Origin of the sequence: Pseudoalteromonas sp. BSi20495 (genome assembly GCF_000241185.1) — a bacterium.
GTDB lineage: Bacteria > Pseudomonadota > Gammaproteobacteria > Enterobacterales > Alteromonadaceae > Pseudoalteromonas > Pseudoalteromonas fuliginea.
In genome coordinates this window covers 1-42,931 of record NZ_BADY01000071.1, presented here as the reverse complement: position 1 = coordinate 42,931, position 42,931 = coordinate 1, and the positions used below count along the sequence as shown (strand labels likewise).

Sequence of the window (42,931 nt, the reverse complement as noted above, 5' to 3'; positions counted from 1 at the left end):
TTGCAATAAAGTTAAGGGTAGGTGAATAGTGTACTACGCACTTATTTATATTTAATCTTTTTTACTTTCTACAAAAGCCAATTACTTTCATTTCCTTAGATAACAAATTTAATTTTGCTTTGTTACTGTCTTTGATTTAGGATCAAATCAGTTTAAAACCAAGAACTAATAGCCTGTGTATAGATTATTAATTAGTGCCATATCCATTTTATTTTGTTTTTCTGTAACGGCAGTTGAAGTAACTGATCTATATCAAGATATTTTAAAAGTGGATGACAAAACACGAGATACTCGATTAGCGGCGAGTCGCAAAGCTTTACTCAATGTTTTAGTGAAAGTAAGCGGTGATGAAACTGCGGATCAAAATAAATTAGCACAGCAACGCACTAAAGAGATTTCTGATTATATGCTTAAGTTTGAATATGACGAGAGAGCAAATGGACAATTGAAACTCGTTGTTAAATTTGAAGCTCGAAAGATCAACGCGCTAATCAAAGAATTAAACTTACCTTTATGGGGAGTGCAGCGCCCATTAGTTGCAATATGGTTAGGTATTGAAGACAACTGGCGCAGAGAATTAGTAACACAAGAAAGTTACCCGCAGCTAGAGCAGTTAATTTATGACAAGGCAGGACGCCGGGGGCTACCCGTTGTAGTGCCATTACTTGATTTACAAGATAGACGTTTAGTAGGTATCCCTGAAGTATGGGGTAACTTTTCAGAACCAGTAGAAGAGGCTTCTAAACGCTACAGTGCTGAGCGAAGTATTACGGCAAGAATGTATAAAGAAGCGGATAGCGAAAATTGGATTTTAGATTGGCGTTTTACAAATGATGATTTATTTGATTCAAATAGATTAACGGGTGATAAGCAGCAAATAGTAAGCCAAATGATCGATACCCTAGCACGAGGTCTTGCAAGCGAGTACGCTATTGATCCAAATGCTTATTATGAACAAGCTACTGCTATGCTTACGCTAAAGGGCACGCAAAGTTTTATTGATGTTGAATTAGCAAAACGAAGGTTATTGAGTTTAAGCGTTGTTACTCAAGTTAAAATTGTGCGTAAAACACCGGAGTTTGTAGAGTTTAAGCTAAACCATACTGGTAACCTAAGCGATCTTAAAAAAGGATTAGGGTTAGACTCCTCATTTAAAGATTATGAGGATCCACGCGCTTTTTATCATGTTGTTGATAAAAATAGCTTAGAGTATCAATGGATAACGCCATAATGCTAACTTCTGAGCCGATGCAAATGGCATTACCGGTTACTTTACCGGATGACGAAACATTTGCATCGTACTTTGGTGGAGAAAATTCGTTAGAAGTTAACCATTTGAAAGATAGTTTTTCGAAGTTAGCAAAAACGTTTCAGTATACCTATTTATGTGGATTAGGTGACTCGGGTAAGTCTCACCTTTTGTATGCGACCTGCATTAAAGCACAAGAGCGTGGCTTGTCTAATATGCTACTGTCTATGCGCGAAGTGATTGATTTTGGACCTATGGTACTAGACGGTTTAGAAGCGCTTGATGTTTTATGTATTGATGACGTGCATTTAGTCGCAGGGAATGATGCATGGGAAAAAGCACTATTTAACTTTTTTAACCGGTTTAACGAACCCGGTAAAATGTTAGTAGTAACTGCCGATTTACTTCCTAGCATGCTTAATATTACGTTGCCAGATTTAGAGTCTCGCTTAACGTGGGGAACAACCTTTCAAATTCGCTCTATGAGTGATGACGATAAAGCACAAGCACTTGTTAAGCGCGCCCATATGCGCGGCCTTGAATTAAGTGATGAATGTGCACGTTTTTTATTAACGCGTTTAAGCCGTGATATGCGTGCTTTGCTCGATGTACTCGACAAATTAGATCATGCGTCAATGGCTGCACAGAGAAAATTAACAATTCCTTTTATAAAATCAACGTTAAAGCTGTAGTAGGTCTAGAATCTAGACCCTGCTTTCAGTTATCATAAGCTATTACTTAACAGCAATCACCTTCTGTGAAAGATCAGGTATCGAATGAACTTAGAAAACATATTAGCGCAAGCACTTGAGGCGGTAGCCAGTGCCAGTGAAATCGCGCAGTTAGAAGAAATCAGGGTTAATTACCTTGGCAAAAAAGGCGAAATCACAAGCTTGCTTAAAACGCTAGGCAAAATAGCACCTGAAGAACGTAAAGAAGCAGGCCAAGTTATAAACCAAGCTAAACAAGATGTACAAGCTGCTATCAACGAAAAGCGTGAATTGCTAGCAAGTAAAGCACTTGAAGAAAAGCTAGCTGCTGAAACTATAGATGTAACTCTACCTGGGCGTGCTATGCCTACTGGCGGTTTACACCCAGTTACGCGCACTATTGAGCGCATAGAAAGCTTTTTCGGTGAGTTAGGTTTTGAAGTTAAATCTGGTCCAGAAATCGAAGACGATTTTCATAACTTTGATGCGCTAAATATTCCAGAGCACCATCCAGCACGTGCTGATCATGATACCTTTTATTTCAATCCTAAATTAGTACTACGTACACAGACAAGTGGCGTGCAAATTCGTACTATGGAAACTGAGCAGCCACCACTGCGCATCATTTCACCTGGACGTGTATACCGTAACGATTACGATCAAACACATACACCTATGTTTCATCAGGTTGAAGGTTTAATGGTTGATACCGATGTTAGCTTTACTGAGCTAAAAGGTATTTTGCATGATTTTTTACGTAACTTTTTTGAAGAAGATATGGAAATTCGTTTCCGTCCTTCATTCTTCCCATTTACAGAACCTTCAGCTGAAGTAGATGTTATGGGTAAAGACGGTAAGTGGTTAGAAGTACTAGGCTGCGGCATGGTACATCCAAATGTACTTAAGTCTGTGGGCATTGACCCAGAAAAATACACCGGCTTTGCTTTTGGTATGGGTGTAGAGCGTTTAACTATGTTGCGCTATGGCGTAAACGATTTACGTGCATTTTTCGAAAATGACTTAAAATTCCTGAACCAGTTCCGTTAAGAGTGAAATAATAAAATGAAATTTAGTGAAAAGTGGTTAAGAGAGTGGGTAAATCCTGCTATTGATACGCAAGCTCTTTCGGAACAGCTTTCAATGGCTGGTCTAGAAGTTGATGGCGTTGAGCCTGCTGCGGCCAAATTTAATGGCGTAGTTGTGGGTGAAGTTGTTGAATGTGGGCAACACCCTGATGCAGATAAACTACGTGTTACCAAAATTAACGTAGGTGGCGATGAGCTACTTGATATCGTATGTGGTGCAGCAAATTGTCGTTTAGGTATTAAAGTTGCTGTTGCAACTGTGGGCGCTGTACTTCCTGGTGACTTTAAAATTAAAAAAGCCAAACTACGCGGTCAACCTTCAAACGGAATGCTATGTGCTTTTGTTGAGCTAGGTATTAGCGAAGAAGGCGACGGCATTATGGAATTGCCAAGCGATGCACCAGTAGGGACTGATTTACGTGACTACCTAGGTCTTGATGACAACATTATAGATGTTGATTTAACGCCAAACCGTGGTGACTGCTTAGGTATAAAAGGTCTAGCACGTGAAGTAGGTGTTTTAAACAGCATTGACGTAAGTGTATTAGATATTCCTGCGGTTACGCCAACAATTGATGACAAAGTATCAATTGACCTAGTTAACGAAGATGCATGTCCTCGTTACCTTGGCCGTGTGATCAAAGGCATTAACCTTGATGCAGAAACACCACTTTGGATGGTTGAAAAGCTACGTCGTAGTGGTGTACGTTCAATTGATCCAGTAGTTGATGTGACTAACTATGTATTACTTGAGCTTGGTCATCCAATGCACGCGTTTGATTTAAATGCGATTGAAGGTGGTATTAAAGTTCGTAGTGCAAACGCAGGTGAAGAACTTGTTTTATTAGACGGTAATATCGCTAAATTAAACGACACAACACTTGTGATAGCCGATCATAACAAAGCACTTGCAATTGCGGGTGTTTTTGGTGGTGAGCAATCAGGCGTTACAGATAAAACATCTGATATTTTACTCGAAAGTGCATTTTTTAATCCTGTTGCAATTGCAGGCCAAGCACGTAGCTACGGTTTGCACACTGATGCTTCACACCGTTATGAACGCGGTGTTGATTTTGCTCTGCAACACGATGCAATGGAACGTGCAACAGCACTTCTTCTTGAAATAGTAGGCGGTCAAGCAGGTCCTGTTGTCGAAGCTGTCGCAGCTGACAAACTACCAAAGGTGACTGAAGTACGCCTTCGTCGTGCACGTTTAGATCGTGTTATTGGCCATCATATTGAAGATGCTAAAGTAACCGATATTCTTACGCGTTTAGGCCTTGATGTAAAAGTAGAAAATGATAGCTGGAGTGCTGATGTACCAAGCTACCGTTTTGATATTCGCATTGAAGAAGACTTAATTGAAGAAGTAGCACGTGTTTACGGTTACAACAGCATTCCTAATGTTGCGCCAACAGCAAAACTTAAAATGACGACACATAACGAGGCAACGATTGCGCTTAGCAAGTTCCGCAATACGTTAGTGACTCGTGGTTACCAAGAAGCAATTACATACAGTTTTGTAGACCCTAAGGCACAAGCTATTTTGCATCCAGAAAGTAAAGCAATGGTATTACCGCACCCTATTTCAATTGAAATGTCGGCAATGCGCGTAAGTTTAATGCCGGGTTTATTAGCGTCTGTAGCGTATAACCAAAATCGTCAACAACCTCGTATTCGTTTATTCGAACATGGTCTTAAATTTATAGGCGACGAAAGTGCAGAAAACGGTGTTTACCAAGTACCGGTTATTGGTGGTGTTATTACTGGTCTTGTAAATGGTGAACATTGGGTTGAAGAGAAACGTAATGTTGATTTTTATGACCTAAAAGGTGATGTTGAAGCCTTACTTGCAATTACCAATGACGTTACTCGTTTTGAAGTTAAAGCAGAGCAGTCAGATGGACTTCACCCTGGTCAATCAGCAGTAATATATGTTGATGGTAAAAAGGTTGGTTTTTTGGTGCTTTACATCCACAAGCTCAAAAGTTGTTAGATATCAACAACGCAACTTTTGTTTTTGAAATTGAAATGTCAGCAATAGAAAAAAGAAATTTACCGCAAGCAGAAGGGGTGTCTAAATTCCCTTCAAATCGCCGCGACATCGCGATATTAGTGGCAGACAGCGTTAAATCGGGTGACATTTTAAGCGTGATCGAAAAAGTTGGCGGAAATCAATTGGTTGACCTAAACTTATTCGATGTGTATAAGGGCAAAGGTATTGAGCCAAATTATAAGAGTTTGGCGATTGCTCTAACACTGCAAGCGGTTGATAGAACACTCGAAGAGAAAGATATCAATCTAGTAGTTGATAACGTGGTGGCCGAATTGGCCGAACAGTTTAATGCATCGTTGAGGGACTAGATATGGCGCTTACTAAAGCCGACATAGCTGAACACCTATTTGAAAAGCTCGGGATCAATAAAAAAGATGCCAAAGATTTAGTTGAAGCGTTTTTTGAAGAAATCCGCTCAGCGCTAGAAAAAGGCGAGCAGGTTAAGCTCTCTGGATTTGGTAACTTTGATCTTCGAGACAAAAAAGAAAGACCAGGCCGCAACCCGAAAACAGGCGAAGATATTCCTATTTCGGCGCGTCGTGTGGTGACCTTTCGACCAGGTCAAAAGCTTAAAACCCGCGTAGAAGTGGGCACAAGTAAAGCAAAATAAAAAAAGGCAGCGCAAGCTGCCTTTTTATTTTACATGAATAAGCTAACTAAAAAGTTAGCTTATTTTTATACTAATAAATTAAAACTCTCTAGGTGATACAAACTCACCGTTTTGTATTTGCAAATATGTTTGCTCTGCAAGTATATCTAAGCTGTCTAAGCTTTTACCGCTACTAATTAGTTGATGTTCTATTGGCAGCAGTTCAATATTTTCAATACCGAACATTTGGCCCACTTTAGAAAATATATATGCATGCTTAAATTTATCATGTTTATAAAACAGGCTAATTAATGAGGTAAGGACTTCGGGGTTAGGTACGGTGTCTTTTTTATTTAACTCTAATGTTTTGTAGAGTAAATCAATGGTTTTTTCATCATCGAATTTAATGTAATACGACGCTAAGAAAAATTGCATTTCAGCACTTTGTGTCACACTCGTTTCGTTTTCTAGCGAAAGAAGTTTAGTTAGTGCACTTTGATTATTATTGCGCGACCAATGGTAATAAAGTAAACCTGGGTGGTTAGTATTTTTAGTATCTTGATATAAGCGTGTTATTTCTTTAATACTAGTTAGTTGCCCATCAATACGCGAGGTTGTTTTTTCTTTGAGTTTTACGTGCTCGATTTTTGCAGCCAATGTTATGCATTGATTGTAGTCTTCAAATCCTTTAAGTAATTGGTATTTATTTTCATCTGTCGGGTCTTTATATTCTGTGTAGCGTTTTATAATAACCTCTGCGCGAGGCTCCTTACAGTGGCTATCTTTATTTAGATCGGCACAAAACCCTGGTGTTTCTTTGCATACCTTTGAGAGTGTCAACTGATCTCCACACCCAGTTAGGGCTACCAACCCTAGTAAAACACTTGCTTTTAGAAACATCCCTTAACCCCAAATGAATATATACCCTCCTATTCTAGCTCAATCATTTAACTCCTAACAGTAGAGAATAACGTCAGATTAAATTAGAATGGCAGTGCCCATTTGGGCTATCCGTTCAAAATGTTTAACTTAGGTAAATAAAATGACCTCATCTCACGAGTTAGAATACACAAATAGTTGGCAAGAGCGCCAAGATTACGCAGAAAGTATGCAACCAATCATTGGTAAGCTTTATCGTAATCGTGGTATTGAAATTGCTGTATATGGCCGTCCTCTCGTAAATGCCAGTACTATCGATATTATCAAATCTCACAAAACCGTTGCTCAGTTTGAAGGCACTAAATTACGTTTGCGCGAAAGCTTCCCATTTTTAGAAGCTATCAGCAAAATGGAATTAAACTCTGCACGTATTGATATTGGTAAGCTTGCATATAGTTATTTATTCACTGAAGCCGCAAATGGTCGTTCAGTCGAAGAGTTTGTTAAAGACGAACTTGCAGAAATAGCTGATTTACCAGCGAAAGAACCACGCGATGTTGTGTTGTATGGTTTTGGTCGTATTGGTCGTTTACTCGCGCGTTTATTAATTGAAAAATCAGGTCCATATTCAGATTTACGTTTGCGCGCTATTGTTGTGCGTGGTGGTAAAGATGGTGATCTCGAAAAACGTGCAAGCTTATTGCGTCGCGATTCAATTCACGGTCCATTCAATGGTTCAATCACTATTGATAAAGAACGTAATGCAATTAAAGCTAACGGTAGCTACATTCAAGTTATTTACGCTAACTCTCCTAGCGAAATTGATTACACCCAATACGGTATCGACAATGCATTAATCGTTGATAACACCGGTATTTGGAAAGACGAAGCGGGCCTTGGCCAGCATCTAGAGTGTAAGGGCGCTGCAAAAGTATTATTAACAGCTCCTGCAAAAGGCAATATCAAAAACATCGTATATGGTGTTAATAACAAAGATATATTACCTGAAGATAAAATTGTTTGTGCAGCAAGCTGTACAACCAATGCAATTACACCAACGCTTAAAGCATTAAACGATAAGTTTGGTATCAATAATGGCCATGTTGAAACTGTTCACTCATACACGAACGATCAAAACCTTATTGATAACTACCACAAAGCAGAGCGCCGTGGCCGCGCCGCAGCACTTAATATGGTAATTACTGAAACAGGTGCTGCAAAAGCGGTTTCAAAAGCATTACCAGAGCTTGAAGGTAAGTTAACAGGTAATGCTATCCGCGTACCTACGCCTAACGTATCGTTAGCTATTTTAAACCTTAATTTAGCAACAAGTACTTCTGTTGAAGAGCTAAACGCATTTTTACGTGATACAGCACTTCATTCAGACTTACGTGATCAAATTGATTACACTGCATCAACGGAAATTGTATCTACCGATTTAGTCGGTAGCCGTTACGCAGGTGTTGTTGATTCACAAGCAACAATTGTTGAAGATAACCGTATTGTTTTATATGTATGGTACGACAATGAGTTTGGTTACAGCTGCCAAGTAGTTCGTTGTATGCGCGATATGGCCGAAGTGTCATTCCCAAGCTTACCTCGCTAATTTGTTTGCAGTGACGTAAAAGCCAGCATGTTGCTGGCTTTTTTGGTCGTGTATTATTTTTAAAGCGTATGCCTTGTGATAGGCTTTAATTATTCAAATGTTAGCAATGCTCAGTTTTTATTAGTATTGCAATATTTTACTACGTGTATTTAATACCAGTAGTGTTAGTTCTGCAGAGTAAAAAGCAGATAAACTTATTCAACCTAAAGGGTTTTCCATGAAAATCAGCAGCAATTTCGACAGTGGTAATATTAAAGTTATTGAAGCCACCGATCCTTTAAATATTCAATTAGAAATTAATAAAGATCATCAGTCTGAATTTTATCAGTGGTTTCACTTTCGTCTTGAAACAACGCCTTACCAATTGCATAAGTTAAATATTAATGAGCTTGATAAATCAGCTTACCCCGATGGTTGGGAAGGGTATCAAGCCGTTGCATCATATGACCGCCAAACATGGTTTCGTGTACCATCAAGCTATGAAAATGGCACATTAAGCTTTGAAATTGAACCAGAGTGCGGCAGTGTGTATTTTGCTTACTTTGCACCATATAGTTACGACCGCCATTTAGATTTATTATCTTGGGCACAAAGCCAAGGCGCTTGCCAATTAATAACGCTTGGTGAAACACTCGATGGCCGTGATATGAGTGTGCTTAAAATTGGTGAGCCAAGTGAAGACAAGAAAAACATCTGGATCACAGCACGCCAACATCCAGGTGAAACAATGGCGCAGTGGTATGTAGAAGGTCTATTGCACAAACTTCTTGATGACGAAGACCCACATGCAGCTGCGCTTCTATCAAAAGCAGTATTTTACGTTGTGCCAAATATGAATCCAGACGGTAGCGCACGCGGACATCTTCGTACCAATGCTAAAGGCGTTAACTTAAACCGTGAATGGCAAACACCAAGCATGGAAAATAGCCCTGAGGTTTACCTAGTGCTAAATAAAATGCGCGAAGCTGGCTTAGATATGCACCTAGACATACACGGCGATGAAGCGATTCCGTATAACTTTGTGGCAGGCAGCGAAGGTATTCCAAGTTACGATGCACGCCTAAAAGGCCTTGAAGATAGCTTTAAAGCCGCGCTTTTAACGATTACTCCAGAGTTTCAAGATGAGCATGGCTATCCAAAAGATGAGCCAGGCCAAGCTAACCTAACGGTAGGTTCAGCAGCAACCGCTGAAGAATTTAAAGCATTAACGTACACAATTGAAATGCCATTTAAAGATAATAACGATTTACCTGATCCAGACTATGGCTGGTCAGACCGTCGTTCGTATCAATTTGGTCAAGATACGTTAGCGGCAATTGTTAATGTTGTTGATAATTTAAGATAAAACATTTATTTGAAGGGTATCAATAGTTTTGATGCCCTTTTTGTTTTTAGTAAAACCCCTTTTACAAAAAATAATAATCATATAGCAACTTCATTCCAAAACGTTTTTAACGTTTCTTCGCTGCGTATCATCACCGTATCGGTACAAATCAATCTACTTTCCTTTAAATACTGCTGATGTAGTGCCTTGCAATAGCTACGTAATTAGATATTTTGAAAATTAAGTGTTAACAAAGTTAGGTTACTTAAGTTAAGATTAATTAAATCATGAGTCGGGACGGGAGAGGCAAAACCTTATTTCGTAAAGCTTATGTTGCGTAGTAGCTAAAGCAGAGTCTCGTAACTAAAAATAATAAATATAACTATAGAGGATATCCATGGAAGCTATTGTAAGCGCTGTTAATGATGTTGTTTGGAGTAATGCACTCATTTATTTATGCCTAGGCGCAGGCTTGTTTTATTCAGTATTAACTCGATTTGCTCAAGTTAGACATTTTAAAGAAATGTGTAAGTTATTATTTAGTCCTAACACGTCAGATAAAGGTATCTCATCTTTTCAAGCCCTTGCAGTCTCGTTGTCTGGACGAGTAGGCGTCGGTAATATCGCTGGCGTTGCAGCGGCTATTGGTTTTGGCGGACCAGGCGCTATTTTCTGGATGTGGGTTGTTGCTTTTCTAGGCGCAAGTACCGCATATGCAGAATCTACTTTAGGTCAAATTTATAAAACAGAAGAAGACGGGCAATACCGTGGTGGCCCAGCGTATTATTTTGACCGTTGTTTAGGACAAAAATGGTTGGCTATTTTATTCGCTGTTTCGGCAATTATAGCATGTGGTGTCTTTCTGCCTGGCGTACAAGCAAATGCGGTAGGTAATGCGTTTACCCAAGTGTTTGGCAATGGCAACATGGTTTCTACTAGCTTTGGTGATGTAGGCAGCTTTAAATTAGTCGCTTTAGCAATTATCCTTATTGTTTTGGCATTTATTATTTTCGGCGGTATAAAACGTATTGCGAACTTTACGCAAATTGTAGTGCCATTTATGGCGCTTGGTTACATAGTACTGGCACTAATCGTGGTATTTTTAAATTTAGATAAAGTGGGCGATATATTTTATTTAATTATTAGTGATGCATTTACTGCGCAGGCAGGTTTTGGTGCTGCTATTGGTTGGGGCGTTAAACGTGGTATATATTCTAATGAAGCAGGCCAAGGTACTGGGCCTCATGCAGCAGCTGCAGCAGAAGTTGATCACCCTGCTCAACAGGGCTTAGTACAAGCTTTTTCTGTTTATGTTGATACCCTCTTTGTGTGTACTGCAACTGCATTAATGATTTTAATTACGCAGCAATACAACATTGTGGGTGAGCTACCAGCAGGGCAATTTATTGTACAAAATGTTGATGCAGCCACTGAAGTGGGATCAGCAGCCTTTACTCAAATGGCTCTATTTAGTGTATTTGGTAGCTTTGGACAAGCATTTGTCGGTATTGCATTATTCTTCTTTGCCTTTACCACAATACTTGCTTATTACTTTATTGCAGAGACTAATATTGCTTACTTAAATCGTTATTTTAAGGGCAGTATTCCGCTTGTTCTTGTGAAGTTTGTAATTATGTTTATGGTTGCATACGGCATGGTAAATAATTCAGGTTATATTTGGACTATTGGTGATATTGGCGTTGGCTTAATGGCTTGGATTAACATACTCGGTATTTTAGCCATTTTCTTTGTCGCTAAGCCTGCTTTGCTATGTTTGAGCGATTATGAAGAACAAAAGAAAAAAGGCGGAAAAGTCATATTTGATCCAGTTAAATTGGGTATAAAAAACGCCACATTCTGGGAAAAACGCTTAGAAAAGCAGTCAAAAGACGCAGAGTAATTAAACTTAGTGGGCAACTTGGAAAATTATCGCCCCTAAATTAGTTATTGGTTTGAATTCAAAAAAGACAACGAGAAATAAAACACGTACAATAAAGGCGCCGAAAGGCGCTTTTTTTATGCGTAGTATGGAGAGAAGTATGGCGATTATTCGTTGCCCAAAATGTGCAAAATCAATTTCAGATAAACATAAGCAATGTCCGCATTGCGAAAGCAACATTGCAGAGCTAAACGACGAGCAAGTTTTACAACTTCAGCGCGAACAGCGAATTAAAAAAAAGCAGATGTTTATAAATCACTCCTTTTTGGCGCTTATCTTATTTTTAGGTGGTTTTTTCTGTTTGTACTTTCTACAACCGCAAGAAGAAACACTGCAGTGGTACGCTTACACCGCCGCAATTGGCGTAGGGTGTATTTGGTATCTTATAAACCGTATTGTTTTAGTGACTCTAAAAAAGAAAAAATGACATGAACATCGACAATCTTGTACAAAATATTACTCCCGAATTATTCGAACGCTTACAATACGGTGCCTCTACTGGTAAATGGCCAGACGGTACCGTTTTATCAGATGAGCAAAAGCAACAAACAGTGCAGTTGGTTATGTTGTATCAAGCAAAAGTGGCTCAATCAAACGAGCAATTTACGATTGGTGCTAATGGTGAGATGATCCAAAAGACAAAAGCTCAACTACAAAAAGAATTTAAATCAGACAACGAAATAGCTAGGTTTAGTGAACATGATCTTTAAGCACCTTTTTACACCAAAATGGAAACACCCTAAGCAACAAGTACGTCTTGATGCTATCGAAAAATTAGACATTGAACGTGATGCAACCATATTAAACACGTTAGCACTTGAAGATAGCTCCGCTGAAATACGCCGTAAAGCGCTCCAAAAAGTGAACGACTTACCACTTTGGTGGAAAGCGTATAAACAAGATCAAGCATTAAAAGATATAGCCGAGCTACAAATATCTAATGCTGTTTTAAATAGCGAAAGTACGCTAACAGCAAAAATTAAAAACGAATACATAGAGCGTTTTGCACCCGTTAAAACACTTGAAAAGTTAGCGTTTGCAGAAAAAGAGCTGCAAGTACGCGTTAAATTACTGAAACGTTTAGCAAATCCAAAACTAGTAGAAAAAGCATTTAAAGAAGGTAGCGAAGAGCTACAAACTCAATTAGTTGAACTTGTTATTACTCATCAATTAATTAAATCATTAGTAAAGCATGCAAAGGGTGGTGCAAAAGCAGCACTTGAAACGCATATTGAAAATGAACGTTTAGCAATTGAAATGCCACTTGAAGTTGAAAATGCAACACGTGTTATTTTAGCTAAGTTAAATGCTTTACGTGAAAAAACAGATTTTGGTATTGTAAATCCACAAGCCGGCGAATTAATGGCCCAGTGGCAAGCACTTGAGCTTAAATGGTTAAGTGATGAGCGCGTTAAGCTGCTTGACGAAAAATATACTTCTATCACCACTAAGTTAGATGCACACATTGAACAGCTAAAAGCGGTACATGACAAAGAGCAGCAGCAATTAGCGCAACAACAGCGTCAATTATTAGCACTTGCAACACTTGAAGCTTTGGGTGAAGAAATTGAAAATGCCTTACAGCTTGGTCTTGAAACGCCAGAGCAAATTCAACAAGATTGGCTTGATGCAAAAGTAGCGCAAGCTAAGCAAGCTATTAGCGAAACAGAACTTGCTAATAACGCACAATCAAAACTCGCTGTAAGCAAGTTAGAAAAACTATTTACTCAAGTTGCTAAGTTACCTGAGTTAACAACGGCTATTAAAGAGTACAAACTCGCTTTTGCAGCGCTATGCGAAATTACGCCAGCAGAAGATTTAGCACAATACGATGCAACTTTAACTGAATTTAATAATGGCTTTAAAGCAGCGCGTAATCATTTAAATATTTTAGATGGCGCACTACAAAGTACCTTTAAAACACAGTTAAATGCGCATAAAAAGCAATTTTTAGCACCAATGAATGAGCTAGTTAAGCCACTTGAAAAAAACCAAAGCCAAGCAAAGCGCAAAGCGCGTGATGTTAAACGCCTAATTGAAGAAGGTCGTTTTAATGTTGCTTTTGGTGTGTTTAAAGGCTTTGAAGAGTTATTTAATACACTTACTGAGCAATATCAACAGCCGCTTGTAAACATAAAAGCGGAACTTGAAGCGCAACTTGCAGATGCTAAAGATTGGCAAAAATACGCAGCAGCACCAAAGCGTGAAGCCTTATTAGAAGAAGTAAGTGCATTAGTAAGCGAAGAATGCACCGACCCACAACAACGCGCAGAGCAAGTAAAAGCGCTACGTAAACGTTGGAATGAGTTAGGTCGTTTAGATACAGATGAAGAAAAGCAACAAGGCGTGCAGTTTGATGAACAAATCGAGCTGTTATTTGCGCCTTGCCGTAGTTACTTCGCAGAGCAAGAAGTACAACGAGAAGCATCAAAAGCACAACGTGAAAGTATTATTAACGACATGCATGCGCTCCATTTACAGCCAACTGCTGAGGATGACTTTGATTGGAAGCAATATGAAAGCCAATACAATCGTTTAAATAAAGCGTGGCGCAGTGTGGGTAAAGTTGACCCTAAAACATACCGTACACTAAACGATCGTTATAAAAATGAGCAACAACAAGTACTGGCTTTGTTAAATGCATTTCATAAAACTAATGCCACACTTAAAAACGAACTAGTAGAAAAAGCGCAGCAATTGTCACAAAGTGATGATTTAGCAGCTGCATGCCAAGAGTTGAAGCAAATGCAACAACAATGGCAAGCTATCGGTTTTGCAGGTTTGAAAGCTGAAAATGCGTTATGGCAAAAGTTTCGTCAGTTTAACGATGAAACATTTACCAAGCGTAGCAGTGAGTTCGAGCAGCAAAAACTTGAGCAAAACGAGTCAGATAAGCAAGCCGTTGCAGAACTTGCTGAACTTGAAGCAGCATTGAGTGATGTTAATCAAAGAGCGCAGTTGCACGACCTTGAAACAAAAGTGAAAGGGTATACGCAATTTAGATCGTTAGCGCCAAAGGTTACTAAGCTACTAGCCGCTATTGACGATAAACTTGCATTGCTAACAAGTAAATCAGAGCAAGCTAATTTAGATGCATTAATTACTGCACTTGAGAACAATGAAGCATTACCAAGTCAGTATCAAGCACCGCTTAAAACAGCGTTAAATACCGAGCAGCTTATTACGCGCATGGAAATACTAGCGAACGTAAGTTCAATCGATAAGTCACTTAGAATGGCAGAACAAGTAGCCATGCTAGATGACAAACATCGTGGTGATCATGCTGATTTAAACTATTATTTAAAACAGTTATTAGCGCTCAGTGACGGTTCAGTTGAACCTGACACACTAACGCGACTTAAAGCGACACTTGCAGCTTAATACACTAGGGCGTGTTGACCTTTCGTGGTTGAATTTGCAGCAGACTGTTTGGTATTTAGGCAAGGCAGAGTCTATGTAGTGTGGTTATTCCCCATAAATAGGCGATAACGCAGCATAAATGCCAAACATGCGCTGCCCTTTGGGTTCTTTCTAGGGACGATTAACTCTTTGTTGCTCGGTTTTGACTTAGCCCGCTAGGTTACAAACCTCACGCCGCGATTAAATCGACCCTAGATTGAACAAATTTCAATCCACAAAGGTCAACACGCCCTAGAACCAGCATAATATGTGCTGGTTACTATTTTACTAAGCCGCTTTAATAGCGGCTTTTTTATGTATCACTAATTCATAAACAAAAGGGTTTTCATGAGAATTTTAGTTATTATTGCAGCGTTATTTTTAACTGCCTGTAATACCACGCAAGGCATATCAGTATATTCATTTACTAACTCTGAGGTTGAGTCTGTACTGGGTAAGCAATTACCAAAGTTAAGTGAAAAAGTAAGCTTAATGGGTTTACCGGTTCAGTTTGATGTAAACGACTTAAGTGTAAATATTGGACCTGATAACCGCGATGTTGTTGTGCTTGGTGCCGATTCAAGCGCTGAAATTAATGCATTCGCACTTAAATACCCAGTGCGTTTAAAGCTACAAATTGAAGGCAGCCCATTTTACGACAGTGAGAAAAAAGCGGTGTTTTTACGTAATATTAAGTTACTTGATTCGAGTGTTGATGCCGGTGGTTTTAAAGGTAATTTAGGTGCACTTGATAGCCAAGCAATGGATGTGATTAATGCTTTTTTAGCGGTTAACCCTGTTTATACTCTAAATATGGATGACCCTAAAATGATGCTACTTAGTAAGCTTCCACTTGATATGAAAGTGGTTGAAGGTGCAATTAAGCTAGTACCTCGTCTATAAGTAGATCTACCTACTTACAATATACGTATTAATTAGCCTGACTTTCAGGCTAATTAGGTTTTAATATTATGGCGGCTCCTCGCACTGTTCCCACTTCTCGGCTTTCTCGATTTGCAAAATTAGGCTCACTTGCCACAGGTGTTGCTACCAACATGTTAGTTGATGGTGCTAAGAGTGCGCTAACAGGTAAAGGTTGGGATAATAAAAGCTTACTACTACAACCTAAAAATATTGAAAAATTAGCCACACAGCTATCACATTTACGTGGTGCAGCAATGAAACTGGGGCAATTGCTTTCAATGGATGCCGGTGATCTACTTAGTCCTGAATTAGCTCAGTTACTTGCTTTACTGCGCTCAGACGCGAATCCAATGCCTCATAAGCAGCTTGTTGAAGTGTTAAAAGAGCAATGGGGGGATGAGTGGCTAGCGCGTTTTTCTCACATTGAGCTAAGACCTTTTGCAGCGGCTTCTATAGGGCAAGTTCATTTAGCTTATAAAGAAAATGGCGATCAGCTTGCTGTTAAAATTCAATACCCTGGTATTGCAAAAAGTGTAGTAAGTGATGTCGATAACGTTATTTCTTTATTAACGATTTCTCGATTATTGCCAAAAGATCTTAATATTAAACCACTTATTAGTGAGGCTAAAGCGCAGCTATTAGCCGAGGCTGATTATAAACGGGAGGCTCAGTACTTAATACGTTATAAAAATGCACTAGCAAGTAATCCCCACTTTAAAGTGCCTAACGTATATCCAGAGCACAGCACACAACACGTGCTAACTATGGAATATATAAAAGCAGAGCCCATTGAGAGCATTACAGAGCTACCAGATAGTCAAAAAAGCTTTGTTGCAGAGCAGCTCATTGATTTATTTTTTAAAGAAATGTTTGAATTTAAATTAATTCAAACCGACCCTAACTTTGCCAACTTTCATTATCAGCTTGATACACAAAAAATTGTTTTATTTGATTTTGGTGCAACGCGAGAAATATCAACCGAGCTTAGCTTAGCGTACTTAGCCTTATTTAAAGCGGGTAGTGAAAACAACCGAGAAGGTGTACTTAAAGCGGCATCACACATAGGTTATTTTAAAAATGACTTAGTTGATGAGTATAAAAACAACGTCATTGATTTATTTTTAATGGCGTGCGAGCCCCTAAGAGCAGAAGGGGAATTTGATTTTAAAAATAGCGAACTCGCGCTCAAAATTAAAAATGCAGGGCTTGCTCTTAGTGGGCAATCTCAGCAATGGCATACACCGCCCGTTGATGCGCTATTTATTCACCGAAAACTTGCAGGACTTTACTTAATAGCCGCAAGGCTAGGTGCAAAAATAGATGTAAAAACGTTATTTAAGCACTATTTATAGCTTTTTAATTTACGCGTAAGTGCGCTTTAGGTAATGAGTGCACTTAGCGTATAAAATTGCCATAATACTCGCGATATTTCGCGAGGTGTATTTATGGTAAAACAATTTTTAAACGATCCTAAATTATTGCTAAACGCAGTCGGTGAGGGTATATACGGTTTTGACCTGTCGGGTAATGCGGTGTTTGTTAATCCTGCCGCTGAGCGCATGACAGGTTGGTGCGCTGAGGAACTATTAGGTAAAAAAATACATCAATATCATCACCATACTCATGCTGATGGCACACCTTATCCCGCTGATGAATGCCAAATTTACTGCACCATGTTTGACGGAAAACGTCGTGAAGTTAAAAATGAAGTTTTTTGGCGCAAAGACGGTAGCTCATTTGCAGTTCAATACACCTCAACACCGGTTTATCAAAATGATGAGTTAATTGGTGCTGTAGCGGTATTTCGCGACATATCACTGCAACAGCAAACACAAAATGCACTGCAAGAGGCACTTGAGCAAGTAAAGCATTTAAGTGAGCAGCTAAAAGATGAAAACAACTACTTAATTGCAGAACTTAACGAAGATTGGCAAGACTCAGGGCTAGTTGGACAAAGTCATATATTTCAAACCATGTTAGATCAAATAAAACTGGTGAGTGAAACCGACAGCACAGTGCTTATACTTGGCGAAAATGGCACGGGTAAAGAATTAGTAGCTCGTAATTTGTATCGACTAAGCAAGCGTAGCGAACAAGCCTTTATAAAAGTAAATTGCGCCGCATTTACCCCAAGTTTGCTAGAATCGGAATTGTTTGGCCATGAAAAAGGCGCGTTTACAGGTGCAAATGAACGCCGTAAAGGGCGTTTTGAACTTGCTGATAAAGGCACCTTGTTTTTAGATGAAATAGCAGAGCTGCCACTTGAGGCGCAAAGTAAACTACTAAGAGTTCTTCAAGAACAAGAGTTTGAACGTGTGGGTGGCAGCAATACGCTAAAAGTAAATATTAGAGTGATTGCAGCGACTAATCGCGACCTGTGGGAAATGGTACAAAAAGGCACGTTTAGAATTGATTTGTATTATCGGCTTAATGTATTTCCTATAAAAGTACCCGCCCTTAAAGATCGAAAAGAAGATATTCCTTATTTATGCGCTAATTTAATTGCGCAGCTAAATAAGCGGCTCGGGAAAAACTTAAAAGGGCTAAGTAAAAAAGCAATTACGCAGCTGCAGGCTTACGATTGGCCAGGCAATATTAGAGAGCTGCAAAATGTACTTGAACGCGAAGCTATTTTATCTAATCAAGCGGTACTTCAGCTAAGTCAGCCTTTGCAAGCGGGTGGTGAAGTCTTTATTAATCCTTCACTTACGCTCGATGAAGCGCAAAAGCAGCATATAACCTCTGTTCTCGCGTTATCGCACTGGCAAATATCAGGTGATAAAGGAGCGGCAGTTAAATTGGGCTTACCTGAGAGTACACTACGCTCAAAAATGCGAAAGTTAGGGATCGCTAAAAATTCGTGATATATCGCGAAGTACGCTTTATATCGCGTGGTTGATTTTTATTTTTTAAAATAATTTCTTTAATATCAATGAAGTAATTTAAGTTTCAGCTTGGTCTGAAAGTTGCAAATGCTTGCGTAACACCCGTCATTATGAAGCAAGTACTATGAAGTTTGATATTAAAGAAGAAGACATGATCATTAAGCCCTATAACACCGAAGGGCCAATTTATATCCGCGAGCAAAAAGGATTTTTTCAGCGCATACGCCGTAATTTAGGTTGGCTGCTAATGCTAACTTTTATTGCAATACCGTGGATTCAATATAACGGTCAACAAGCTGTGCTGCTTGATGTGGCAACGCAAACCTTTACTATTTTTGGTTTAACACTGCTTCCTCAAGATTTTGTGATTTTAGCCCTGCTATTCATGGTGGGGGCTTTTGCGTTATTTTTTGTAACCAACTGGCTTGGTCGGGTTTGGTGTGGATACACGTGCCCGCAAACAATATGGATGCTCATGTTTTCGTGGGTAGAGCAGCGCATAGAAGGCACGCGAAATCAGCGTATTAAATTAGATAAATCGCAGTGGACGCTAAGTACTTGGCGCAAAAAAATAACTAAGCACAGTGCGTGGATTATTATTTCAGTTTTAACCGCCACCTCGTTTATGGCGTATTTTATTCCGGCAAAAAGTTTGTATATGGAAATGCTTACGTTTGAATGGTCAGGTATTACGAGCTTTTGGGTGTTTTTATTCGCTTTTTGCACCTACGGTAATGCTGGGTTTTTACGCGAGAAAATGTGCACAATTGCTTGCCCTTATTCTCGTTTTCAGGCTGTTATGTTTGATAAAGATACGTTGCTTGTTACATATGATAACGAGCGAGGTGAAAGCCGAGGACCACGTAAACGCAAAGCTGATCCAAAAGAGCTTAACTTAGGTGACTGTGTAGACTGTAACTTGTGTGTAGAGGTATGCCCTGCAGGAATAGACATTCGAAATGGGTTGCAATATGAATGTATAAACTGTGGCTTATGTATTGATGCCTGCGACGATACCATGGAGAAATTTGGTTACGAAAAAGGCTTAATTAAATACGCGAGTGAAAAACAAATGGAAGGTAAAAAAACCAATCCATTTAGGTTAAAACTAGTAGGATACGGCGCATTAACGGCTTTGTTAATCATTTCGATGTTTGCATGGATGCTGCAACGTACACCAATAGAAGCCTCAGTACTACGCGATAGGAATGCGCTTTATAGAGTGAACTACGAGGGCCTTGTAGAAAACCCTTATACACTTACTATTATTAATAAAACGCAGCAAGCACTGCATTACAGTATTGCCATAGAGGGCTTGCCAGAAGCAACACTCTCAAGTCCGAGATCTACGCTTGTACAACCGGGTGCGATGAAAAGAGTCCCCGTTACTGTAACAGCCGATGGTTACGGTATTGAGCGTAAAGTTAGCAAGTTACAATTTGTAGTAACGGCGCAAGAAGACGCCAGTATAACCATAACTAAAGATAGCCAGTTTTATAAAAACTAAGATTGATAAAATTTCATAAACAACATGCCCAAGTCGATATTCTTCTTGGGCATTTTATCTGTAGTTTTTATTACGTGTTTGCATTTATATATTTGAGTGCGCTTGTTATAACGGCCACTTGTGCCAAAATACATTCTTCATCGGTGGCTGTTGGGCTATCTGGGTACACTTCGGTAGTGGTTACATAAGGCGCGTCAGTAAAGCCCATACACAAACCTAACTCACGTGCCGCATAGTTAATAACGCCAAATTGCTCTTGAGGGACGCCTATTAGCTGGTTGTTTTCATCGCTCGGGGCAATGTGCGTGACCTTTTCCACATCTTCGATAATTACTTTTTGAAATTCAGGCTCAGGCTTATTGGTATCGGCCACTAAATAAAACCCATCAGGTATGTTCCAATTAGTGTTTGTAGTGCCTTCACGGGCAGCAAGTGCGGGTCTAAATTCACTGTTATCGCTGTCGGTTGTTTCGTGTAAATCAATATGAGCAACTAAGTCTATATCGAGTGATTTTACATACGTCATAATAGCTGCTGACTCTTGTGCTGGGCTGCCTTCGTAAAATGAGCGGTTAGGATCAATAGCATCAGGGTTCCAGCGGTTTATAGTCTCATATCCCCAAGGGCTAATGCAGGGCGCAACAATAATATTAAACTGCTTTGAGTGTTGCATAGCCGATGTTTTAGCAAACCTAAGTGCGCCATGTACGCCACTGGTTTCGTAGCCATGCACACCTCCGGTGATTAAAACTGTTGGTTTATTAGCATTAAAGTTAGGCGTTTTTAATATATATAATGGGTAAGTGCCAGCGGCGTAATTAAGCTCGCCGTATTGCTCTATATCTAAGGTGCTTTTAAGATCATTAATTAGCGTTACGACTTCGTTCTGGTAACTGCGTTTAATGTTTTGGCGTGCTAACCACTGGGCTTTATCGTTGTTATTCCATTTTTTTCCAGGTGTGCCAATCGGGTATGTGCTGTTAGTCATAATAAACCTTTATATCAATTGTTATTAGCCCATATAAAAAAGCAGACAATTACAATTGGTAGAATTACTTAATAAAGGCGTAGCTTAACGCTGAGTAAATTGGCGTGCAAATTAAAACGTTAAAGTCATATTATTTATTGCGCGCTGTTGTTTAGCTTGAATATAACTTTGACTAGCAAACCCCCCTGAAATAGCGCCAGAGCGAATCCGCTCAATCAAAATAGTTAAATTGCATGCCTTACTTTTATCTATTTGCGTATCATTAAACATTATCAAATTATTTAGATTAAATGAATAACTCGACGATGTAATAGATGAAGACGTAGATTGTATTAATGTAGAGTTGTTATTTGTGGTGCAACGACTGCTTAACTCAATTGTGCTGGCGCTATTGGTATCTATACCATCAAGTTGTACTGTTATTGTGTTTGTTATGCTAAATTTTTGCTCACTACTTGGTGTTAAAATAATAAAGTTATGAGGAAGTTCAACAGTTGAGCGTGTGCTTATTTCATCATCACGGTTAAACAATATATCAAACGGCTCGTTATCATCAGTTATGTTGATGTAGGCTTGGTAATCTACATCTAAAAAATCTGTATCTTTACTAAGTTCAACAGCTGTGCCTCGCACGATTACTTGTAATGTGTCGCTATCGCTTAATACGATGTTAGACCCATTCATATCACCTGCATTTAGCTCTGCATTAATACGAGTACGACTTCCGTCAGACACAAGCTCAAAACCCGCCCAAATACCTTTCGTTTTAATTAGATCTGATGCTGTTTCTGATGTGCAAGCACACAGCATTAATATGATGCCCACGAGGGAAAAGTCTTTTTTTAAACATGTTAGCTCCTTTATTTGTGAGCGTATTGTTACACAAGAAAGTACTTTTAGATGTTTAAAATTGTTAACAACTGTAAAATAAATTTTAAATAAAAGATCTTGGTAGGCAGTGTTGTTTTATTTTTAGTAAAATAACGGCCAGTATTGTGAGTAAATTTATTATAAAAGAGTATGTTACAATTAGTTTATAGTCTGCTTTTGTATTGAGTATTATGGTGCAGTATGTTGCCACACCAAGTTGGTTAGGTCGTTTTTTTACCCGTATTAAGTGGGTAAGTATTGAGCAAGACGTGCTTGTTGTCCACTTTAGAGATATGACTAAACAGCAATTTTTATTAAGTGATTTCAGTAACTTTTCTGTGCTGCAAAATAGCTTGTTTAGCGCAAAAATTTATTTATGTGATCCTAATAACACATGCGTTAGTTTTTTAAAAAAAGCCGAAGCAGATGTGCTTAATAAAGCGTTAAATAAATATTTTTCAAATACGTTAGAACAAAAAGTGAACAATGCGAAAACACTTTTAAAGCGTTATGCCCTTGATGAATTTTTACGCGACAGTTCCATTGAAATCTTAAATAAAGCTGTTTTTTCTTTAAGTAAAAATTACGCACATAATAAAACCGTGTGGCAACAGCATTTATCGCCTATTAGCGTAAAATTTTTAAGTATTTTAAGTAGTACACCAAAAACAGCAGACGCTGTAGCGCAATTACGCCATAAATATGAACAAAAGCAGCTTACCCAAAGAGATAACTTTTATAATAATGTTGAGTCTAACCCGCTCACTACAGAGCAGCGTTTAGCGGTTATACGCGATAACGATAAAAATCTAGTACTTGCAGCAGCCGGCACAGGAAAAACCTCAGTTATGGTTGCCAAATCGCTTGATTTAATCGCACGTGGAATAGCACTGCCAGAGCAGGTATTGGTACTTGCTTACAATAAAACGGCTGCACAGGAATTAAAAGAGCGCTTTATTAAACGTGCAGCACACGCCAATTTAAGTATTAAACCACCTGCCATTTTAACGTTTCATGCACTAGGATTGAAGCTATTACAAGACGCGAAAAAATCAACGAAGCTTTCTACATTTGCAACCGATGAAATACAGCAAAAAACATGGTTAACCGCATGGCTTTATAAGCAAATGCAGACCGACTCTACATTTTTGAAAAACGTTGTTGATTTACTTCACGAACCAGTCGATATTTTTAGTTTTAAAAGCAGTGCTGAGTATGAGCGCTACCTAAGAGATAACGAATATAGAAGCCTTGCAGGGCTTAAAGTTAAAAGTTATCAAGAGCTACTTATTTCAAACTGGTTATATTTACAATCAGTTGAGCATGAGTACGAGCCTCACTACAAAAATAAGCTAGAGATTTCAGCAGAAGACATAACCCTAAACGCACAATATAATCCCAATTTTCACTTATCAAAATACAATATTTATCTAGAGCACTTTGACATTGATAGAGAGGGTAATGCACGCGCCGATATAAATAAAAAACGCTATAACGAGCAAATAGCTTTTAAGCGAAAACTGCATAAAAATAATAACACTATTTTACTTGAGACTTTTCACTACAATTGGTTCGAAGGCAAGTTAGAGCGGCGCTTAAGTAAACTTTTAAAGCAACATAGTGTGGCGCTTGTACCTTTAAATGACGATGAAGTATTTAGCACGTTAAATAACTCAGGGCTGTTACAACAAGGGGTTGAAAAATACTTAAAGTGCTTGCAAGCCATAAGAGCTGAGCAGCTCACTAATACGCAAATAAAACAACGTATAAAACAAAGTGGACTCAAAAACCATCAACGTTATGCCGCAATGCTTATAGCTATACATAATGCTTATATGCAAGAGCTACATACGCAACACGCCATTGATTTTGACGATATGATTATTCATGCAACAAAGGCTGTAAAAAAAGGTGAATTTAGTGTGCCTTGGAGCCATATTTTAGTTGATGAGTTTCAAGATATATCAGGTGCGCGTATGGCCTTTTTAAACACACTTATTAACAAGGGCAAAAGTGTACGTTTTACTGCCGTAGGTGATGATTGGCAGGCAATTTATCGTTTTTCGGGTGGTAATTTAGCGTTTACAACGCGTTTTAATGAGCTGGTGGGTGGCCACTCACTTACTATGTTGCAAAAAACATTTAGATATAACAACAGTATTAGCGATGTAGCAGGGCGTTTTGTAATGCAAAACCCTGAGCAATATAAAAAGCTGATCAGCACACATACACAAGTAACCACACCACACGTTATTTTATTAGACGATTTATACCAAGGTACTAAATCGATAGAAATAAAAGTGCAGCAGAGCATAAGCACGATTCAAAAAAACGATGCATCAGCGAGCATTGCCATACTTAGTCGATACCGATACATGTTAAATAGCGTACAGCAGCATTTAAAAGATAAAAAGCATACAAACTCTCTTTATTTTTGGACATTACATAGTGCTAAAGGGCTTGAAGCCGATTACTGTATTATTATTGGTTTTGAACAAGGTAAATTAGGCTTTCCTAGCGATAATCAAAATAACGTGCTGGTGGAGTCGTTATTACCAGAGCAAGATGAATTCACTCACTCAGAGGAAAGGCGTTTGCTTTATGTAGGCATTACACGTGCTAAACATAAAGCGTACTTAATTGCAGACCCTTATGCATGCTCAGCGTTTGTAAAAGAACTAGTAAATGACGATTATCCTATTCAGATCGCTTCAACGTTGTTTAACAAGTCGCAACTAAAGCAAAGAGAGTGTAATACATGCAGCGACGGATTAATTGTGCCAAAAACGGGTCAGTATGGTAATTATTATAGCTGTACTAACACGCAAATTTGCGAAACTAAACTACGAGTGTGTAAAAGTTGTAGTAGCCCATCGGTTGATAAAAGCACGTATTCACAATGTGTAAATATAGAATGTAAAACACAGCATCCAAAACACAGCATCCAATTTGTGAAAAATGTGGGCGTGAAATGCGAAAACGCAAATCTAAGCATGGTGAATTTTTAGGATGCAGTGGCTTTGAGCTCAAAGAAGACAGCTGTAAAAACACTCGAAAGCTAACTGTTACATGAATAGCCTATTTAAAGTAGCCTTAAAGTACTGCTTAAATTGTAATTAGTCGTATTTTATTGCTTTTTTTTAGTATCAATGTTTAATTTACGCTACCTGAGTCTCATTATTGATTACCATGCACTTTTTCAGTCGATTTTTTTTTGCTTGAAGACCATCATTTACCAACAGGGCAAATACCTAATTGGCGTGTGAGTGCTTTACGTATTATTTTTGCAACCGGTATTTTATTATGCCTAGCTATATCGCTTCATAAATCTAAACAAGCTGCCGAATTTAATATTTTATACTTTGTAGGACTAAGCGTTAGTTTCTTTTTTATAACGACCTTATTATTAGCAGCAAGCAAAAGGTATTATATATTTTGTGCGCATGCACTGCTGCTCTCTATAGTTGCAGCAAGTCTGTGTATTAACTTATTCGTGACCGATTTAGAGCTGGCAAAAATTGGCTCGATATATATGTTTTCGTGCCCTTTAATCGCACTAATGTTAATAGGGTGCAGAACGGCCATTTTTTATGCTGTGTTAAATATAATTCCTTTTTATATTATAGTTAACGACATAAATCTATCTTCTTTATCTGGTGTCTCAACTAAACTTTCTGATGAAAAGCTGTATATTACAAGCCTTATATTTTTATCTTTAAATGTTTGTATTCCACTTGCTTTTGCTCGCACTATTGTTGCGGCAAAACGCTTAAATAAAAGTATGAAGAGCGCTAATACTTACCTCAAAGATAAAAACGATCTTTATAGGGCTCTTTTTACTGAATCAAACAAAGCGAAGATTATTGTAGATGAAAATTTTGTGATTACAGATTTTAATCAACATGCTATTGATATGTTTGATATTAAAAAACATTTAAAAGAACATGGCGTTAAACTATTCAATTTATTACCTTCGCTTGATGTTGATGAGCTTGATGCTCAAGATCAAATTGTTAAACACAAAAACAGTTTTTTTCGGACTAACTACCAGCACGTAATGAGTGCTAATTATCGTGTTTATGATTTTTATGATTGTACTCAAGAACAGTTAATCAAACAAAACTTAACTATAATGGAGCAAGAAAACAAGCGCTTACGCTTTAGAGATCCACAAACAAAGCTACCAAATAGAGGATGGTTTGAAACACAGTGCAACAGATTAACCATTAAATATCACAAAGGCTTTTATATTGTTGTTACACAAACGGCTAATAGTGAGTATTTAAATTTAAAGTTTACTAAAATTGATTCACAAGCTTTGCTAATTAGTGCATTTAAGCGTTTAAAAAAGATGCCAGAAGGCCCTTTGTTGTGTGCGCATGTAGGAGTGGGGAAACTGGCTTTTATTGTTGGAACACATTCGGCAAACGAACTAAAAGATAAACTTTTGGTAAATATAAAAAACACGTTAGACGAAACATATAATGTAATTGGAAATAAGTGTCAGCAAACTTTTTTATTTGGTTTTGCGCGCTACCCAAATCATGGGAAAAGTAGTGCTGAAGTGTTAACAAATGCCTGCGAAGCACTTAAATTAGCAAACAGTAATTCTCCTATTTGCAGCTATAGTGAAGAACAATCACAAGCGTTTATAGAAAAATACGAAATATCAATGTTGCTCGATGAAGCGCTTCAACAAGGTGATTTATCGGTGTACTACCAACCAAAAGTGAATGCTAAAGGAGAGTGCATAGGGCTCGAAGCACTCACGAGGTGGCATAGTTCAATACTTGGCAACGTATCACCAGTTGTATTTATACCTATTGCAGAAGAGTACAGAATGATCAGTAGGTTAACTGATTTGATTATTCAAAAAGTGTGTGCTCAAATTGCTCAGTGGTCTACAGTGGATATGCCAAGTGTGCCTATAGCAATAAATATATCTTTAATTGATTTCAGCCAGCCTGACTTTATTTCAAAACTAGTAAAATCTTTAGCTGATTTTAACGTAAAGCCGCAGCAAATAGAGTTAGAGCTTACTGAGACCTCACTTGAAGCAAATCAAGGCCATTCATTAAAGCTAATGCAAACATTGCAATCGTGGGGTTTTATAATATCAGTTGACGATTTTGGGGTCGGATACTCAAATATTGCTCGTCTTGCCCATTATCCTATAAATAAGCTCAAACTCGACCGTTCTCTTATCAGTCAAATTACTCATTCTTCACGTCAAAAGAGTTTAGTCAAAGCGATACTCGTTATGTGCGAAGAATTAGATATAAAATGTGTTGCCGAAGGTGTTGAAACGCAAGAACAAGTTGCTATTATGGCGGAAATGGGTTGTAAAGAGTTCCAAGGTTTTTATTTTGCACAACCTATTACGGTTAAAAATTATGAGGCTCATATAAATAAACACGGAACAAAATTTATAGCGGCTAAAAATAATGAAAAACAAGTCTTTTAATTCCGGTAGTAATTGGCGACTACTTTATTGAGTTAATGTTTTAGATTTAACTGAACGGCTCAATTTACTAACCATTACTATATAAATTAACCTAAAATCTGGTTAAGAGATTTACTAACGTATTGAATGCTTTTTGATATTTTAATTTATTTTCTCTAGCCAGAGACTTTTAGCAAATTCAACGCAGTTAGCGCTGAAAATAGCTGCTCGAGATAGATTTATTATCCAGAGTTCAGGTTAAGTACTTACTCCTACGAGGCTAAAAATATCGTACTGCGATTAAACCGCCCCTAGATAGAACAAATTTTAATCCTGAAAGGTCAGCAGGCCTTAGAGTTTATATTATGAAATACGTATTTTTGTTTTGCCAAAAACTGCAATTAACACAATCTTTTGCCATATTTTTAATGGTTGTATTTTCAACAAGCTTAGCATGTAAAGAGCAAAGCCAAACGTTGGTTTTAGCCGGTAGCACATTTTCGGTATGCTCTAGTTCGAATTTAAAAAGTTGTAAAAATAACACGAAAATTCTAGGTAAAAAGCATCGTTTATTTACAATCACAAGCGCTAAAATTAATCAAATTAACTCACGCTGGCCCAATAATAACAGCGTAACTAAGTTGGAAGCGTTTAACTCGTTGACCGCATTACATCCTAAAAGTACTTCACCAATGACTAAAGCTGAATTGCTTTGGCTATGGCGTGATATAAATAACGAAGAGCTAAGTCGTTTGACAGATCAAGAGTTCGATTTTTTGTTTGATATGTTAGAAACGCATCAATTAGATAATGATGGCGAGCGTTTAAAAGAACAAGTAAACACTGAACTCAATAACGAGAGCGCTACTAATAATATTTTACAATTTGTGTCGGGCGGTTTAAAAGTTAATAACGCAAAACCTACAATGCTTGCTATTACGGCATCGAGCCGCGACCCTTATGAGTCGGCAGATGTAGCACAGAGTCTTTTAGAGCAATCAAATATAAGCACTCAATGGTTAGCACTAACGCCCGCGCTTGCTAAAGCGATTACGAGTAACTCGTGTGATAAATTACCAGCGCTCAGAAATACATTAATGAATGTGTATAACCGTGAAGCAATTTATCCCGAGCGCACAAAGGCCGAATACGCTTTATGTAAAAGTGGCACTAATGCACTTGTATCACTTATTAAAAGCAGTACCGGCGTTATGTTTAATGATGGTGATGCGGCTTTAACACACAAGATATTATTTGATCAAAACAATAACCCATACCCGTGGACGCAAGCATTGCAAACTCGCCCAGTAATTGTAGGTGAAGGAGCCGGTGCTGCAATCCAAAGTAAAGTGACGGGCATGCTTACAAATACGACAAGCCTTGAGGCACTTCGTAAAGGTGAAAATAACACTAATGCTGGTGGACTTGGCAGCTTTAATTTTGGTGTACTAGATACTCAATTTAGCGAAAAAAACCGTACATTTAGGCTTACAGCAGCGTTAAATAAAAACGAAGTAAAAAATACTAAAACAGAGATTCAACATGGTTTTGGTATTGATGAAAATACGGCTTTGGTTGTTATTAAATCGCCAGAAGGTAGTTTAATAACCGTAATAGGCAAAAGTGGTGTAGTGCATTTAGCTAATCAAGATAAAGTACAGCCAAATGTTAAAGGCTATAGTTATTCGTACTGGCCTACAGGCAGCGTAATTGATATTACCAATAACACGTTTACCTTAAGCGCACGCACCATAGATGAAGCGTTACCCGCTATAAAAATACCTCCACTGCCAGTGCAGCGTTTTGGCTCAATTTTAACAAACTCAAAACTGCGCTCACTTACTCAAGCTATGTGCCTAAGCCAAGAGCAAAGTGCGGTAGCTCAACAAGATGAGTTTATAATTAGCCTTACAGCAACGAGTGACACACAGTATCATCGCGTTAATGCAAAAGAGTTTGGTTGTGCGCTAAGCAATTTAGAGTTAGCTATAAAGTCGATTTAGTTACTAACCTGAGCCGAGGGTTTAAGTTTTTGGCTCTTCTCTATAAAATAGCCACCATAATGATTTAAAAGCCTAGCCAAGGCCTTACTAAAAGAGTTTTAAAATGAATAATGAAAATGACGTAATTGATACTTTAGCCGAACTAGAAAGCTTTTTAATAGATGTCGAAAACGGTGGTTTTGGACTTAAAGGTGTTGCCGGTGTTGGTATGGCTACTAATAACAAAGATGGCAGCCGTTTTGTTGCTGTGTTTGACGATAATCAAAAGCTACTTTTAGCACGCATGATTACAGAAGACGTGTTCCAAACAGGGCAAGACATGGTACGAAATGGTGTAGGTCGTAAGCACTAAAGTAGTACCTTTTAAATATTATAGATGCGCCTTTAGGGGCTTTTATAACTTAGTTTTTATAAAATAAATGCTTAGCTTGTCATCTTAGCTTAAAGTTAAACTATCAAAAAATTCCTTTCATAAAATAACCAATGTGAACTCTGATATAAATATTTAATAACATAGATTTATTATCGATTTGCTCGGTTTTTACTTAGCCCACAAGGGTACTAAAGCATGTCTGTCATACCGTTTTAAAAGTAAGAATATTTCTTTTAAAGGGAATTAATAAAATATAGAAGTAAATGCACCAAAAGAGAGCATTATTTTTCGTTATCATCATAATAGTTAATTACTTATAAATTAAAAAATAAAATACTGTTTAAAATCAGGTTATTAAATATTGGTTCGTATCTTGCAATTAAAAATCATCCGCATTCTTAATTGGGCCACACTATTTTGATAATATTTTTACCTATAACTTTATTAATAAAAAATTTAGGATTAAAAATTTATTTTTGGATAACATTAACTATCTTCTTTGGCTTTTTTGTAAGTTTATTTTATTTTCCAATAGTGAAGTTAATCTTTGTTTTTGTCGTTCTTTTATATCTTCTATCGGGCATTGCTTGTATTGCAAGTTCACAATTAAAACAAATCAAGAGTGTTATTGAACACATTAATACTAAAAATTTCGATCACCGCGATATTCATTTTAACAGTTTGGCAAACTCAGAATTTATTGAGGAGTTACTAGTAAAATATCGTGAGTTAGGTCGAGTTATTACCCATCATAATGAAAAAAATAAAGAGGTTGAGTATTCCGCGATTCAGGTTATTGAAATTTCATCGGAAGTAAAAAATAATGTTTTGCTTCAATCCGACGCTATAAATTCAACAGCATCAGCAGTGACACAAATGAGCCATTCACTAGGCGAGATTAATAACGAAATATCTAAAACACATCACTCTTCATGTTTAGCTTCAGAAATAGCTAATCAGGGTAGAGACACTTTAGTGTCACTAAGTAATGCGGTAACCAACGTAAATAAAAGGGCCAAAATAACCCAGCAGCGTATGGTTTCGTTGAATGAATTAGTTATAAATGTTGAAAAGATCACTGAATCGATACAACAAATTTCTCAACAAATAAATCTACTAGCACTTAATGCTTCAATTGAAGCGGCTCGAGCAGGAGAGTTTGGTTTAGGTTTTGCTGTTGTTGCAGAAGAAGTTCGAGCTTTAGCTAAACGTACACATAATTCTACGGACAGTATTGTGGCCAATATTGATGATGTATTGAAAGAAAGCAGTGAGATTGTTAGCACGATGAGTGAGGTCGTTATACAAACTGATGTTTGCCTTCAAAAAGTTAATGAGGTCGATATTTCATTTAACGATATCGAAAAAGCAACTGAGCAGGTTAAGCATCAAATGGAAATAGTGAGTAATGTGTCAACCGAGCAGGCAGCTGCAACCCATGAGATTTCTGAACATATTGCGCAAGTTGTTCTTGGTGCACAAGCTAATTCAGATATAGCGGTCCAATCTCAATTAGTTGCAAATCATTTACGTAAATTAACCCAAAGGCAATAGTCGTTCTTATTAAGGAGTGTAATATGCAATGGATAACCTTAACTACAGCTACTTTTTGTATCCTTATTATTTTTTTGATAAAAAAAATGAAAATAAGCAACAATAAAAAAATACAAAAAGACGGACTCGTACATATTTGTCAGATCAAAAGGATAATTATTTTCGCTCAACAACACCGAGGACTCACTGCTGCTTGGTTAAATGGCGATACTAACGCAGAGGCTAAATTGACTGGTATTAAAAAATTAATTTCTCAAGAAATTAACTCTTTAATGCTTTCACCTGTTGCTAAAAATGAGCGTTGGGCAGCCTTTACTGATCATTGGGGTAGACTTCTTAGTTTTAACAATAAATCATCGGTCAGTAATAGTTTTGAACAGCATACGATGATGATTAAAAACTTAGCCTATTTATTAGAGGATACCGCTGAAAGCTCGCATTTAACGGCCGATTTTTTACCAAAAATAAATAATATAGGGTATGTTTGGCGCGAGTTAATATTAACGACAGAAAATATAGGCCAGTCACGAGCCATCGGAGTTAGCGTTGCTGTTCAACAATGCTGTTCAAGTGTTGATAAAATCAGGTTAAATTTTTTAATTCAAACAATGGCAAAAACCACTATTGATACTTTACAACGATTATCACATCTACCAGAAGAGCACCATACCCACACTAATCTAGTGAAAAAAGCGACTGAAAGTATGAATAAATTAATAGAAGTGATGACGTCAGAATTAGTTGGTGCAGCTAAAGTTGCGATAGATAGTAATCAGTACTTTGAACTCGCAACTGAGACTATGTCAAAGATGAATGATATTTTTGATCACCAAGTGAAGCAATTAAATAAAGTTATATAAGATTTAAAATTAATTTCATATAGCTCTGCGGCCTCCGTTAGAAATGGAGATTACCAACGCTCAACCCAAGAAAGTAAATTTAGTGCATAGGTTTGCTTAATTAATGAGGCTGTCTAATTTAGTTAATGATAGTAAAACTCATCTACCTCACCTCTTAATGGTTATATGCTTTGATACCATTAAAAAAATAACCCTTAAGACACTTAGTTTTCTAAATGGCTGCCTTAAATCTTGATAATTTAAATCTCATTTACAAATCATGCAAAGGAATACAGAAGTGCGTCTTTATAAATTAGCAGTGGTCTCAGTACTAGTTTCAGGCTGTCTTTGAGCAAATGAATCAACCATCCCACTAAATGAAATTGCCCTAATGGATCGTCAATCTTTAATTGAAATCTTCAAAGAATCTCCGACGGTTGAAATCGAAGTTAATCTTACCTTCAATGAGATTGGGAGTGATAAAGAGGATTTATTAAAAAAATCACAGTTAAACCATTACCTAATTTTGAAGGTTTAACCTTTTCCGTACCCAATAAGCAACAATATTTATCGAAAAAGAACAATCTCATTTCCACACAACCTATTTGCAAAGTAGGACTAGTATCTGCGGGTAAAACTGTTTATAAAAAATCTAAAACGAGTGCATTACCGAGTTAATTCATAGTTGTGGTACGAGTGGTTGTGGGTATGACTTCAAACTCCACCTTTTACCTGCTAAGGAGGTTTGCAAAGTGCTGTAGTGGTCAAAAGTTAATTCATTGAGTGATGAAATTAAGGGGAGGCAGAAAAAAGCAGCTACAGACACAGCGGTTAAAAAGCGAAGTAATTCGCAGCAGCTTGTTAAAAAGCAGTTAAAAAAAAACCAAAGAAACGGGCGAAAAACCAACTCAACAGGCTGCTGTATTTTATACCAGTCTTAGTTTAAGAACATAAAAGATATTGGATAACTTAATGTGACAGGGCACTTAGATTGAAATTAAACAGCAAAATATGAAACTGAGACAATAAGGTTTAGAACTTTCAGGACTAGTTCCCCGACAGCTTAGTGCCAAGGGCAGCCGTTGGTAACCTTAGCCTATTTTTTATAATTCTAATTTTACAAGTGCATCTTGCTCACCTTGATATAAATAAACTGGGACGATTTCATGTTTTCCATTATTTTTTCTAAGCTGAAAGTAATTTTCAGTACACTCATAAGAGTACGAGTTGTTTTCCCGGGGTATGATTTTTAGTTTATTCTCACCTTCATATTGGGAATAAAGTGTACCGTTTTCGAACGAAATATTTAAAATTTTCGAATCGGAAGAACGATAACTTCCAACTAAAGATGCTGCTAGGGCCTTTGCTTTTTGACTATTTACTTGCTTAGGAGATAAATTTAGTTGTAGCGCTATCATGTCTAATAGAGCAGGGCCTGGGTGTTTTGTGTCGATGTTGGTTAAAGCTGTAGCGGTTAAATCTTCATTTGGGAAATAGACATGCCAAGCAAAAAATCCGGGAACCTGACCTTGGTGGCTAAAGCTATCTAATCCACTTATTTTGTATATATCTAAGCCATATCCATAATCCACATGCGAATTATTATTTAATAATGCCTTGGTGGTCATTAGTTTATAGTTTTCTTTTGAAATTACATGCCCTGACTTTAATGCATTTTGCCAAAGGTGCATATCAGCAAGTGTAGAAGCAATAGCGCCCGCAGAATAGATCCAACTACGATCAACATTCCATTGCCTTTCAGTTGAATCTTCAGGGTTAATATACTTTTTAGGCTCATTACGACTAGTAGTGTAGCCGTTTACTTTCCCAGCAGATGTTCCTTTAGTAATAACAAAAGTATTATCCATTTTCAGAGGTTTAAAAAATGTGTTTGACATGAACTGGTCATATGAAGTATCAGAAGCAACTTCAATGACTTTTCCCAGAAAGACGTAACCCAAATTTGAATAACTATATTTTTTACCAGACTCAGAGTTAAGATGTTGTTTACTTATATTTTGTATAACTAAGTCAATAGAAGCATACTTATCATAAATTTTACTTACTGAAGGTTCCCCTAAGTAATCTGGCAGGCCAGAAGTATGGCTTAAAACTCTATCAATCGTTAAATACCTAAACTCAGGGTTAATATCAGGAATAAATTGCTCTAATGTATCTTGTAATGATAGCTTTTTTTCTTCCGATAGTTTCAAGATCGCTGCAGCAGTAAATGTTTTCGTGACAGAACCTATTTGAAATATATCATCTACATTGAGAGGCCTCTCAGTATCAATATTTGCCAAACCAACCGCACCACTATAAATATGTTTACCTGACTGTTCTAATCTAACAACCATGCCAGGAGCTTCTGAAGAGTTATGGCACTGCATTAATTCAGCAAAGTTGTGTTGTTGTGCAACAGCTTTTATTCCATACAACCCTACAAAAAGACAAAAAAATATATTTTTCCCCATAAACTATGTTCCCTTAATCATTTAATAAATCTGTAAATAAAAAACACAGATTACACTTGTAATCAATGATATTACATATAGCAGCTGCTTGCAATTTAATAAATAAAACCAATATTATTCAATAGCTTATTTGATTTTTTCAATGAAGGTATATTTGCTTATAATGGCCAAGTGAATGTAACAGCTTTATCAGAGGTAATTTTTTACCTTAACGTGGTAGGGTTCTTATTTTAGTCTTTTCTATTAATAGTAAAAGGGTAAGTTATTGCTAATTAAGAGTATTATTAGAAGCGAAGATTGTTTTTATATAAAAACTAAATAACTTCTTTTATCATATTACTTAGATGGTACGAGTTAAATCAACTAGCTACTCAATGTCTACTTTATCGGGTCAGGTCAACCCGCTGCTTAGTCCCAATTGCGGGCATTAGTCACGCCTCGTTAACGGGACGATTTTAAAAATGTGATTTTTCTGACCGTCTATGACATAACTGATTTCCATACACTGGCCTTCAGTGATGAAGTTATCGGTATGATCATCGCCAGTAAAATATAAACTTTGAGTGTAATTGTTAAATTGGAATTTTGTATTTTCGATTACGAACGTTTCCGTACGGTAGTTTGTTGGTGAAGTCTCAGAATTGTAATGTTTCACGCATCCAACTACCATCTGATACTTTTTCTCATCAATGATTTGGCGTAAATGTGAAACTTTAAAGTAACCAAAGATACTATCCGATACCAAAACGCAAGATAAAAAACCAAAACCCAAAAGAAATTTGTTGCTACTTATTTTTAAAATCTCTGAAATATATTGAGTAACGTCAGAAAATTTAAATAATATAAATAAAAGCAGTGCTATCGGGAAAATAGGCAAAAGCTGAACTAAAGCAAAACCTATCTGAGTTTCAAAATATGCACCTGAGTTCAACTTAGTCCTGCTAATAATTTAATTGTGCGATAAAGAAGAGAGTTTAATTTATAACAATTTGAAATAAAGAGGAATTAATTGGTCGGTATGGAGAGATTCGAACTCTCGACCCCTGCCACCCCATAAAAATAAAGATTAGATTTAAGTAGAAGTAAGTAGCTGCAAGTAGAATGTGTTTTTAATTTAACCCTCTGTTATAGATGGTTTAAATTTAATTTATTAGTATAGGTTAGCTCTAAGTAGAATTAAGTAGTTGAATACGGGTGATGCTACATATATGCTGCATGTACTTTATGTTTAATATTTGGTGCTACATATGCCTGTCGTGAAAATGTTATTAACTGATTCGTTATTAAGCTCAGTTCCTGAACCTATTAAACGGATAAATGACACAAAGTTAAGTGGATTTCATGCACGTGTAGGTAAAGCACAAAATGATAAAAAGCGTAAAATTGCACTTTACTTAAATTATCGTTTTGGTGGCATTAAAGGTAAACAGCGTAATTACCATTTAGGGTACTTTGGTGAATGCGATTTAAAAGATGTCCGCAAGGAAGTTGAAAGCTTAAAAGGGCGAGTTGCTTTAGGTGAAGACGTATACGATACAAAGCAGCTATCACTAAAGCAGCAGTTTATCGAAGATACATCACCAACCGTTGAAGAGCTTGCCCAAGAGTTTATTGAAAGAGACATTAAAGTTAACCGAAAAGACGTAGATCCCGTAATGAGAATGTTCAAAAAAGACATTTTGCCCTTTATTGGAAATTATAAACTTAAAGAGATAACTCGGCGTGACATTCTTAATAAGGTGCTTGATCCAATAAAAGATCGAGGTTCAAATACCCAAGCAAATAAAACACTCTCTATTTTAAAACAAATGTTCGACTTTGGTGTTGAGAGAGACCTTATGCAGGGCAATCCTGTAAGTACGGTTAAAAAGAAAAGCGTAGGTGGCCTTGAAAAGTCTCGAACCAGAGCACTGGAGTTTGACGAAGTGATTCAAGTTTTTGAACGCTTACCAAAGCTAGGTGTTAGCCAGCAAGTTATTTACGCATTGAAATGTATTACTTTAACAGGTTGTCGGCCAATAGAAGTTACAGGCGCACAGTGGCAAGAATTTGATTTTGACAAAATGATATGGACAATCCCAGCCGATCGCGTAAAACAAAACAAAGATGGCGAAAGAACCCATAAAGTACCGATTACTCAAAATATGGTTATTTTGCTTGATGAGTTACGGGCAGCATTTGGCTATCTCAATTCTAAATATGTGTTCCCGAGCACAACAACTAATAAATCAGGCCCAGGCGAACAGCCCATTGATAGGCACTCACTGTCACGCTCCATAAGCCGTAAATTAGAGAAATTGGGAGTCCCAAAATTTGTACCTCACGATTTAAGAAGAACAGTCGCTACTCGCTTAGGTGATACTGATATTGGAACAGATCCAATAGTGATCGAAAAAATACTAAACCATCAACTGCAAGGAGTGCAGGGGGTATATAATATGCAAGAGTATTTTGACGTCAGAAGAGAAGCTTTGATTAAATGGGGGGAAAAATTGAATAGAATGTTTTAGATTGTTTTGTTCATTTACATTAATCAGAATTTTATAAACAATGTAAAACCTTACAGAGAAAAAATGATATCATTCCCTTCCAATAAATAGAGGTTAATTTGTTGAACTTACGGGAAATGATAATATTCAGAATTGAATATTTGACATATTAACCTGAAGTGTTTACGTTCATCCTCATTATCTAGATGTATGTGATATTAAAGAAAAATTTAAAGAGAATTCTTTGAGAGTAGTTAATCCAAAACGTACTAATGAATCGATAGATATCAAATCTGCATGGTATAATTATTATGCTGGATATTCACATGCCTTTACTCAAAGTATTATTGATTCTGTCAATCTTCCAAAAGATTCGGTGATTCTAGACCCATGGAATGGTGCAGGTACTACGACATTACTTGCATCTATGAATGGGTATCAATCAATAGGTATTGACTTAAATCCGGTTATGAAAATTATAGCAATGGCGAAGCAAACGACATCGAATGACCTTGCTGTAATATTAAATCGCGCTAAGAAAATTAGAGCAAATGTAAAGGTGCCATTATGGAAGAATGATCCTTTATTAGGTTGGTTTGATATGGAGTGCGTCAACTCTATTCGACGAATAGAAAAAATAATTCTGATGGGGAAGCTGTATAAAAGTACTGAGGATAAAGTTAATTCAATGGATGTGGCACATTGCTTGATGTATACAGTGCTTTTTAACTGTGTGAGAGAGTATCTTTCTCCTTTTATTCCCTCTAACCCTACATGGGTAAAGAAGCCTAAAACTGAATCTGAAAAAATAACAGCGTCTTGGGTAGAGTTCAAAAGAAAATATATCTTCAAATTAAAAGAAATCACTAAAGGAATCTCTGAGCTAGATCATTGCTGGCCCGATAATCTTAGTAATATTAAGATTGGTTCATCTACTAAGCTAAAAGTAGATTCATCTTCTATTGATTTAGCTCTATCATCACCTCCATATTGTACGCGTATAGATTACGGTGTCGCCACCTCTCCTGAACTAGCTATTCTATGTGTGAATGGTAGTTTGGAGCTAGATTCAATTAGAAGAGAATTAATGGGTACTACCACAGTACCAAAGACGGTTGATGAATCTTTGATCAAATTAGGTTCGGCATGTGTACGATTTCTTGAAAGTGTAAAAGCACATGATTCAAAAGCATCAAAGACATACTATTTTAAAAATTTTGTACAATACTTTAAATCTTTGAACGAATCAGTGGATGAGATATATAGAGTATTAAAATATGGCGCTAGGTTTGTTTGCGTTGTACAGGATTCATATTATAAAGATTTACATTGCGATCTTCCTAAGCTAGTTATAGAAATGTCAGAAGCTAAAGGTTTGTTATTAAAGGAAAATATTCGCTTTGAAAGTAAAAAAACATGTCGAATTTGAATTTGAAAACTAAAAAATATCGAAGTCACAATAAAGTCTTTGAAAGCGTATTAATTTTTGAAAAGGAGTCTAATTATGGAAAATGAAGATTTAATTTTATCCCTAGAACACAATGTAGAAAAGGTACATACCCAAAGCTTAGATTTATCATTCAACGAGTTATTAGATATGCATTCTAATGGAGAACTTGATATAAATCCTGACTATCAGCGTTTATTTAGATGGACACTAGGAGCACAATCGAGGTTTATAGAATCTCTATTATTAGAAATGCCTGTGCCACCTATATATGTTGTTGAAGCAGAGGATGGGCGTTATCAGCTAATTGACGGCTTGCAGCGTTTCTCCTCTTACCTTCATTTACGAGGTTCTTTAGAGGCCGAGCATCTTAGCCCACCTATCAAAAAAGGTGATTTTCTCAAACTTCAAGAATGTGACATTGTAGAGCAACTGAATGAGCTAAAGTATGATGATTTACCTACTTCGTTGAAAATAAGGTTAAAGCGTGCATTTGTGCGCGTTGAGGTTGTGAGAAAAGGAAGTGACAATAAATTTCGTTATCATATGTTCAAAAGACTTAATACAGGTGGTGAAGAGCTAACACAACAGCAGCTGAGAAATTGTACTATCAGAATGCTTGATCCTACTTTTATTGATTTCGTGATTAGTAGGAGTAAAAACACTGATTATGTAAATTGCATTAAGAATATTTCACAGCAGCAACAGCTAGGTTCTTTCGACCAAGAGCTGGTTTTACGCTATTTTGCTTTAAAAAATTATAGAGATAAATTTGTTCATGATGTAGCAGACTTTTTAACTGAATACATGGAAAAGGTTACAGATCCTGAAAACAAAGATATAACCTTCGATTACACTGAAGAAGAGATTACTTTTAACAAAGTATTTAGTATTTTAAATAAATCATTAGGTGAAAAGTCATTTGGTAGAAAAGGAAATAAAGGAATACAATCAAACTTTTCTGTATATCATTTTGAGGCTATTTGTACCGGCATAATAAGCCGAATAGATGAGATAGATGAAGACAACCCAGATCATATTGCTGGACTGAAAGATATTCTGAATGAAATTAAAGATGATGATATATTTAAATCAGCTACTACAGGTGGAGGGAAAAACTCTCCTGGTCCACTAAGGGCAAGAATTGAAATTGTAATCAATCACTTACAGAGGCTCAAACTATAATGAGTTTGTCTAATTTTCAAGAGCAGATTGAAGCTGAAAGAGAGTGGAGAGAGGACGAAATTAGATTTCTCGATAACTCACAAAGGCGAATGACTAAATTAGAAGATCAGATGAGGATTAGACGCTCGATAGTTTGTTTGATTTATGCGCATATCGAGGGGTTTGTACAGTTTGCATTCTCGCTTTACATTGATGAGATTAATAAAAAAAACCTTCTTTGTTCACAGGTAACGCCAGTAATTGCTGCAGCGACACTGCATAAAGAGTTTATTGCATTAAATAATAAAGACAAAAAATCACGAGTTTTTAAAAAAAGTCTTCCAAATGAAACTAAATTGCATACCTTATTTAGGCAAGTTGAATTTGTAGAGAACATTACTACTATACATGAACATATTGTGAAGGTTCCGGATGGTTATATTAATACGGAAAGTAATGTTGGTCAGCAAGTTTTAGAAAAGCTTCTGTATCAAGTAGGTTTGGAATACAAAGATCTCAAGGATATTTACGCTCCATTAAACAAGTTGCTGAATGTTAGAAATGATATTTCTCATGGTAAAAAACGACAAGGTATTGAGAATAAAGACTATGAAGAATATATTAATTGTTGTAAGTCTATAATCAGTAGTATTTCTAGGAGATTGACAATGGCTTATGGCAAAAATGAGTTTTTAGTCAGAGTAATATATTGATGGTAAGAGTGCGCATGGCTGACTCGTTTTTCCTAAATTTAATCTGGTATAATTTTTAAACATTACGATAGCTTATAAAGTTGATTATCTTAAATACACCTCAGTAATCTCAGGTCTGAAATGCCCCATTTCTTGTGACACGGTCTCTAATGCTATTTGATATGGGAATTGATTAAGTATCAGTTCTAATAGCCTTTCTTGTGCGTAGCTATGCCTTAGGCCGTGAGCGCCATTGGAAAATGAAAGAGTACGGTTTGATGCCTTATTAAATGAATCAGACCATTTTTTACCACCTCCAATATCGTAACGCTGTAAGTAGTTTATTTTTCTATCAACAACAGTTACAGGTTGTTTAAATTTACGAAGTTCTAGTTTAGCTGATAAATCATGGGGTATTAGTACTTCGCGTGTTAAGCCTCCTTTGCCTGTAACGGTATATAGCACACCGTTTCTACCAGACCATTTTGAATCAAAAGCTGGTCGTTTATCTGCTTTACGCTCTTCAACTTTGGCTATGGTCAATAATTCATGTGCACGAAGCCCCGAAGAGAGTGCTATTTGTGTTGATAATGAATATTTAGATGTTTGGTGCTTACTTATTATTTGTGCTTGCTCTGTGGTGTAGGCGCGTGATTTAAGAATTTGCTGGTTAATTGATTTAATAACCGGGAGTGTTTGTTTGTCTTTAAGTTTGCCGTTTAGCCTCATCATTGCTTGTATAGCTTGGCGCTCCATATCCAATGACTTTTGACCCACTATTTCTTTACGGTAATCTAAATAATTGAGTGCTTGATCGATGGTCATTGCCTGAATACCGTTTATGCCAATATCTTTAGCCCAAGAGGCAACGGTGTTAAGTGATTGCTCGTAGTTTCTGGCAGTTCCAAGAGACTTTATAAGCTTACTTTTTGTAAGCCCTTTTATGACATTGTGTGCTTGAGTTTTTGGTTTCGCAAATTTAGCCATGTTTTTTAATCCATCTTTGAATTGTTGACCAATGAGCATTGATACCTTTACGCTTTAGCCAGCGCTGAAGCTCGACAATGTTAGACCCTTGCTTGTAAATTTCTATTAGCTCGAATTTATGTTTATCAAGCTTAGATGTTTTTTTACGGCTTCCTGCGATTAACTTACTTTCAAATTTTAGTTTTTGGACTTCGATTAGGGCATCGAATTTCATGGTATGACTCCAGTCGTATTAAGGTTGTAAGATTGACTGGCAATAAAGCTCAGCGGCACTTAAGCCTATTCGCCCCTGTTTTTTGCATATGCAAAAGGCTCGGACTGATCTCGCCTGATTATTAACCTCATTTCTACGTGTTGTCAGCAGCTGGAGTGCGCCGTTTTTGGTTGGTTACTACCTTTGAAAAGATAGTATTTACCTCGTTACTACGTGTTGAAGGCAGCAGAATAGCGCCTGTTTTTTTCTGGCTCGTTAGAGCTTCAGTAACAATAAGATTACCACTTTAAAAATATTTTTCAATCTGCAAATAAAACCTGCGTATAAGAGTATGAATGTGTTGTCCCCCGCTATGTGTAAGCCGATTTTCGGCTTCGACATAGCGGGGGACAGGGGCGAAGCCCCAATGTTTAAAGAGAGGCTATTGCTCATGATGCCTCTCTTTAAAAATGAATTTGCTATATGTTGTTAGAAAATAAAGCTTTGGTATTCTTAGAGGTATTTTAAAGCATGCTATTTGAAACTATGATGAGAATAACCAATATAATAATTACTCCATATATGGCGTGGATTCGATATGTTATTTTTCTCAGTTTATCTATGCTACATATTAGCTCTTCTATTTTTTCTGTTTTATCAATAACAACTTTTTCGATCTTTTTATTCTTACTTTCTGTTTCTGAATGAGAAGCTATAATGCTACCGCCAGCGCCGGTACAAGAAAAAAGAGCTAAATTTTTGAAAATTTCAAATTGTTGGGCAAAGTATCCATTCATATACTCACTGAATACCTCTGGGATTACTGCACCCCAAAAAATCCCATATAAAATTAAAAATATCCCTTTTAGAAACTTCTCAATATCATGCTCTAAAAGTAATATGAAAGGTATTGTAAAGCCTATTAAAAGGGATGGGTATGCAATAAATATCCATCCTTTGAACAAGCTAAATGGGAAGATAATTAAGCCGATAAATAGTGAAATATACAAAATCAATTTAACTCTTACTGCTTTTTTCATAAATATCCATTCGATTAGTTTATTTTTTAAAGTGCAGAATTAAATCTACTAGTGCATCCTCTTCACAGTAAAAAAAGGCTGTTGGCACTTCTAATACTTTAGCTAGTGCCCGCACTGTTTGAAAGTCGGGTGAATGCACGCCTTTTTCATACTGATTCATTCTAGGCGACGCCGCGAACTGATCCATACCTGCCAGTATTCCTAGTTTTTTTGCGAAAGTCCT

General features: G+C 37.1%; 34 protein-coding genes and 1 pseudogene. 26 read left to right on the top strand and 9 right to left on the bottom strand.

Going from position 1 to position 42,931, the window contains the following annotated elements:
* Positions 1–175: 175 nt before the first annotated feature.
* From P20495_RS10280 to ihfA, 5 genes and pseudogenes are all read left to right on the top strand, one after another.
* Complete coding sequence (locus tag P20495_RS10280) at positions 176–1,231, top strand: DUF2066 domain-containing protein (RefSeq protein ID WP_008136283.1); 1,056 nt, start codon at positions 176–178, stop codon at positions 1,229–1,231.
* Positions 1,231–1,941 carry a DnaA inactivator Hda gene (hda, locus tag P20495_RS10285; RefSeq protein ID WP_008136281.1) on the top strand — a complete coding sequence of 237 codons (711 nt, stop codon included), beginning with the start codon at positions 1,231–1,233 and terminating at the stop codon, positions 1,939–1,941. Before P20495_RS10280 ends, hda begins: the two co-directional genes overlap by 1 nt.
* Positions 1,942–2,025: 84 nt before the next feature.
* On the top strand, positions 2,026–3,006 hold the full coding sequence (gene pheS / locus P20495_RS10290; protein ID WP_007378326.1) for a phenylalanine--tRNA ligase subunit alpha: 981 nt from the start codon (positions 2,026–2,028) through the stop codon (positions 3,004–3,006).
* Between the two features lie 15 nt (positions 3,007–3,021).
* Positions 3,022–5,408: pseudogene (gene pheT, locus P20495_RS10295) on the top strand (phenylalanine--tRNA ligase subunit beta).
* 2 nt (positions 5,409–5,410) lie between these two features.
* Complete coding sequence (gene ihfA / locus P20495_RS10300) at positions 5,411–5,710, top strand: integration host factor subunit alpha (protein ID WP_002960690.1); 300 nt, start codon at positions 5,411–5,413, stop codon at positions 5,708–5,710.
* A 78-nt stretch (positions 5,711–5,788) separates the two neighbouring features.
* Here ihfA and P20495_RS10305 read toward each other — a convergent pair whose 3' ends face one another.
* On the bottom strand, positions 5,789–6,589 hold the full coding sequence (locus P20495_RS10305) for a DUF2989 domain-containing protein (protein WP_007378328.1): 801 nt from the start codon (positions 6,587–6,589) through the stop codon (positions 5,789–5,791).
* A 142-nt stretch (positions 6,590–6,731) separates the two neighbouring features.
* Here P20495_RS10305 and P20495_RS10310 point away from each other — a divergent pair, with 142 nt between their 5' ends.
* The 10 genes from P20495_RS10310 to ccoG all read left to right on the top strand — a co-directional run bounded on the left by P20495_RS10310 (position 6,732) and on the right by ccoG (position 20,152).
* On the top strand, positions 6,732–8,174 hold the full coding sequence (locus P20495_RS10310; protein WP_008136272.1) for a glyceraldehyde-3-phosphate dehydrogenase: 1,443 nt from the start codon (positions 6,732–6,734) through the stop codon (positions 8,172–8,174).
* A gap of 217 nt (positions 8,175–8,391) precedes the next feature.
* Positions 8,392–9,519 (top strand): M14-type cytosolic carboxypeptidase, encoded by a 1,128-nt coding sequence (locus tag P20495_RS10315; RefSeq protein WP_008136269.1) that lies wholly within the window; start codon positions 8,392–8,394, stop codon positions 9,517–9,519.
* Positions 9,520–9,895: 376 nt separating this feature from the next.
* Positions 9,896–11,398: a sodium:alanine symporter family protein gene (locus P20495_RS10320; RefSeq protein WP_007378331.1), complete on the top strand. Its 1,503-nt coding sequence runs from the start codon at positions 9,896–9,898 to the stop codon at positions 11,396–11,398.
* 139 nt (positions 11,399–11,537) lie between these two features.
* Positions 11,538–11,864, top strand: coding sequence for a hypothetical protein (locus tag P20495_RS10325; protein ID WP_007378332.1), 327 nt, complete (start codon positions 11,538–11,540; stop codon positions 11,862–11,864).
* A gap of 1 nt (position 11,865) precedes the next feature.
* Positions 11,866–12,147: a YeaC family protein gene (locus P20495_RS10330; RefSeq protein ID WP_007378333.1), complete on the top strand. Its 282-nt coding sequence runs from the start codon at positions 11,866–11,868 to the stop codon at positions 12,145–12,147.
* Positions 12,137–14,818, top strand: a complete 2,682-nt coding sequence (locus P20495_RS10335) for a DUF349 domain-containing protein (protein ID WP_008136264.1) — start codon at positions 12,137–12,139, stop codon at positions 14,816–14,818. The genes P20495_RS10330 and P20495_RS10335 overlap by 11 nt, the downstream gene beginning before the upstream one ends.
* 366 nt (positions 14,819–15,184) lie before the next feature.
* Entirely contained in the window at positions 15,185–15,739 is a 555-nt protein-coding gene (locus P20495_RS10340; protein ID WP_002960677.1) for a DUF1439 domain-containing protein, read from the top strand.
* A 68-nt stretch (positions 15,740–15,807) separates the two neighbouring features.
* Positions 15,808–17,112 (top strand): AarF/ABC1/UbiB kinase family protein, encoded by a 1,305-nt coding sequence (locus P20495_RS10345; protein WP_008136261.1) that lies wholly within the window; start codon positions 15,808–15,810, stop codon positions 17,110–17,112.
* 93 nt (positions 17,113–17,205) lie between these two features.
* Positions 17,206–18,624 (top strand): sigma-54-dependent Fis family transcriptional regulator, encoded by a 1,419-nt coding sequence (locus P20495_RS10350; RefSeq protein ID WP_008136259.1) that lies wholly within the window; start codon positions 17,206–17,208, stop codon positions 18,622–18,624.
* A 145-nt stretch (positions 18,625–18,769) separates the two neighbouring features.
* Positions 18,770–20,152: a cytochrome c oxidase accessory protein CcoG gene (ccoG, locus tag P20495_RS10355; RefSeq protein WP_008136257.1), complete on the top strand. Its 1,383-nt coding sequence runs from the start codon at positions 18,770–18,772 to the stop codon at positions 20,150–20,152.
* A gap of 70 nt (positions 20,153–20,222) precedes the next feature.
* Here ccoG and P20495_RS10360 read toward each other — a convergent pair whose 3' ends face one another.
* Both P20495_RS10360 and P20495_RS10365 read right to left on the bottom strand, forming a co-directional pair.
* Positions 20,223–21,140 carry a M14 family metallocarboxypeptidase gene (locus P20495_RS10360; RefSeq protein WP_008136255.1) on the bottom strand — a complete coding sequence of 306 codons (918 nt, stop codon included), beginning with the start codon at positions 21,138–21,140 and terminating at the stop codon, positions 20,223–20,225.
* Positions 21,141–21,251: 111 nt separating this feature from the next.
* Positions 21,252–21,965, bottom strand: a complete 714-nt coding sequence (locus tag P20495_RS10365) for a hypothetical protein (RefSeq protein ID WP_242401477.1) — start codon at positions 21,963–21,965, stop codon at positions 21,252–21,254.
* A gap of 236 nt (positions 21,966–22,201) precedes the next feature.
* Here P20495_RS10365 and P20495_RS10370 point away from each other — a divergent pair, with 236 nt between their 5' ends.
* From P20495_RS10370 to P20495_RS10390, 7 genes are all read left to right on the top strand, one after another.
* Positions 22,202–25,018 (top strand): UvrD-helicase domain-containing protein, encoded by a 2,817-nt coding sequence (locus P20495_RS10370; protein WP_008136251.1) that lies wholly within the window; start codon positions 22,202–22,204, stop codon positions 25,016–25,018.
* On the top strand, positions 24,982–25,083 hold the full coding sequence (locus P20495_RS22800) for a hypothetical protein (protein ID WP_374700024.1): 102 nt from the start codon (positions 24,982–24,984) through the stop codon (positions 25,081–25,083). Before P20495_RS10370 ends, P20495_RS22800 begins: the two co-directional genes overlap by 37 nt.
* A gap of 141 nt (positions 25,084–25,224) precedes the next feature.
* Positions 25,225–27,474: a bifunctional diguanylate cyclase/phosphodiesterase gene (locus P20495_RS22240; protein WP_008136248.1), complete on the top strand. Its 2,250-nt coding sequence runs from the start codon at positions 25,225–25,227 to the stop codon at positions 27,472–27,474.
* Positions 27,475–27,818: 344 nt separating this feature from the next.
* Entirely contained in the window at positions 27,819–29,456 is a 1,638-nt protein-coding gene (locus tag P20495_RS10375; protein WP_008136246.1) for a cyanophycinase, read from the top strand.
* A 103-nt stretch (positions 29,457–29,559) separates the two neighbouring features.
* Positions 29,560–29,808 carry a hypothetical protein gene (locus tag P20495_RS10380; RefSeq protein ID WP_007580368.1) on the top strand — a complete coding sequence of 83 codons (249 nt, stop codon included), beginning with the start codon at positions 29,560–29,562 and terminating at the stop codon, positions 29,806–29,808.
* A gap of 438 nt (positions 29,809–30,246) precedes the next feature.
* On the top strand, positions 30,247–31,383 hold the full coding sequence (locus tag P20495_RS10385) for a methyl-accepting chemotaxis protein (protein WP_083829668.1): 1,137 nt from the start codon (positions 30,247–30,249) through the stop codon (positions 31,381–31,383).
* Between the two features lie 23 nt (positions 31,384–31,406).
* A complete protein-coding gene (locus P20495_RS10390; protein WP_008136239.1) occupies positions 31,407–32,243 on the top strand; it encodes a nitrate- and nitrite sensing domain-containing protein in 837 nt (278 codons plus the stop codon).
* A gap of 1,082 nt (positions 32,244–33,325) precedes the next feature.
* Here the strand turns inward: P20495_RS10390 and P20495_RS10395 are convergent.
* Positions 33,326–34,696, bottom strand: coding sequence for a serine hydrolase (locus P20495_RS10395; protein WP_008136235.1), 1,371 nt, complete (start codon positions 34,694–34,696; stop codon positions 33,326–33,328).
* A 427-nt stretch (positions 34,697–35,123) separates the two neighbouring features.
* The gene (locus tag P20495_RS20545; RefSeq protein ID WP_033015729.1) at positions 35,124–35,627 is read right to left on the bottom strand and encodes a hypothetical protein; all 504 of its coding nucleotides are present in this window, start codon (positions 35,625–35,627) and stop codon (positions 35,124–35,126) included.
* A 316-nt stretch (positions 35,628–35,943) separates the two neighbouring features.
* Here P20495_RS20545 and P20495_RS10400 point away from each other — a divergent pair, with 316 nt between their 5' ends.
* The 4 genes from P20495_RS10400 (at position 35,944) to P20495_RS10410 (ending at position 40,509) form a co-directional block, all read left to right on the top strand.
* Positions 35,944–37,206 carry a tyrosine-type recombinase/integrase gene (locus P20495_RS10400; protein ID WP_008136233.1) on the top strand — a complete coding sequence of 421 codons (1,263 nt, stop codon included), beginning with the start codon at positions 35,944–35,946 and terminating at the stop codon, positions 37,204–37,206.
* A 223-nt stretch (positions 37,207–37,429) separates the two neighbouring features.
* Positions 37,430–38,614, top strand: a complete 1,185-nt coding sequence (locus P20495_RS20540) for a hypothetical protein (protein ID WP_008136231.1) — start codon at positions 37,430–37,432, stop codon at positions 38,612–38,614.
* A 75-nt stretch (positions 38,615–38,689) separates the two neighbouring features.
* Entirely contained in the window at positions 38,690–39,817 is a 1,128-nt protein-coding gene (locus tag P20495_RS10405) for a DUF262 domain-containing protein (RefSeq protein WP_008136228.1), read from the top strand.
* Positions 39,817–40,509, top strand: a complete 693-nt coding sequence (locus P20495_RS10410; protein WP_008136226.1) for an MAE_28990/MAE_18760 family HEPN-like nuclease — start codon at positions 39,817–39,819, stop codon at positions 40,507–40,509. Before P20495_RS10405 ends, P20495_RS10410 begins: the two co-directional genes overlap by 1 nt.
* An 84-nt stretch (positions 40,510–40,593) precedes the next feature.
* Here P20495_RS10410 and P20495_RS10415 read toward each other — a convergent pair whose 3' ends face one another.
* The 4 genes from P20495_RS10415 to P20495_RS20535 all read right to left on the bottom strand — a co-directional run.
* Positions 40,594–41,475, bottom strand: coding sequence for a site-specific integrase (locus P20495_RS10415; protein ID WP_008136224.1), 882 nt, complete (start codon positions 41,473–41,475; stop codon positions 40,594–40,596).
* Positions 41,468–41,689: a hypothetical protein gene (locus P20495_RS10420; protein WP_008136222.1), complete on the bottom strand. Its 222-nt coding sequence runs from the start codon at positions 41,687–41,689 to the stop codon at positions 41,468–41,470. The genes P20495_RS10415 and P20495_RS10420 overlap by 8 nt, the downstream gene beginning before the upstream one ends.
* 503 nt (positions 41,690–42,192) lie before the next feature.
* Entirely contained in the window at positions 42,193–42,708 is a 516-nt protein-coding gene (locus tag P20495_RS10425) for a hypothetical protein (RefSeq protein WP_008136220.1), read from the bottom strand.
* Positions 42,709–42,727: 19 nt separating this feature from the next.
* A partial coding sequence (locus P20495_RS20535) for a helix-turn-helix domain-containing protein (RefSeq protein WP_033015727.1) occupies positions 42,728–42,931 on the bottom strand: 204 nt, incomplete at its 5' end.

Coding starts and splice junctions, on each gene's coding strand:
- P20495_RS10420 (WP_008136222.1), bottom strand. CDS start 41,689: ATGAAATTCGATGCCCTAATCGAAGTCCAAAAACTAAAATTTGAAAGT.
- P20495_RS10380 (WP_007580368.1), top strand. CDS start 29,560: ATGAATAATGAAAATGACGTAATTGATACTTTAGCCGAACTAGAAAGC.
- P20495_RS10400 (WP_008136233.1), top strand. CDS start 35,944: ATGCCTGTCGTGAAAATGTTATTAACTGATTCGTTATTAAGCTCAGTT.
- hda (WP_008136281.1), top strand. CDS start 1,231: ATGCTAACTTCTGAGCCGATGCAAATGGCATTACCGGTTACTTTACCG.
- P20495_RS10390 (WP_008136239.1), top strand. CDS start 31,407: ATGCAATGGATAACCTTAACTACAGCTACTTTTTGTATCCTTATTATT.
- P20495_RS10315 (WP_008136269.1), top strand. CDS start 8,392: ATGAAAATCAGCAGCAATTTCGACAGTGGTAATATTAAAGTTATTGAA.
- P20495_RS10370 (WP_008136251.1), top strand. CDS start 22,202: ATGGTGCAGTATGTTGCCACACCAAGTTGGTTAGGTCGTTTTTTTACC.
- P20495_RS10335 (WP_008136264.1), top strand. CDS start 12,137: ATGATCTTTAAGCACCTTTTTACACCAAAATGGAAACACCCTAAGCAA.
- P20495_RS10340 (WP_002960677.1), top strand. CDS start 15,185: ATGAGAATTTTAGTTATTATTGCAGCGTTATTTTTAACTGCCTGTAAT.
- P20495_RS10415 (WP_008136224.1), bottom strand. CDS start 41,475: ATGGCTAAATTTGCGAAACCAAAAACTCAAGCACACAATGTCATAAAA.
- P20495_RS10350 (WP_008136259.1), top strand. CDS start 17,206: ATGGTAAAACAATTTTTAAACGATCCTAAATTATTGCTAAACGCAGTC.
- P20495_RS10305 (WP_007378328.1), bottom strand. CDS start 6,589: ATGTTTCTAAAAGCAAGTGTTTTACTAGGGTTGGTAGCCCTAACTGGG.
- P20495_RS10320 (WP_007378331.1), top strand. CDS start 9,896: ATGGAAGCTATTGTAAGCGCTGTTAATGATGTTGTTTGGAGTAATGCA.
- P20495_RS10405 (WP_008136228.1), top strand. CDS start 38,690: ATGGAAAATGAAGATTTAATTTTATCCCTAGAACACAATGTAGAAAAG.
- pheS (WP_007378326.1), top strand. CDS start 2,026: ATGAACTTAGAAAACATATTAGCGCAAGCACTTGAGGCGGTAGCCAGT.
- P20495_RS10360 (WP_008136255.1), bottom strand. CDS start 21,140: ATGACTAACAGCACATACCCGATTGGCACACCTGGAAAAAAATGGAAT.
- P20495_RS10325 (WP_007378332.1), top strand. CDS start 11,538: ATGGCGATTATTCGTTGCCCAAAATGTGCAAAATCAATTTCAGATAAA.
- P20495_RS22800 (WP_374700024.1), top strand. CDS start 24,982: ATGCGAAAACGCAAATCTAAGCATGGTGAATTTTTAGGATGCAGTGGC.
- P20495_RS10375 (WP_008136246.1), top strand. CDS start 27,819: ATGAAATACGTATTTTTGTTTTGCCAAAAACTGCAATTAACACAATCT.
- P20495_RS10410 (WP_008136226.1), top strand. CDS start 39,817: ATGAGTTTGTCTAATTTTCAAGAGCAGATTGAAGCTGAAAGAGAGTGG.
- P20495_RS10425 (WP_008136220.1), bottom strand. CDS start 42,708: ATGAAAAAAGCAGTAAGAGTTAAATTGATTTTGTATATTTCACTATTT.
- ccoG (WP_008136257.1), top strand. CDS start 18,770: ATGAAGTTTGATATTAAAGAAGAAGACATGATCATTAAGCCCTATAAC.
- P20495_RS10345 (WP_008136261.1), top strand. CDS start 15,808: ATGGCGGCTCCTCGCACTGTTCCCACTTCTCGGCTTTCTCGATTTGCA.
- P20495_RS10395 (WP_008136235.1), bottom strand. CDS start 34,696: ATGGGGAAAAATATATTTTTTTGTCTTTTTGTAGGGTTGTATGGAATA.
- P20495_RS10310 (WP_008136272.1), top strand. CDS start 6,732: ATGACCTCATCTCACGAGTTAGAATACACAAATAGTTGGCAAGAGCGC.
- P20495_RS10330 (WP_007378333.1), top strand. CDS start 11,866: ATGAACATCGACAATCTTGTACAAAATATTACTCCCGAATTATTCGAA.
- ihfA (WP_002960690.1), top strand. CDS start 5,411: ATGGCGCTTACTAAAGCCGACATAGCTGAACACCTATTTGAAAAGCTC.